Consider the following 57,149-nt stretch of genomic DNA (forward strand, 5'->3'; position numbering starts at 1 on the left):
AACCAAATCAGAAGACCTTTAGAGAATCCTTTTTCCTCAACAATTCAATCCAATAGAAACCATATGCGATTCCCCTGCCCCTCAAGGGGAGAGATGTCGCGACAGCGACAGAGGGGGGTAGCCTCTCCGCCTACTGTGAAGCCTGAGCTGAGCCTCCGCTCAGCTCCTCCGCTTCAATTTTGTCGCCCCCTCTTCCACCAGTCTCTTCGCCGCCTCAGCGACCGTGATCTTGCCGAAGGCGAGCTGGTCGGCGACGGGGCGCATGACGTTCTGGTCGAACTCTTGCGAACCGAGCGGTGCAGGCACCGGATAGGTTCCGACCTGATCCTTCAACAGCTCGATATATTTCACCGTCTGCTGCTCGACCGGGTTCAGTGTCGGCAGGATGGCGGCGCGCACAGCCGGCGACATCGGCACGCCGCGCTCGACGCCGAGTATCTTGCCGGCATCGGGATCGTTGACGAAGAAGTTGATGAACTTCGCGGCCGCCTCGCCATTCTTGCTGCTGGCGCCGACGCTCCAGATCAGGGCCGGGCGATAGTAGTGGCCTGAGGGGCCGTCCTTCTTTTCGCGCGGCAGCATGGTGACGGCGAGCTTGCTCTTGACCACGAGCTGATAGCCGACGAGCTGGTTGGAATAGGCCATGCCGATAGCGGATTTGCCGAGCGCCAGGCAGTTGCTCTCGATGACGTTCTGGTCGAGCGTCTGGACATCGGCCGAGACCGTGCCGCCGCGCTGGCGCAGATCTTCCCAATAGGAATACCATTCCTTGGCGTCGTCGACACTGAAGCCGAGACCGCCCTCATCCGTGTAAAGGCTCTTGCCGCGCTGACGCAGCCAGGCATCGAGCACATAGTTGTAGCGTGCGCCATAGGGGCCGCCCCAATAGCCGCGCTTGCCGGCCGCCTTGGTCATTTCCACGGCGAGATCGGCATAGTCTGCCCATGTCGTCGTCGGGCCGGGCGGCGTCAGGCCGGTCTTCTTGAACATGTCCTCGTCATAGAACATGGCAAAGGAGTTGAGCCCGAGGCCGACACCATAGAGCTTGTTGTCGACGGTGGTCAGCTTCAGTACGTCCTTGCCGAAACTGTCCACATTCAGCGTCGAAGACACGAATTGGTCGAGCGGCATGCAGGCGCCGCGCTTGGAATAGTCCGAAATCGTGCTCGGCTCGAGCTGGAAGACGTCCGCTATGTTCTGGCTGGCCATGCCGGTCGCGAGCTTTGCCCAGTAGCCGTCGCCGCTGATGCTTTCGCCGACGACGGAAATATCCGGGTTCTTGCTATGAAACAGCTCGGCGACGCCGATCGTGCGCTTGCCGCGATCGGGCGAGCCCCACCACATCGCCCGCAATTGCGTCGCATCGGCAAAGGCGGGCATGGCCCCTCCACCAAAAGCGAGGCCGGCCGCGGCACCGGCAGTTCCGATCATGAATGAACGACGATTCAGGCGCATGAGATTCCTCCTTCTCTTGCGTTGCTATCCGCGACGATCTCCCCGACGCCTACTGCGGATAATTCTGCGGGAGGATATGCAACTTCATTGCGAAACGCAAGAAACAATCTTTTTCTTGCAAATTTGCATGATTTGCATAATTATTGCGATATGAACGAACTTCGATCCAAACGCATCACCCAAGCCGATATTGCCAGCAGGGCCGGCGTCTCCGTTTCCACCGTGTCGCGGGTGCTGACCAACGAGCCCGGCATCAGCGACACGATCCGCCAGCAGATCTTCAAGGTGGCGAGCGATCTCGGCTACCCCCTGAAGGCCGCCGCCGATAGCATGCCCGGCGGGCTGGCGCTGATTGCCAGCGACAGCGCCACCGGCGGCCTCAGCGTCTTCTACGAAGGCATTCTCGAGGGCTTGCGCGCCGGTGCCGCCGAGCGCGGTATGCCTTTCGATATTCGCCTCGTCCGCGAGGCGAGGACCTCGCCGGAGCATATCCAGGAGCAGCTTCAGGCGGCTGGTGCCGAGGGGCTGTTCCTCGTCGGCATCGACCCGCCCGACGATCTGCGCCCCTGGCTGGAGGATAGCGGCACGCCGACCGTGCTCGTCAACGGAACCGACCCGAAACTGCGCTTCGATGGCGTCTCGCCCTCAAACTTCTTCGGCGCTTATGCCGCGACCCGCCGGCTGCTCGATGTCGGCCATCGCCGCATCCTGCATTTTACCGGCTCCCACCGCCAGACGATCCGCGAACGCGTCCGCGGCTTCGAAGCGGCGATCGCATCCGTGGAAGGCGCCGAAGGCCGGCTGGTGCCGATGACATTCCGCGGCAGCTCCAGCCAGGAGGCCCATGATACCACCGCCGCTATCCTCGCCGGGGACCGCAGCTTCACCGCCGCCTTCTGCATGAACGATTTCATCGCCGTTGGCGTGCTCGATGCCGTGGCGGAAGCCGGTCTGCGCGTGCCCGACGATTTCGCCATTATCGGCTTTGATGACCTGCCCTGCGCCCTGATGACCAATCCGCGTCTCGCCACCATGCGCGTCGACCGCGCCGCTCTCGGGCGCGAAGCCATCAACCTGATGATCGCTCGCTTCCGCGACCGCGACGCGCCTGCCCGCCAAGTCTGCCATGCCGTCACACCTGTCCCCGGCGGCACCCTTCCGCCCGAAACCTGAAGCGCGTCTCCTGCCGAGGCGACCAAGCAAGAGCCAAACCGATGATCTACGATCCCGTCAGCACCAATCCGCTCGCCGGCAATCCGCTTAGAAACCGCGCCGACATGCGTTGCGCACTGACCGACCTGTTCGATCCGCTGTTGCCCTATTTCTCCAAGGGTAACGCCCGCGTCCGCATCGACGCCGCCGGCGCGCATTTCGACCGGGCCGCCGCCGATCTCGAAGGCTTTGCCCGCCCGCTCTGGGGCCTTGCCCCGCTCGGCGCCGGCGGCGGAGATTTCGCCCATTGGGGCCGCTTTGCCGAGGGGCTGGCCAATGGCGTCGACCCTGCTCATCCGGAATATTGGGGCGGTGTCAACGGCCGTGACCAGCGCATGGTCGAACTCGCCGCCCTTGGCTTCGCGCTGGCGCTGGTGCCGGAGAAGATCTGGGAGCCACTGGATGCCCGTGCGCGCGGCAACCTCATCGCCTATCTCAAGCATGCCCGCACCTTCGACTATGCCGACAACAACTGGCGCTTCTTCCGTGTGCTGGTGGATATCGCGCTGGACCGGCTCGGCGCCACCTTCGACCGCAGCCTGACGGAGGATTATCTAAGGGAACTGGACGGCTTCTATATAGCAGACGGCTGGTATCGCGACGGCAATATCCGGCGCATCGACCACTACGTTCCCTTCGCCATGCATTTCTACGGGCTGATCTATTCCAAGCTCGTCAATGACGACCGCGCCGAGCGCTACCGCGAGCGCGCGGTGCTGTTCGCCAAGGATTTCCGCCACTGGTTCGCTCCCGATGGCGCGACCATCCCCTTCGGCCGCAGCCTGACCTATCGCTTCGCCTGCGCCGGCTTCTGGTCGGCGCTGGCCTTTGCCGATGTCGAGGCGCTGCCCTGGGGCGAGGTCAAGGGACTTTGCCTCCGGCACCTGCGCTGGTGGGCCGACAAGCCGATCGCCAATCGCGACGGCACGCTGCCGATCGGCTACGCCTACCCCAACTTGCTGATGTCGGAAAACTACAATTCCGCCGGCTCGCCCTATTGGGCCTTCAAAGCATTCCTGCCGCTGGCGCTCCCCGAGACTCATCCTTTCTGGACCGCCGAGGAAAAGCCGCAGGCCGCCGAGCCTTCAATCGTCCCACTCAAGCATCCCGGCATGGTGATGATGCGCAGCAAGGCTGATGTCGTGGCGCTGTCGTCCGGCCAGGAAAATCAGCAGATGCGCTTCGGGGCGGAGAAATACGCCAAGTTCGCCTATTCCGCCCGCTATGGCTTCAGCATCGAAAGCGACGAGCGTTTCTTTACCGGCGGCGCCTTTGACAGCATGCTCGCCTTCAGCGATGACGGCCTGCATTACCGCGTCCGCGAGACCAATCAGGAGGCAAAGCTCGCCGGCAATATGCTCTATGCCAAATGGTCGCCCTTGGCCGACGTGAGCGTCGAAACCTGGCTAATCCCCGCCGCCCCATGGCATATCCGCCTGCACAGGATCGTTACGCCGCGACCGTTGCAAACGGCCGAAGGCGGCTGCGCCATTGCCAGGCGGGATTTCGAGGCCGACACGCTCTCGTCCGGCAAAGGTGTGGCCTATGCCATCGGTGAGGAGGATTTCAGCGGCATTCTCGATCTCGGCTCGACCATCGCCCGCGACGGCGTGGCACAGAAAGCGCCGCCGAACACCAACCTGATCGCCGCCAAGACGTTGGTGCCGCAATTGCGCGGCACGATCCCGGCAGGCGAAACCGTTCTCGTCTCCGCCATCCTCGCCGAGCGCGATCCCTCGGCCGTCTCCGGCGCCTGGACGAAGCCACCCGCAAAACCCGACATCGACGCCCTGCGCGCCCTAGTCGCCGAGAAAGGCATCACCGTCAGCGCCATCGAAGCACCGGGACGCCTGCCATGACACCATCCGCCTCCCGCCCGACCGTTGCTTTCGCCATGCAGCCTTCGCGCACCCAGCATGTCGTACCGCCCGCTCTGATCCAGCGCCTCGACATGATCGCCCGCGTGCTCGATAGTGAGCCGATGGTGCGCTTCGACGACGACAGGGCGCGCAAGCTGCTCGGCGAAACGGAGATCCTGATCACTGGCTGGGGTTCGCCGCCCATCAACGAGGCTGCACTGGCGCAGGCACCGCATCTGAAGCTGGTGGCACATGCGGCCGGCACCGTGAAGGGCCTGATCGAGGACGGTCTGTTCGACAGGAACATAGTCGTCAGCCATGCGGCACAGGCCAATGCGCTGCCGGTTGCCGAATTCACCCTTGCGGCAATCATCTTTGCCGGCAAGCAGGTCTTCCGCTTTCGCGACCTCTATGTCGCCGACCGCAACCGCGCCCGCACGCTGCCGATCCAGGCCGAAGCCATCGGTAATTACGGCCGCACGGTCGGCATCATCGGCGCATCGCGCATCGGTCGGCGGGTAATCGAACTGCTCGCGCCCTTCGACTACCGGATCCTGCTTTACGATCCGATGGTCGATGAGACAGAAGCGGCGCGTCTCGGCGTCGAGAAGACCGAACTCGACGCGCTGATGGCAAGCGCCGATATCGTCTCGCTGCACGCGCCTTCGCTGCCGGCGACGCGGCATATGATCGACGCGCACCGCCTGTCCCTGATGAAACCCGGTGCCACCTTCATCAACACGGCGCGCGGCGCACTGGTCGACGAAGCCGCCCTGCTCGCCACCCTGAAAACCGGTCGGATCGATGCGATCATCGACGTCACCGATCCGGAAATCCCGGAGGCAAGCTCGGCCTTTTACGACCTGCCGAATGTCTTCCTGACGCCGCATATCGCCGGCGCCGTCGGCCTGGAGCGCTCCCGCCTCGGCGAGATGGCAGTGGACGAGGCCATCCGCTTCATCGAGGGCAAAACGCTGCTCCATGAAATCCGCCGCGAGGATCTGGCGCGCATGGCATGACGCAACGCAGCAATTTCACGAAAACACCCCGAAATCGCCCCATTTCGGCACGCTTGGAAAACCCGTTTTTAATCATTCCCGGCTAGCAATCTCTTTAGCGAAGAGGTTCTAGTCATGCGTACTCGCGTTCTTTCCATTCTGGCTGTCTTGCTGCTCGGCGTGCTGGCGAGCTGCGCTACCGCGCCCACCCGTACCCGCAATGTCTGCGCGATCTTCGATCAGCGCGACGGCTGGTTCAACAATTGGCAGCGGGCGGCCGAGCGCACCGAGCGTAAATACGGCGTTCCCGTGCCGATCCTGATGGCGACGATCTACACCGAATCCGGCTTCCGACCGCGCGCCCGGCCGCCCAGACGATATTTGCTCGGCTTCATTCCCTGGAAGCGCCCATCAAGCGCCTACGGCTTCTCGCAGGCGCTTGACGGCACCTGGGAGAAGTACAAGAGCGAGACGGGCAACTGGGGCGCTAGCCGCACCAGCTTCTCCGACGCCATCGATTTCGTCGGCTGGTATCACTATCGGACGCACCTTGAGACCGGCATCGCGCTCAACGATTCCTACGATCTCTATCTCGCCTATTATTCCGGCACGAAGGGCTATCTGCAGGGGGCATGGCGCGGTAATGCGACGGCGCTCGCCGGCGCAAAACGCTTCAACGGCATGACGGCACTTTACGCGCAGCAACTGCCGGGCTGCAACTAAGGACGGCGCGCGCCTTTACGGCCGCGCCTCCAGCAGGTTCAAACCACCGTCCTCGCCCCAGATATCGGCGATCGAGACCTGCTGGCCGGTGCGGCTGCTTTCCAGCGCCGCGATGCCACAGAGAACTGACATTGCGCCCGCGCGTGAACCGGCGCGCTGTCTCAGCTCATCGTTCGGCCCGGACCGTAGCAGCATGTTGCGCAGCCGGTCGTCGCCGCCATAGTGGCCGCCGGAAGAATGCGGCACCCAGATGCGCTCGACATCGCCAAAATTCTTCATGACAACGATTTCGTCCGCCGGTGGCGTCGTCCATTTCTGCTTCTCATATTGCCGCATCTCGATACGGCCCTTGTGACCGTTGAAGGCGATGTGATGGCCTTCGATCGGCATGTAGGTGTTCAGCGAGTAGGAGACGTTGACGCCGTTGCGGTAACGGATAGAGGAAACCATCGTGTCGGGAATGTCGATATCCTCGCGGAAGACGCAGGCGTCGCGGACATAGCCGTCGACGGCGGACGGGTCCTCATAGAGGCTTTCGAGCAGCGGCGTCGCGCCGATATCGAGATAGTAATCGCACTCGTCCTTGTACCGACAGCCACGACAGCGTTCGCCGCGGAAGGGGCCTTTGCGGCCATAATGCTTGAGATCGGCGAAGGCCGAGACCGTTTCCGGATCGGAATCCAGATACCAGTTCAGAAGATCGAAATGATGCGTCGCCTTGTGGACAAAGAGGCTGCCGGAATTTTCGACGAAGGCATGCCAGCGGCGGAAATAATCGGCGCCGTGGCTGGTATCAAGGTACCAATGAAAATCAACGGAGGTGACGTCGCCGATGACGCCGGAATTGATCAGCTCCTTGATCTTCGCCGCCGTCGGGGCGAAGCGGTAGTTGAAGGAAACGTCGAGCCGCTTGCCGGTCCGCGCCTCGGCATCGAGAATGCGTTTGATCTTGTCGACCGTCGTCGTCATCGGCTTTTCGCTGATGACATTGGCGCCGGCCTCCATCGCCTTGACGATCAGGTCGTCATGGCTGGAATCGCGCGTGCAGACGATGACGAGATCCGGCTTTTCGACCCGCAGCAGCTCGTCGAAATCGGTATAGACCGGCACCTGGGCGCCGATGTACTCCAGCGCGCGCTTGGCCCGCATCGCATTGAGATCGCAAACGGCGACGAGCTCGACCTCGTTGCCCCAGCGTTCGACCAGATCCTTGCCCCACATGGTGGCGCCGCGATTGCCGGTTCCGACCAGGGCATAGCGCTTCTTCGATGACGACGGCATGTTCTTCCTCCAGAGTCTCGTTACTCCTTCTCCCCTCGGGGAGAAGGTGCCCAAAGGGCGGATGAGGGGGTGGCGCGGCAAATTCGGCGAGGCCTTACGGTGCAACGCCCCCTCAACCCGCGCGTACCGCGCGCCCTTCTCCCCGCTGGGGAGAAGGAATCATCTCTCCATCGCGCTCCAGTCGGGCGCAATGGACGAACCGAGACCGATGGCGCCGACGACCGAGCCGATGGCGATCCTGCCGCCTTCGATCCTCAGCCGCGTTCGCCCGTCGCGAACGGCATAGAGATCATCATGCGCCCGCGCGAAAGCGGCCTGCTCGGCTTCGGGCGCGCCGGCCATGCCGTCGACATAGTGGTGACCATTGCGCTCGATATGCGTCATGCCGATCAGCGAGGCGAGCGCCAGATCCTGCTGCACGGCAAGGCCGCCCTGCGTCGTCAGGTCTTCCGCCGACATGAAATAGGCAATGCCATCGTCAGCGCTCCACTTGTCGACGCGCGCCCTGTTCAAGAGCGAGCGATAGAACCCCTTGCAGGATTTCGAGGAGATGCCGGTGTAACCCAACCGCTTCGCCGTAACGAAGGCGTCGATATCGGCATCGGATTCATCGATTTCGACCGGCTTGAAGGCGGCAAGCGCCGTCACCGGCTTTTCGAAAGCATAGGCGCGGGCGATCGGTTGCTCCACAAACAGGATCGAGGCCGCAAACCGCACCAGCCTCGGCTCGGCCCGGATCCGCGCCAACAAATCGGCCACCGCCTCGGCGGACGAAAATTGTTCGTTACCATCAAGCGTCACCGAATAGGTTGGCACCTTGGCGTCGATCACCGTGGCAATGCGGCAAAGGCGATCGATATCGGCATCGGGAACGCCTGACACCTTCACCTTGAAGAAGGTCAGGCCGTAGGCATCGATCGCCTCTTCAAAGCTCTCCGGCAGCCCATCGTTGAGACGCTCGCCCTCTGCAATATCGCGCGTCTCTATGGCATCGACGAGGCCGACGGTGTGGCGGGCGGCAAGGCTCCGGGCCGGCGCCAATGTCAAAAGAAAGCCTGAGAGATCGAAACCTTCGAGATCCGGCGTGGTCGACGCATCGATGCCGGGACGGTTGGCCTTGATCGCCTGCGCGACCGTCAACCCCTCCAGCCGGCAGAGGGCATCGAGGATGGCCCGGTTGGCGAGCGCCAGGCCGAAGGAGGCAACCAGACCGTTCAGCTTTTCAGCCGCAGCACGCGCATGATGGGCCGCTTCGACGGCCGCATGCAGCGTGAAGGCCGTCTCCAATCCCGCACCTTGCAAGGCGTCGAGCGCCAGCGCCAGCGAGCGGCGAAGCTGGTTTTCATTATCGGCATTGGTGAGCTCTGGCGATTTGTCGAACCATTTCGGCACCATCAACTCCGCCGCCATCCCGCTTGCCGAACGGCCGTGGGCATCCTCTACGCGGACCCGCAGAAAAATCTGCCGCGCCTCCCGCAGCGTCGCAGCTCCAAAGCGGAAGGGAAGCCGCAGCTTGACGGGACGCTCGAAAGCCTCCGCCTCGACAAGTCTGATTTTCAATGGCTCGGTCATGGTTTAGACGGCTCCCGTGATCATCAGGCAAGTCTGCCTATGCCGCATCCGCGTGCATGGCCCCTCACCCCAGCCCTCTCCCCGCAAGCGGGGCGAGGGAGCTCTATCCTGCCAGATGCGGCCTCCTAGGAAAGACGCCAGCAGTTGTTTCACTCGGTTGCCCCCTCTCCCCGTACAAACGGGGAAAGGGCTGGGGTGAGGTGCCAGGCACAAAGTCGCGCCAACAGCACCCCATCCTGACCATCCCGAGGCCAAAAGAGCCAACATCCCCTATATCTCCAGCGGCTCGACATCCAGCCAGCGGCGTTCAGCCCAGCTTTTCAGGCCGAGAGAGGCGAGCTGCACGCCTTTGGCGCCTTCCGTCAGCGTGTAGCGCCAGGGCGCGTCTTCGAGCACATGGCGCAGGAACATTTCCCACTGGATCTTGAAGCCATTGTCATAGACCTGATTGTCCGGCACCTCGTCCCAGGTGTCGAAGAAATCGATCGTCTGCGGCTGATCCGGATTCCACACCGGCTTCGGCGTATTGACGCGGTGCTGCGTGAAGCAACGGGTCAAGCCGGCCACGGCCGAACCATGCGTACCGTCCACCTGGAAGGTGACGAGATCGTCGCGGCGGACGCGCACGGCCCAGGAGGAATTGATATGGGCGACGATACCGCCTTCGAGTTCGAAAGTGGCGTAGGCCGCATCGTCGGCATCGGCGACATAGCGCCGGCCAGCCTCGTCGACACGTTCGGGGATGTGGGTGGCGCCAAGGCAGCTGATCGCCTTCACCGGCCCGAAGAGATTGTCGAGCACATAGCGCCAATGGCAGAGCATATCGAGAATGATGCCGCCGCCGTCCCCCTTGCGGTAGTTCCACGACGGCCGCTGCGCCGTCTGCCAGTCGCCCTCGAACACCCAGTAGCCGAACTCGCCGCGCACCGAGAGGATCTTGCCGAAGAAGCCGCTGTCGCGCAGCATGGCGATCTTGCGAAGTCCGGGCAGGAACAGCTTGTCCTGCACCACGCCGTTCTTCAGGCCGGACGCCTTGGCTTTGCGGGCGAGCGCCACGGCCGCATCAAGATCGTCCGAGATCGGCTTTTCGCAATAGATGTGCTTACCGGCGTCCAAAGCCTTGGAGACCAGCTCGGCGCGCATCTGCGTCGTCGCCGCATCGAAGAAGATCGCATCATCGGGATCGGCGAGCGCGCCGTCGAGATCGGTGGTCCAGCGCTCGATACCATATTTGCGCGCCAGCTCCTCCAGCCGCGCCGCATTGCGGCCGACAAGGACCGGATCGGGCATGACGCGTTCGCCGTTCGACAGCAGCACGCCGCCTTCGGCGCGCAACGCCACGATCGAGCGGATGAGATGCTGGTTCAGCCCCATGCGTCCCGTGACGCCGTGCATGATGATCCCGATGCGTTTCATGATCCCTCCCGATCGTTTGATCCGACTCCCTCCCGAGTCAGGAAAGCAAAGGTTTGGCCGCGCAGGCAATGTAACTATATAGTTACACGATGGCGCGATCCGTCCGGGCTTGTCAATCGCCTTTCGAAAATTTCTCTAGGCCTTGATCGAGGCGAGCGTCACCGAGACGATATGCTCGCCCCAGGCCTTCAGCGCATCAGGCGCCGTCAGCTTGCGGGCAAAAATCGTCGATAGCGTATGGCGGTTGGACAGATAGAAGAAACCGAGCGCCGCGACGGTCAGGTAGACGGATACCGGATCGACCGCCGGCCGGAAGAGGCCGGCTGCTTCACCACGTCGCAGCACGCCGGCCAGCTCGGCAATGAAATGCGAATGCATCGCCAGTATCTTGTCGGAGCGCTTGAGATAACGTGCCTCGTGCAAGTTTTCGGTGACAAGCAGGCTCAGGAACTCCGGATGCTCAAGAAAATGATGCCAGGTGAACAGCGCCAGTTCCCGCATTCCCTCCTCGGGATTGCGGTTGGCGAGATCCAGTTGTTTCTCGGCACTGCGGATCTCCGCATAGGTCGCTTCCAACACGGCGACATAGAGGCCCTCCTTGTCGCCGAAATAGTGATAGAGCATGCGCTTGTTGGTCTGCGCCCGCGCCGCGATCGCATCCACCCTGGCGCCGCCGAAGCCATGCGCGGCGAATTCCGCCGTCGCCGCATCCAGGATCATGGCATGGGTGCGTTGCGGATTGCGCGGCACCTTCTTCGGCTTGGCGATCGCATTGCCATCCACCTCGGCCTTTGCGGATTTTTCAGGTCCTTGCCCTGCCTTTGTCGCCATTGGCATTTCCCCTCCCCGATCCATCTCTCTTACGACGAATGCCTCAAGCTTCAACGCGCGCCGTTTTGATTGTGATACGATTGGCGCTTGACAGCGGTCGCGTTTCTATCCAACTTGTAACCAAATAGTTATATCTTGCATAGCAGTTCGTAGATCATCGGTTAACTGGGGAGGAGACCAGGATGACTTTAACGATCGACCGCCGGCAATTGCTTGCCGGCATGGCAGCAACGCTTGCTTTCGGCAGTATCGGACTTGGCCGCGCCAATGCGGCAACCGCGATGCGGCTTCTTTGGTGGGGGTCCAAGGAACGCGCCGACCGCACATTCGCAGCCGTCAAAGCCTACCAGGCCAAGAACCCGGATGTTTCCATCGCCGGCGAAACCTTCGGCTGGGACAGCTATTGGACGCGCCTCGCCACGCAGACCGCCGGCGGCAATGCGCCCGACCTCATCCAGATGGACTATCGCTACATCTTCGAATATGCGCGCCGCGGCACGCTGCTCGATATGACGCCCTACCTCGGCAAGAGCCTTACGATCGAGGATTTCGGCGCCCCGAACATCGATTCCGGCAAGGTCGACGGCAAGATCTATGGCGTCAATCTCGGGGTCAATTCCTCGATGGTCGTCGTCAACTCTGCCGCCTGGCAGGAAACCGGCGTCGAGCAACCGCATGATGGCATCACCTGGGAGCAGCTCGGTGACGCCTGCGCCAAATTCACGGCCGCCAAGAAGCGCCGTGGCGTTTACGGCACCGGCGATGAAAGCGGCGGAGAACCCGCCCTCGAATGCTGGCTGCGCCAACATGGCAAGGCGCTTTACACCGCCGACGGCAAGCTCGGCTTCGAGGCCAAGGATGCCGCCGATTGGTTCGCTTTCTGGGCCGAATTGCGCAAAAGCGGCGCCTGCGTGCCGGCCGACGTGCAGGCGCTCGACCAGCAGACCATTGAAACCGACACGCTCGTGACCAAGAAGTCGGCTGTCAGCTACGCCCATTCCAATCAGTTCGTCGCCATCCAGGGCCTCGTCAAGGAAAAGCTGGATCTGATCGCGTATCCCAGCAACCCCGACAGCAAGCCCGGCCAATATCTGAAGCCGTCGATGCTGATGTCGGTTTCGGCAAGTTCCGCCAACAAGGACGCCGCCGTCGCCTTCATCAACTATCTGGTCGAAAATCCGGATGGTGCCAAGACGCTCGGCGTCGAGCGCGGTGTTCCCGCCTCGCCGAAGATCCGCGATCTTCTGACACAGGACCTCGATGCAACGAGCAAGCAGGTCGTCGACTATATCGGGCGCCTGACGCCGCATGTCGGAGCATTGCCGCCGTCTCCGCCGAACGGTGCCGGCGAAAACGCGTTCCTCTTGAAGAAGATCGCCGAGGAAGTCGCCTTCGGCAAAAGCAGCGCGCAGGACGGCGCAACGAAATTCGTCGAACAGGCAGCAGCAAACGTAACGCGAGGCTGATACCGTGGGTACAAACAGCAACAGCGTTGCCGGTGGCCTCGCCATCGGCGCGAACGCGCGAGCGCGCACAGAGACCATTTACAAGGCACCGAGCGCATTCTCGCGCAATGCACCGGGCTACCTCTTTCTCCTGCCCTGGCTGATCGGCTTCTTCGGCCTGACGCTGGGGCCGGCGATCGCCTCGCTCTATCTGTCCTTGACCGACTATAACCTGCTGCAGGCGCCGGATTGGGTCGGGCTGGACAACTACGTGCGTATTGCCACCGCCGACGACAAGTTCATCTCGTCGATGAAGGTGACGCTGTTCTACGTGGTCTGTTCCGTGCCGCTGAAGCTTACCTTCGCGCTGTTGGTGGCGTTGTTGCTCAACCGCGGCATTCGCGGCCTGCCGGTCTATCGCGCCATCTTCTACCTGCCGTCGCTGCTCGGCTCCAGCGTCGCCATCGCCGTGCTCTGGCGGCAGATCTTCGATGCCGACGGCGTCGTCAACACGCTGCTCTGGTACTTGTTCGGCATCAACGGTCCGAGCTGGATCTCCAATCCGGACTATTCGCTCTATACGCTCGTGATCCTCGCCGTCTGGCAGTTCGGCTCGCCGATGATCATCTTCCTCGCCGGCCTCCGGCAGATCCCGACCGATCTCTATGAGGCCGCCAGCCTCGACGGCGCGTCCAAGGTGCGGATCTTCTTCAAGATCACCCTGCCGCTTTTGACGCCGGTGATCTTCTTCAACGCCGTCGTGCAGACCATCGACGCCTTTAAGGCCTTCACGCCGGCCTATGTAATTTCCTCCGGCACCGGCGGCCCGATCGACTCGACGCTGTTCTATACCCTCTACCTCTACCAGGAAGCCTTCGGCTACTTCCGCATGGGCTACGCCTCGGCGCTCGCCTGGATCCTGGTGATCATCATCGCGATCTTCACCGCCTTCTCCTTCCTCTCCGCTCGTTATTGGGTCCACTACGATGACTGACGCGAAGCTCACCCACTTTCCCGAAGACCTGAGCCCGCCGCGCGAGCGCCCCTGGTTCTTCTCCATCCTCATCCACATCGCGCTGATCGGTGCGTCGATCGTGATGCTTTATCCGCTGCTGTGGATGCTCTCCGGTTCGATCAAGGACCAGAACGAGATCTTCGGCACGGCATCGCTGATCCCGTCGCATTTCGACTTCAGCTCGTTTCCGCGCGGCTGGTTCGGCGGGCAGGTGAACTTCGGCTCCTTCGTCTGGAACTCCGTCGTCATCGCCGTGCTCTCGGTCATCGGCAATGTCATCTCCTGCTCGCTGGCTGCCTATGCCTTCGCGCGGCTGAACTTCTGGGGCAAGAATTTCTGGTTCGCGCTGATGCTCGGCACGCTGATGCTGCCCTATCATGTGACGCTGATCCCGCAATATATCCTCTTCCTCAAGCTCGGCTGGGTGAAGACCATGCTGCCGCTGGTCGTGCCGAAGTTCCTTGCGGTCGACGCCTTCTTCATCTTCCTGATGGTGCAGTTCTTCCGCGGCATACCGCGCGAACTGGACGAGGCGGCGATGATGGACGGGTGCAGCCCCTGGCGCATCTATTGGCGCATCATGCTGCCGCTGTCGCTACCGGTACTGGCGACGGCTGCCATCTTCTCCTTCATCTGGACCTGGGACGATTTTTTCGGTCCGCTGATCTATCTCTCCGATATCAACACCTACACGGTGCAGCTCGGCCTGCGCTCCTTCGTGGACTCGACCGGAAGCTCCGACTGGAGCAGCCTGTTCGCCATGTCGAGCCTCTCGCTGATCCCCGTCTTCCTGATCTTCCTGTTCTTCCAGAGGCTGCTGATCGATGGCATCGCCACGGCCGGCCTCAAACGCTGAAAACGAAAACGCGATCCCAGGAGCCTCGGAGCAATTGGAATCGCATCGCAAAATCCACTGAAAGGAATATCGCATGAGCGCCCTGCGCTTCGCCGCCATCGGTATCAACCACGATCACATCTACGGCCAGGTCAACGTCATGCTCCGGGCAGGCGCGGAACTGGTCGCCTTCCACGCCATCGAGGACGACCTTGCCGCCGTCTTCACAGAGCGCTTTCCGCAAGCAAAACGCGTTGCCGATAAAAGAGAGATCCTGGAGGATCGCTCCATCGCGCTGATCCTCAGCGCCGCGATTTCCAGCGAGCGCGCCGGCCTTGCGATTGAGGCCATGCGCCACGGCAAGGACGTGATGCTCGACAAGCCGGGCATGGTGACGCTGGATCAGCTCGCTGAGGTGCGCAGGGTACAGGCCGAGACCAAGCGCATCGTCTCCATCCTCTATTCCGAGCATTTCGAGACGGCCTCCACCGTCAAGGCCGGCGAACTGGTCAAGGCCGGCGCCATCGGCAAGGTCATCCACACGACGGGCCTTGGCCCCCACCGGCTGCGCAAGCCGACCCGGCCGGAGTGGTTCTTCGACCGCAAGCGCTATGGCGGCATCATCGCCGACATCGCCTCGCACCAATGCGAACAGTTCCTGTTCTTCGCCGGTTCGCTCGAAGCCGAAATCCTGTCGGCGACGGTCTCGAATCGCGCCAATCCCGAGACACCCGGCCTGCAGGACTATGGCGATTTCCATGTGAGAACGCCTGACGTCACCGGTTATGTCCGTGTCGACTGGTTCACCCCCGACGGGCTCTCCACCTGGGGCGACGGACGCCTGTTCATCGTCGGCACCGAAGGCACGATCGAACTGCGCAAATATCTCGACGTTGCCGGCCGTCCCGGCACGGACCATCTCTTCCTCACCGACCGCAAGGGCATGCAGCATATCGATTGCAGCGGGGTAGACCTGCCCTTCGGCCGGCAACTGGCCGCCGATATCCGCGACCGCACCGAAACCGCGATGGGGCAGGAACATTGCTTCAAGGCCATGGAGCTGGCGCTGAAGGCGCAGGCTCTGGCCGAAGCGACATCGCTCAACAGCTTGCAGAGGTAATCTGGACATGTCCGACATCAAGAAAGTCGCGGTCATCGGTCTCGGCATCGGCCGCTCCCATATTGTCGAGGGCTATCTGCCGCATTCCGACCGCTTCGAGGTTGCTGCCCTCTGCGATCTCAACGAGGAACGCCTGAACGCCGTCGGCGACGAATTCGGAATCGCCAGACGCCTCAAGGATTTCGTCGAGGTGCTGAACATGCCGGATATCGACATCATCGATATCTGCACGCCGCCCGGCTCGCATTTCGAAATGATCCTGCAGGCGCTCGCCGCCGGCAAGAGCGTCGTCTGCGAAAAGCCGCTGGTCGGCTCGCTCGCCGATATCGACGCCGTGATCGCCGCCGAAAAGACAGCCAAGGGCCGCCTGATGCCGATCTTCCAGTATCGCTACGGCGACGGCATCCAGAAGGCCAAGCGCATCATCGATGCCGGTACTGCCGGTAAAGCCTATGTCGCCACCTCGGAAACCCATTGGGTGCGCGGCGCCGACTACTATGCCGTTCCCTGGCGCGGCAAATGGGCGACGGAACTCGGCGGCGTGCTGATGACGCATTCGATCCACCTGCACGACATGCTGACCTATCTGATGGGACCGATATCAGGGCTCTTCGGCCGTGTCGCCACCCGCGTCAACGATATCGAGGTGGAAGATTGTGCCAGCGCCAGCCTGCTGATGGAAAACGGCGCGCTTGCAACAATCAGCGCCACGCTTGGCTCGCAGGAGCAGATCAGCCGCCTGCGCCTCTGCTTCGAAAACGTGATGATCGAGAGCAACCACGAACCTTACAGCCCAGGTCAGGACCCGTGGAAAATCGTACCCGCCAATGACGAGATTGCGGAGCAGATCGATGCGCTGCTGGCCGACTGGCAGCCGGTGCCGATCCGCTTCAACACGCAGATGAAGCTGTTCCACGAGGCGCTGGTGTCCGGCGGCCCGCTGCCTGTGACCACCGTCGACGCTCGTCAGGCGCTGGAACTGGTGACCGCCTTTTACGAATCGTCGGAAACGCGCACCGAGGTCCGTTTTCCGGTCGGGCCTGAAAGCACGAAATACAAGAGCTGGAGGCCGGTATGAACGTTGCCCCGCGAGCGATCAGGAACAAGGAGGATGCGCCCATGGCGACCAGCGTCTCGCTGCAGAAGATCATCAAGCGCTATGGCGAACTTCAGGTCGTCCACGGCATTGACCTGGAGATCGAACCGGGGGAATTCACCGTCTTCGTCGGCCCGTCCGGCTGCGGCAAGTCCACGCTGCTGCGCATGATCGCCGGGCTGGAGCCGATTTCCGGCGGCGCGCTCTATCTCGACGGCACCCGCATGAACGATGTTCCCGCCTCCAAGCGCGGCATCGCCATGGTGTTCCAGTCCTATGCGCTTTATCCGCATATGTCGGTCTACAAGAACCTCGCCTTTGGCCTGGAGACCGCCGGCATGAAGAAGCAGGACATCCACCCACGCGTCGAAAAGGCGGCCGAGGTCCTGCAGATCACCCAGCTCCTGCAACGCAAGCCGAAGCAGCTCTCCGGCGGCCAGCGCCAGCGCGTCGCCATCGGCCGCGCCATCGTGCGCGAACCGAACATCTTCCTCTTCGACGAGCCGCTCTCCAACCTTGATGCCGAGTTGCGCGTGCAGATGCGCGTCGAGATCGCCCGGCTGCACCAGCGGCTCGGCAACACCATGATCTACGTCACCCACGACCAGACCGAGGCCATGACCATGGCCGACAAGATCGTGGTGCTGAACGGCGGCAAAATCGAGCAGGTCGGCGCACCGCTCGATCTCTACAACAAGCCGAAGAACAAGTTCGTTGCCGGCTTCATCGGTTCGCCGAAGATGAACTTCCTCGGAGCAAAGATCGTCGCCTCGGACGACGGCTCCGCCGTCATCGACCTCAACGGCCAGACCATCCGCCTGCCGCGCCGGCTGGGCGGCATCCAGCCCGGAGACGCCGTCACGCTCGGCGCGCGGCCGGAACACCTGAATGTCGGCGATCGCGGCCTGGCGCTCGGCAGCGCCCATGTCGATCTGGTCGAACATCTCGGCGGCCAGACGATCCTCTATGCCACCCTGCACGGAGGCCAGTCACTGACCATCGCGCTGGAAGACCAGCAGGCGATCCGTGCCGGCGAAACGGTGAATATCCGCATCGATCCCGAGCGCTGTCATTTGTTCGGACCGGATGGGACAACGTTGTAAAAAGGCTGCTGACGCAGGTGGGGCCTATCTCGCCCCTGGTGGGCGAGAACGCAGAAGCTGGGGATTAGGCGAGGGTTCGTCCCTCGTCTAATTCTTGGTTTTTACAAGAGCGGGGGTAGGCAGGGACGCAATCAATTTTCGGCCTGTCAACGCAAGAACTGACCTATATTCTTGTAACTTCAATTCCTTGGCATTTTTCCACCGACCATTAAACTTCGATTATTCGCCGGCTACCGATGGCTTTGATCTGGCCTGTCGGAACGGTCCCGACCACAGTTCCGGCCCTCGGATGCAGCTTCACCCGCCGTGTCACACCAGGCGCCAGATGGAACCAGTCGTCCTCCGCCCGATAGGCTTCGAAATCGACTTGGAGCGACTGCGCCAAACGATCGCTGCGCAGATCGAGGAACCAATGCTCATCCTGCTGTGAAACGGATGCCGCGATTTCCGCCTCGTGGAAGGCTTTCGTCCTGCCCAATGGAAAATGGAAAGCCTCAGCAATCAGCGTGCCCATATCCCGTGCCGTAAGCTGCGCCACCGTGACATCATGCGACGGCGGGCCGAAGCGGAAGGCATAGGTGGTGTCGAAGAAGGCGCCGAACAGATCCGTGCAGGCGATCTTGTTCTTGGAACGAGCCTCGATCGACAGCTCTCGTTTTCCACCCACCACTTTCTGCCGTCCGTCGCGCAGGCAGGAGACTTCAAGATCGAGCTCAAGCGCCAGATCGCTCTCGTTGATCACATGCACATCCAGCCCGTTGGTGCCCTCATCAGTGAGCAACACCTGCACCGGCCGGAAGGCGCGGCGTAGCGCATACCAGATGGGCTTCGGTTCCCCGGTCGAATCGATCACGCCCCAGCCGGGGCCTGGCAGCAGATCCTGCAGCGTCCAGACCAGCGCGCCGTTGCAGCCCGAACCATGCCGGCGCCATTCCGCATAGGTCTCTTCCGCGACCTCGCCGGTAACAGCCCGCGAGAGGGTAAGATAGAGGTCAGGGTCCTCCCGCCGCAGCCGATCCGGCTCGAAACCGTAGAGCTCTCTAAGATAATGATCGCGCACATCCTCGAAATCCCAGGACGCGCCGCGATCGCGCGGCACGCGTTCCTTCCATAGCGGACTATGGACCGCCGGGACCGGCAGATGCCGTGACAGCGTCCGGGCTTGCGGCACATGCGCGAAGGCCAGGCTTTCCGCCGCAAAACGGACATCGGCGCGGCGCGCATCGTCGAGCGGCCGCATATAGGCGCCGACGCCGTAATAATGCGTCACTCCTTCATTCGCGGAAAACGGCATGGCGCCGCCGGAGGGAGAGTTGACGACATAGGGCACGTCTGGCCGCAGCGACTGCACCACCGCCGGAATGATCTCTTCCACGATGGGACTTGTCCAGAACCGTTCCGGCAGGCCGAGCATGGCTGCCTGCTGATGCATCTCGCTGCCGCCACAAAGCACAGCCAGCGATGGAGAGAGGCGCGTACGGCCAAGGAATTGCGAGACTTCCGCCTCGACATGGGCGTTAAAAACCTTGTCGCCCTTCGGATAGTCGAAATTGGCGAACATGAAATCCTGCCAGACCAGCAGGCCGAGTTCGTCGCAGAGCTTGAAGAACTCCGGCGTCTCGTAAGTCATGGTGCCGCCAATGCGGATCATGTTCATGCCCGCCTCCGCCGCCAGCCGCAGCCAGGGCTCATAGTCCTCTCGGCCGCCGGGCAGCCGCACAATATCCGCCGTAGTCCAGACCGCACCACGGCAGAAGATGCGCTCGCCATTGACGATCAGGCCGAAATCCCGGCCGTCCGCGGCGCCGCGATCAACCGCGAGCCGGCGAAAGCCGGTGCGCCCAAGCGGATGCTCGACGCCATCGACGACCAGCGTGACGTCATGGAGATGCGGTCTGCCGTGCGTGCGTGGCCACCATGGTGCCGCGCCGGGAATCTTCAGGATCGCCGTGCAGCGACCATGACTATCCCGCTCGAAAGCCTGCTCGACCTCACCGCAACGAAGAATGACGTCGCTGACATGCCCCTCAATCGACAGTGAGGCATAGAGCCGGCCCTCGCCATCCTCGAGCAGATCCGGACGCAGCGAAAGGTCGCGAATGATCGGCTTGTGCGGACGCAGCAGCGAAACCGGCCGCCATGGCCCGACGGCGTGAATTTCCGGACACCAGCCTGGCATATGGCCAAGCAGCGTCGTTCGCACCAGCCGCAATCCCTGCGGCGTGATCATCTGCGGCCGCCAGCGGGCGCGCGGGCCGGGTTCGGCAAGGCGCGGCCCCAGCGCTCGAAAACACAATGCCAGTTCGTCGCCACCCTGCAGGTGAACGGCGAGATCATGCGCTCCGAACATGCTTTCGGAGACGAGGATTTTCCGGCCGTTCAGGAAGACGTTGCAGAGCGTCGCCAATCCTTCGAACCGCAGCACGGCATTGCCGGCCTCGGCATCGACCAGCCGGCAGAGATACCAGGCATCGCGGTCGTTGAGCGAATGAGGATGTTCCCGGTCGAAAAGCCCGACCCTTTCCAGCGCCTCGGCTACGGTGCCCGGCACCGGCGCGGGGATGAGACGGGCGGAAGGCGGCAGCTCCGAAGGCGAAGCGCAGGCGCCCGCATCCGTCAGAACCAGATTCCATCCTTCGCTCAGCAGCGTCTTGCCGCTGACATCAGCCAAACGCCCGTGCATTGGATCCCTAAAGCTTCTGTTCCAGCAACCCCATCATGGAATCCCATGCATCCGCCGCTGGATCAAGCGCCGTCTGCAACGGCTCGAATTTCTTGCGCGTTATGGCGCGGGCAAGCTGGAACTGCACCGATTTCGCCACCTCCGAAATCCGCCGCGCCTGCGTGGCAACCTCGGCAAAATCCGCCGACAGCCAATCGAGATGGCTGCCCGCCAGCTCGAAATTGGCGCCGAGCTGGCGCAGCGTGTTGAAGGCATATTTGTGGAAGAATCCGAAAGGCCGCTCGGCCAAGGCTTCCACCTGCGCCGGGAAAACCTTCGCGAAGGCGCGGATGGGATTGGCGACGGGACGGCGGCGGAAATGGAAGGCCAGCAGCTGCCGCGACGTCTGCCGGATAGCCGCCTCGCCGGGTTTGATCTCCGGGAACTTCGCAAACTCCGTATAGGGCAGGAAGGGCAGGTCTTCGTCCGTCAGATGCAGTTGGAACAGCCCATCGAAATCCTCGCCCGACAGCTGAAAGAAGCCGCCATTGTGGAAATAGTCGAGCTCGCGGCCCGCCAGATCTAGCCGGTTGATGGCAACGGTCGTCTTGCCGTGCTCGCGGCGATAGCCGACGCCCTGAGTGTCGGGCATGTAAAAGGAATCCATCTCCACCAGGCAGAGCCGGCCACGACCGATCTGCTCGGCGACATGGCGCTCGACCCTGTCGTAGATCGCAAGCTCCGTGCAACGGATGCCATAGAGCGCTTCGAGATCCTCAAGCGGCGCCTTGAAGAAGGTGAACTGATCGCCCTCGAAATCCTGACCCATCGTAAAACCGAGCATGGCTTCCGGCGGCAGTTTCAGGCTCGCCAGCACTTCGATCCAGAGATCGATATAGCAATTGGTTTCCGGCCACATGCGCTCACTGTCATGCAGCGCATGCGGTTTGTAGTCGGCAGGATCCAGGCCCTCAAAGATGGAAGCCACGATCAGCCCCAAAGCGCCTTGCGCACACTCTCTGGCCAGTCCCTGGTATCAAGACCATGGTGATGGAACAGCGCCAGCGCGATGCGCTCCAGGCCGAAGCCGACGCAGGCCGTATGCGCGACGCTGCCATCGGCAAAATTCAGGCCCCATTTCGCGCCGAAAGCGTCCTGGTGATAGTTGAAGCTCATGCAGGCGGTCGGGGTGGCGGACGAGGTGATCGGGATCAAGAGCTCGAACTTCAGATTCTGGTCGCGCTGATTGTTGGCGAGCATCTTGCCGGCGCGGCCGAAGAACGGATCGTTGGCGACATCGATGACGACGTCAAGGCCGACGGCCTTCATCATCTCGATACCGCGATCCATCCAGCTCTGGCGGAAATCCGTCACATGCTTGTCGGTGCCCATGCAGACATATTCGCGCATGCGGAACAGCTGCTGGCGGGCTGGATCCTTGGAAGGCTCGTGGCGGAAGCAATAGGATTGCAGGTCGAAGAGCGCGCCACCTTCCGGCAATGCGCCGCGCTTGGCGACCGTCGGATAGAGCGGATAGCAGGCCGCTGGCGTCAGCACGATATCAGTCGCCTGCTGATCCTTAGTCCAGTCTTCGCCGACCTCCATGCACTTCAAGAGGCTCATATGGTCGAGCTCACTGCCGCAGAAGCTGTGCACCGTGCCGGCAAGCTGCGGGAAACTCTTCATGTAGCCGCTCGTCTCGAAGAAGGCGCGGTTCATACCCGGCGGAAAGCGGATGGCTTCGGCGCCATCGGCACCGCCGAACCTGTCGATCAGCCGCTCGAAGGCGGCGATGACATCTTCGAACTGGCCGCTGCGGCCATAGAGGCCGTCAACGCCGGTGTCGATCAGAAGACCGGATTCGAAAAGGCGGTCGAGAAACGATGTTTGCATATCCATGACGATTACCCCAACAGGCTGGTATCTTGTTTGTGGACGAGCAGCATGGTCGACGTATTGCCGAGAATGCGGTCATTCGAGATCATCAATTGAGCGGAATGGGCGTCGCGCAGATGGCGGCCGAGGCTATAGGGCGTGCCGTTCTTGTAGCCCATGATGCCGCAGATCAGCATGGCGTGGTTGATGATCGGCAGGATCATCTCCGAGGATGCGATCTTGACGTTGTTCATGGCGACGGCAAAGGCCATCGAGGAGAGCCGATCGGTATCAACCTTCGCCTCTTCATAGGTCTTCAGCCCGGCAACGACATTGGATTTCACCATCTGCAGTAGGCCGGAGACTTCCGCCAGCCGCAGTGCGCCGGGTGGTTGAGTACCGGGCGATTTGCGGGCGGCGGCACGCACGAAAGCCTGGGCGCGGGCGACGGCGTCGGCGGCAATACCGTACCAGACGCCGCTCCAGAGCAGATGCGAGCTTGCCAGCATCGACTGCGCGGCAATCTCGGCAAACGGTTTCGGCAGGATCTGCACGGCCGGCGCTTCGCCCTTGAAGAGGAAGCCGTCGGAGCAGGTGCCGCGCATGCCGAGCGTGTTCCACTCGACGGTGCGTTCAAGCGTGTATTGATCTCGCAGGAAAACCGTCAGCACCTGATCGGACGAGGCCGCCTCGGCATGGCTGCGCGAAGTAATCAGGATCGCATCGGCATGGGCGCCGTAGGAGATGACGGTCGCGTCCTTCTCCAGGAAGCAGCTGTCACCCTCAACCTTGATGGCGCAGATGCTGTTGCGCAAATTGCCGCCGATGCCGCCTTCCGTGGTCGCCGAGGCCAGCAGAAGCTGTTCCCTGGCGATGCGGCGCATGAAGTCGCGGTGCCAGTCGCTGCCGACGCCGTGTTCGACCAGGCTTGACAGCTTGATCTGATGCATGGCGAAAACCATGGCGCTGGCGGCACAAGCCTGACCGAGGATGGAGCAAAGCTCGGCGATTTCGGTGATTGACGCCCCTTCGCCGCCGAGATCGGTGGGGATCTGGATCGACAGCAGCTTTTCGGCCCGCATCGCCTCGACTGCCTCACGGGGGAAGCGCCCTTCGACGTCGACCGCATCGGCATGCTTACCCGCGATCGCCGCGACACGCGCAGCGCGTACCGCCATCGCGTCGCTGGCCCCGACCAAAGCGACCGCCACGTTCATCAGGCGACCTTTCGGCTATCCAGGATCATGCCGACCGTCTTTTCGATGGCAACGATGCTGGCAAAGGATTTGCGGTTGAGCAGATTGTCGGGAAATTCGATGTCGAAGGCATCCTCGATGCCGAGCATCAATTGCACCGATGCAAAGGAGGAAAGCCCCGCCGCATAGAGATCGGCATCATCGGCAATCTGGTCCATCGTAACGGGAAGCGCGCCGAACTTGGCCAGCAAATCGCGAATTGTTTCATTCATCCTGTCGTCCCTCCAGGCAATCACAACACGACCACAGTAATGCGGCCTTATCTTCGCCTGAGAAGTAACAGGTAAAATAGAACATTCCACTAAGCGACGTGGTAAATATAACCGGGATATACTTAGCAAGAATATCTTTAATATAAGATTTATCTAAATAAAATTTACGATATTTAAGCCATGCAACCTGTCGTTTACAACGCAATATCTTATAATGCTAAAATTTATTCGCGATGATGCGGGAAGGAACGGCACGTCGCAGCAAGGTTAATGTGCCAAATTTCCACGCGAGTTCCTATGAAATTTGGAGTTGCAGATGGCACAAGACAACACAGAAGCGGAAAACCGCTTCACTATCCCTCCGGCGGATAGATGTGCTCGCCGCCGCGATAATCGGAGATGGAATAGCAACCTTCGCCGACGTCGCGAACAGCACTCTTGCCGATATCCGCCTTGCCATGGCCACCGGGAATGTCGAGAATATAGGTCGGCTGGCATAGACCGGAAATGCGGCCCCGCAGCGCCGCGACGATTGCCTGTCCCTCTGCGATCGTCAGGCGGAAATGGCTGGTGCCAGGGGCAAGATCGGGGTGGTGCAGGTAATAGGGCTTGATCCGTGTTTCGACGAAAGCCTTCATCAATGAAGCCAGCACGTCCGGATCGTCATTGACGCCCTTCAGCAGAACGGATTGGCTGACCAGAACGATACCCGCATCCACCAGCCGGGCGCAGGCTGCCCGCGCCTCCGCTGTCAGTTCGCGCGGATGATTGGCATGCAGTGCCACATAGACCGTCTTGCCGCTCGCCTTCAGCGCCGCAATCAGCGCCCCGTCGATCTTCAACGGATCGACCACCGGCACGCGGGTATGGAAGCGGACGATCTTCACATGTTCGATATCGGCAAGCTGCCGCAGCATCTCCTCCAGCCGGCGCGGCGAGAGAACCAACGGATCGCCGCCGGTGAGGATCACTTCCCAGATATCCTTGTGATCGCGGATATAGGCAAAGGCGGCATCGAGCGCCGCGCCATCCAGCGTGCCGAGCCCCTGCGGCCCGACCATCTCACGGCGGAAACAGAAACGGCAATAGACCGGGCAGACATGCACGGCCTTCAACAGCACGCGGTCGGGATAGCGATGGACGATGCCCTCGACCGGGCTGTAGGCATGATCGCTGATAGGATCGGCCCGCTCTTCCGGCGTGACGACGAGTTCGGCCATATCCGGCACGAATTGCCGGGCAATCGGATCGGCGGGGTCGGCCTTGTCGATCAACCGGGCGATCGTCGGCGTCAGGGCGATGGCATAACGCTCTGCCACCGCCTCCAGCGACAGCGCCTCGGCGCTATCGATCAAGCCGGCCTGCTCGAGGTCATCGATAGTTCTGATTGGGCGCATCACATTCATGAACCAAACTCCGATACCGGCGCCCAGAGCACCTGCTCGATCCTGGAAGCCCCGGTCGCCAACATTACCAGCCGGTCGAAGCCCAGCGCAATGCCGCTCGCTTCCGGCATGACGGCCAGCGCCTGCAGAAAATCCTCATCCAACGGATAGGTCTCGCCGTAGATCCGCGCCTTCTCCGCCATCTCGATCTCGAACCGCCGCCGCTGCTCCCTAGCATTGGTGAGCTCGCCGAAAGCATTGGCAAGCTCGACGCCGCAGGCATAGAGCTCGAAACGCTCGGCCACACGATGATCCCGAGCCGAAGGCCGGGCAAGCGCTGCCTCCGAGACCGGATATTCATCGAGGATCGTCGCCCGGCCGAAGCCGAGATAGGGCTCGATCTTCTCAACCAGCACGCGGCTGAAGAGATCGGCCCAATGATCGTCGGCGGCAACCCGCATGCCGACACGCCGCATCTCGGCCGCCAGATGCTCGCGATCCGTGGAGCCGTCAAGACTGACCGAGCCGAGCAGGTCGATCCCGGCATGACGCTCGAAAGCGGCGGCAACGCTGATACGCTCCGGCGCGAGGAACGGATCGGTCTCCGCGCCGCGATAGGTCAGCTTCTTCGCCCCTACCGTCTCCGCCGCCAGCGCCAGCAACTGGGCGCAATCGTTCATCAGCGTCTCATAGGTCTCGCCGGCCCGATACCATTCCAGCATGGTGAATTCCGGATGGTGCAGCGGGCCGCGCTCGCGATTGCGATAGACATGGGCGAAACAGGCGATGCGCTCTTCGCCCGCGGCAAGCAGCTTCTTGCAGGCAAATTCCGGCGAGGTGTGCAGATAGAACGGCGCCGCTTGGCCATCCGTCGTCAGCGCCTCGGTGGCGAAAGCATGCAGATGCGCCTCGTTGCCCGGAGACACTTGCAGCGTCGCCGTGTCGACTTCGATGAAGTCGTTGCGCGCGAAGAAACCGCGCAGCGCCGCCTGGATGGCGTTGCGGCCAAGGAGGAACGGCCGCCGGTCCGCATGGACGCTGCGGGTCCACCAGGGGGACGCTCTGCTGCTCGTTGGCTCCATCGATGCTTTCTTCTTAAGACCACCGGGGTTGGGGGGTGGCTATTTCCGCTGATTTAGGGTAGTTGCGCCCCCAAGCAAACAACAGCTGCGTCTCGGGGTATACTTCGACAGTCCTCTACGACGCGGCAAGCAGAGTTACAAGGAAGTCTTATGGTCAAGGTCATCGCCTCTTCGGTCCGCAAGGGCAACGTTCTCGACGTCGACGGCAAGCTCTACGTCGTTCTCACCGCCGCGAACTTTCATCCGGGCAAGGGTACGCCGGTCACGCAGGTCGACATGCGCCGCATCGTCGACGGCGTAAAGGTGTCCGAACGCTGGCGCACCACCGAGCAGGTCGAGCGCGCCTTCGTCGAAGACGTGAACTTCCAGTACCTCTATGAAGACGGCGAAGGCTTCCACTTCATGAACCCGGCCACCTACGACCAGGTTGTCGTCGATGTGGAAACCATGGGCGACCAGAAGGCCTTCCTGCAGGAAGGCATGACCTGCGTCCTGTCGATCCATGAAGGCATTCCACTGGCCATCCAGCTGCCGCGCCACGTCACGCTGGAAATCGCCGAGACGGAACCGGTCGTCAAGGGCCAGACGGCCTCCTCTTCCTACAAGCCTGCAATCCTGTCGAACGGCGTGCGCACCCTGGTGCCGCCACACATCAACGCCGGCACCCGCGTCGTTATCGCCACGGAAGACGTTTCCTACGTCGAGCGCGCCAAGGACTGAGCCATCAGCCGTGTGGTTTCATGAAAAACGCCCTGTCTTACGACGGGGCGTTTTTTTGCTTTTGGGGTCTTAGTATGATGGCCGAGCCAGCCGCTTCTCGAAGATGCCCTCGGAACAGGCGGCACGCCGATACTACAGCAACGGCACAATGGCCGAGAACGCTTCCGAACCGGGAGAGTGGAAGATGTCAGGCGCCATCCGCGTCGTCAGGCTGACGACCGATGTCGGGACCCCTCCGGCAAGCTCCGCCTGATGCAATGCCGTAGCTTCGGTCCGTTCAGACAGTCCTCCGATAGCATCGGTCACATATTGGACCTTGTAGCCAGCCTCAACGGCATCCAGCACCGTCTGTAGAACGACCACTTCGGCGGCAAATCCCGCGACGATAAGCGTTTTGCGCCCATTGGATGCAAGCGCCGAAACCGTTGCCTTGTCCATGAACGGACCTGTCAATGTCCGCTTCAAGGTGTTGGCCTGTGTCGCATAGGGTAAAAGCTCCGGTATCAGGACCGGCTCTCCCTTGCGTTCCGGCACCACGCTGAACAACATTGGAAGCTTGAGGACGGTGGCGACTTTCGCCAGTGCCGCGGCCGAGCGGCCCAAGGCCTCGGGGGAGACGGTTTTGCTGCCTGCCACCAGCGAGACCTGAAGGTCCGCGAAAAGGACCTGCACGTCGTTATAGTCGATCCGTGCCCCTCCATTCGCCGCCGCCTTGTCGCCGCTGGTTTTGCTTTTCGCCAGCACGATCGTGGGAGCGACGGCGAGCATGGAGGCTGCGAGGCCGGCGCGGAACAAATCTCGTCTTGCAAGTACAGTTTTCATGGTGTCGTACATTCCACGCTTGTGACTGTTGGAGGGGTGGTGTTCAGCAATGATCGAGAAAAGACGGCAGTTACGATGCCATCAACATCGCCGCCACTTCCTCGGGCATCGAGACCATGGCGTCGTGGCCGGTCGGTAGTTCGGAATACGTCCAGCCATGCTCCTTGGCATAGCGGGCGGATGCCTCGATATTCGGAAGTGCCGGCGTCGTGCAGCGGATGAACCGCTTTGGAAGATCGCCACCAGGAGGCCCCTTCAGGACCAACGGGGTGTCGTAGGCTTTAAGCGGCATCGGGGTCATACGGCGGTCGACCCAGGCGATTTGAAGAGGGTCGGACAGCCCGAAATTTGTGGAGGACGGCGGTGCGATTGCCCGCGTGCCGTTCACGTCCGTTGCCGCATCCATGCGTGCCTTGCGCACATCTGCCGGCGCCTCGCCGAAGACCGACACGCCGTTCGATCCCATGGGAGCATCGAGATAGACCATGGAGCCGATGCGGTCGGCCATCCGATCGGCCACGCCGCTGATCACGTAGCCGCCAAAACTATGGCCGACCAGAACGATGTCGTGGAGCTCCTCGGCGACAATGACACCGGCGACGTCGCTGATAAATGTATTCAGATCGATCGTCGGATTGAGTAGATGCGCGCGTTCGCCGACGCCGGTGAATGTCGGGGTGAAGACCCGTTTGCCTTGCGCTCGCATAATGTCCGCGACCGGGCTCCAGCACCAACCGCCGTGAAACGCGCCATGGACCAGGACGAAGGTGCGCCCCGACGCTGCCACCGCTTTACGCGCCGTCGGGATGCCGACGGCCAGCGAGAGGGCGGCCGCAAGGCTCAATAGGCTTCTTCTTTTCATGCGATACTCCACATTTCAAAACGACGAGAGCTGTTCGCAGTCGTCGCTTCTGAACACGATGGCCGGCCTGGAACTCGGCTCGCCTTCGATATATTCGTCGGAGCACCCAACGATTAGATGGATAGTGTGGTATGTAGTTATTATAATTTATTATGAATAAGCAGGAATCAGGCAATGAAGCGGGAAGACCTCGGGGACATCATGAATTTGCTTGTCGTCGCGGAGGAAGGCAGCTTCACTCGTGCGGCCGTCAGGCTCGGCATATCCCAATCGGCCCTCAGCCAAGCGATGCGTCGGCTCGAAGCCCGGCTCGATATCAGGCTTCTCAATCGAACCACCAGAAGCGTCGCGCCGACCGAGGCTGGCCGTCAGCTGATCGAGACACTGCGCCCGGCACTCGACGAGGTGTCGGAGAGGCTTGTGGCCGTCACATCGATGCGCAACACGATTGGCGGGACGATTAGAATTCTCACACCGGAGCGGGCGGCCCACACGATCCTTTGGCCGGCGATCGACGACATCACGTCGCAATACCCAGCCATCAACGTGGAACTGACCGTATCCGGCCGTCATTCGGATATCGTCAGCGAACGCTTCGACGCAGGGGTCCGGATCGGAGAAGAGCTTGCCAGGGATATGATCGCGGTTCCCATCGGTCCCGATCTGCGCATGGTGGCAGTGGCGTCACCAGATTACCTGGAAAAGCGCGGCGTCCCTAAAACTCCTCATGATTTGGCATCCCATGCGAGCATCGGCTATCGCCGATCCGCGACTGGCGCAATCTACGCTTGGGAGTTCAGCAAGAGCGGGCTAAGCATCAAAGTGCGTCCCCAGGGGCAACTGGTGTTTAACGATGCCGGTTTGCTGATCAAGGCTGCGCTGAAAGGACATGGCATCGCCCTTGTTCTGGAAAGCAGCGCGGCGCCCCATCTTGCTGAGGGATCGCTGCGCCGTGTGCTTGAGGATTGGTGTCAACCATTCGCCGGGTTCCACCTCTATTACCCCAGCCGCCGGCAAAGCTCTTCTGCTTTCAACCTGCTTGTCGAGCGATTGCGCTATCGGAGGGGGGCTTCGGCAGCGCAATAGACGACCATTGGCAGAGCGGCCTGTTTCTGCCATTTCACCGCGGCGATCACCACCAAATTATCGCGACGGCGCATTCGCCTTCTTGCTATTTACCTCCGGCTCCTCGGCCGGTTCCGCTGGCGTGGTTGCGGCGGCGACCTCTTCTTCGTGCGGCACCAGCGCCTGCAGATGCAGGACGCGCGGCGACATCGCCTGGAGATAGGCGTCGGAGCGGCCGATATAGATCACGGTCGCATCGGCAAATTCCGTCAGCAGCGCCGAGAACTTCGCCTGGACATCCAGCTCCAGCCCTTCCATGACTTCGTCGAGGATAATCCATTTCGGCTTTGCCAGCAGCAGATGCGCGAAGGCGATGGCTTTCTGCTCGTCATTGTCCAGCAGCCGGTCCCAGCGAGCCTGCGTATCGAGCCGGCCCTTCAGACGGCCAAGGCCGACCTTGTCCATCGCGGCTTCGACGGCGGCATCATCATAGGCATCCCCGTCCTCGGGGAAACAGATCGCCTCGCGGAGCGTGCCGCCCGGCACATAGGGCGTGTGCGGCATGAACAGCATGTCTTCCATCGGCGGCATGCTGATCGTGCCCGAGCCGCAATTCCATTGATGCGCCAGCGACTGGAACAGCAGCCTGCGGTTCACGCCATGATCGCCATTGACCATGATGTGCTCGCCGGCGGCAATGGTCACCGAGCCCTCGCGAATGCGGAAGCCATTTTCCATGGCATCCTCGCTGGTCTTGGTGGAAATCTCCATGTCGGTCCATGCCATCGTGCCGGGGGCTGCCTGGTCGAAGGTGATGGTGTGCGGCATCGGCGTCGTGTCGTCCATTTCCATCAGCGCCTGGCGGAAATCGGTGACGCGCATCAGCGTCGCGCGCCATTCGGCGATCGGGCCGAAATTGGCGACATACCAGCGCAAGGCCGTATTGACCTGATTGAAAGCGCCGACCGCCACCATCAGCTGGCCGAAGGTCAGCCCGCCGGAGAAATAGGCAGGCGCAGCCACCAGGATCGGAATGATCAGCACCAGCCAGCCATAGCCGGCCGAGACCCAGGTGAGATTGGTATTGGCGATGGCCAGCTGGCGGATGACGGCAAGCACGGCGGAAATATCGAGATTGATCCGCCGGCGCTCGTTCTCCTGGCCGCCGGCAATGGTGATCGCCGGCATGTGTTCGTTGGCATGCATCAGCGCAAAGCGCAGCTCGGCTTCCTTGGAGTAGCGGTCTGCGTTCAACCGCACCAGCCGACGGCCAACAAACTGACTGAGGAATGAGGCCGAACCGGCATAGATGATCGCCGCCCAGACCATGTAGCCGGGGATCGAAAAGCTCATATCGTTGTAATGGAAGACCATGCCGCTGGACAGTTCCCAGAGCACGCCGATGAAGCTCAGGAGCAGGATGGTCGCCTGCACCAGGCCGATCGCGAGGCCCGTGGTGCTCTCGGCGAGATTGCGCGCATCCTCGTGCAACCGCTGGTCGGGATTGACGCCGATCAGGCCGGAAGAGGCGAGACGAAGGGCACGCTTGGCTTTCAGCCATTGATCAACGAGATCGCGCGCCAGGCCCTCGCGCATGTAGAGCGCGGTCATCTGATTGAGCCAGGCCTGGATGACATTGAGGATGAGAAGTGTGCCGGCAATCATGCCGAAAACGCCAAGCTGATGGAAGAAAGCGCCGGTATCGCGCCGCGCCAGCGAATCGTAGAAAGGCGCATTCCAGCTATTGAGCAGAACCTGAACATAGGCCGTGCCCAGAATGATCACGAACAGCGCGACCGTCAGCGAAATGATCCTGATGCGGACCGCCGAACCCCAAAAGGCGGAAAACATCATCCTCAGCCGATAGAGAACGCTGAAATCGTATCCGACCCGGTCGTTCCCCTGAATATTCGGCGCGGCTTGCGTTTCAACTGCCATCAACACTTCCCTGCGACGCACGTATCGTCAGTTAACCATCACCTGCCCACATGTCCATCCATGCAGCTCATCAGGGCGATCACGTTCAATATATACACCGTCTCATGCCTTGAACCGAGTAAGGCCAGGAGCTAGCTTGCACCTCAAATATTGATGAAAGCCTTCCGATGCAATTTCAGGGAACTGCGGACTATATCGCCGACAAGGATTTGATGGTGGCCGTCAATGCTGCCATCCGGCTGGAACGGCCGCTTCTGGTCAAGGGCGAGCCGGGCACCGGCAAGACGGAACTGGCGCGCCAGGTGGCGACCGCGCTCGGTCTCGACCTGATCGAATGGAACATCAAATCGACCACGAAAGCGCAGCAGGGCCTCTACGAATATGATGCCGTCTCGCGTCTGCGCGACAGCCAGTTGGGCGACGAGCGCGTCCATGATGTTCGGAACTATATCCGGCGGGGCAAGCTCTGGCAGGCTTTCACGGCGTCGCGGAAATGCGTGCTGCTGATCGACGAGATCGACAAGGCCGACATCGAATTTCCGAACGATCTGTTGCAGGAACTCGACCGCATGGAATTCCATGTCTACGAGACCGGCGAAACCATCCGCGCCGCCATCCGGCCGATCGTCATCATCACTTCCAACAACGAGAAGGAGCTGCCGGACGCCTTCCTGCGCCGCTGCTTCTTCCACTATATCCGCTTTCCCGATGTCGAGACGCTGACGCGCATCGTCGAGGTGCATTATCCCGGCATCAAGCAGGCGCTGGTCCGCGCGGCCCTCGCCCAATTCTTCGAGATCCGCGACGTGCCGGGCCTGAAGAAGAAGCCGTCCACCTCCGAGGCGCTCGACTGGATCCGCCTCCTCGTCGCCGACGATGTCGATCCGGTCACCCTGCGTGTCGATGCGAAAAGCGTACTGCCGAAGCTGCACGGCGCGCTGTTGAAGAACGAACAGGATGTCCACCTCTTCGAACGCCTCGCCTTCATGACGCGGGGCCAGGGGAAATAATGCGGCCGGATGCCGTCAAAGTCCTGATCCACGCGCTACGCGGCCGGCATCTGCTGGTGTTCGACGAGCCGGACTTCCCCGCCGTCAAGCTGCAGGTTCCCGGTGGTACCGTCGAGCCGGGCGAGGATATAGCAGCGGCGGCGGCACGCGAATTCGAGGAAGAGACCGGTCTTGCGGCGGCGGAACTGCGGCCGCTCGGCATTCATGACTACCGTTTCGAAAAGGACGGGCGCGAATATCATCATCAGAGACACTATTTCCGCTGCACCCTGCCTGAAGCGACACCCGATACCTGGCTCCATCTCGAAATGACGCCGTTCGACGGCAGCGACCCCATCCGCTTCCGCTTCTTCTGGCTGCCGATCGCAACGGTACGGCAGCGTCTCGGCTATGGCATGCAGCACTTCCTTGAAGATCTGTGACGGACAGTCGGGATTGCCTTCATCCGCCGTGGCTATGCTAACTGGATGCGGTTCCGATAAAGGGCACCGAGTAGGTGCAGATAAAAAGGGAGCCGTCGTCAAGGTATTCCGTACGCACCTGCACGCCGTCTTTAACCCATTGGTCCCATTCGACAATGCCATCCTCTTCTTCGGTTCGTAGAGGCAAACCGAATTGTAGCAGAGCTTCGTCGCGGTTGTGAATCGGACTGCGGCTGAAGGGAATCGGCCCAACATAGGCTGCACGCTTTTCGTTGGGCTGACCGTACGCAAAGATTGCCGAAAGGATCGCTTTGCCACCATCCCTGGGCATTCCGAACCTGGTTTTGTAGCCAGTATGAAAGTCGAAGGCGAGTTCAATGCCCAGGGAGTTTAGCTCGCAGTGTCCGGTGCCGGCGCCACGTTGGGCTCGCCCCGGCATCAGGGAAACATCGAACCCGACGGAGGCCAACAGGTCGACCAACCCTGGATCTTGTTCGGAATGCCCTAGAAAAGGCAGTATCATATCCAGTGTCATATTCGTTCCATTCAACAAAGTCGGCTTGCCTCTCGATAGCAGACATCGTGGGTATACAGTCTAGATCAGAATGATGACAATCCAGCACTTCCTTGACCATCTGTAGAAGGCGTCGGCGTCGGGGACGGCTGACCCACTTGGCCAGCTACGACCCGCCCTCGTGCTTCAAGACGGCCCTGCGGGCCTCCTCAGCATGAGGGCTGATCTTTTCACCCAGCTGCACTACCTGGCCCATCGTTCATCTCAGCTTTGTCGTTGCGACGAGCCTGCTCCGCCTCACCCTGAAGTGTCTTGGCGTTAAAGCGTCAGCGCAAACGTCAAGGCCTAGAAGGGCGAGGCGGCCGCCAAGGCGCGCGGGCAGGGGAAGTAATAGCAATTGCCCCCAAGGAAGCTGCGGAAACCTTTCTCATCAAAATGCAGCCTGATGTGGCAAATGCCACCACCGAACGGCAACTTCCGACCCTTTGCAGACTTCGCGTCAACGCAGATCGAGCAGCGAGTTCGCCGCTCGATCATCGGTTCCTATTGCGCCAGCTTTCCTCTCCACAATGGAAAAGCTCACTTTCGGTCAACCGGCCGCCCATTTAGCATTCCGGCAAACTCGCTTTTGAAATCATCGAGCACTTTTCGCGACCAACCCTTGAACGGCAAACCTTCCATATACGACAAGCCTGCTTCGGCTACGGCGCGGATTTCGATCATAGCCTCCACATGTGTCGTTATGTTTCCAGCAGCGACGTCTTCCTCGCCGACCTTCAAACCTGCCTTGATCTCAGAATGGCGACGAACGTACTCGGACAAAGCTTCCGATGCCAAATAGGAGCGACTTCTACGGGTCTCCTGCGAAATGCTCTCAAGCATGTCTTTGACTTCAACTGGTACCCGTATGGTAATCGTGGCGCTATCAGCCATGCGGTCTCTCCTTTTGTACACATAATAATTATTTGTGTACAAAAAATACAATGGCAGATTGATTTTGTCAAGAGATACCCACTAATGAGGCAACGTGCCGCCGGACAATGTGGGGCAGTTGCTATCTCATTCCGTCAAAATGAAGTGATCACAGCCACCCGTCCCCGCCCTTCGAGGCTCCGGCTTTCAGCCTCCGCACCTCAGGGTGAGGACTGCCCCCTTATCTCCGACAGCAAAACTCTCTCCACCTCACCCTGAGGTGCCTGGGGTTTAAGCGTAAGCGCAAACACTAAGGCCTCGAAGGGCGGGCGGCCTCCGGAGCGAATTGCACACACGCGCTTCTTGAACATCTGTAAGCGGCAACCGACATCAGAGCACGGCCGCCAGCCCGCCTCAGAAGCTTCCCCATTGACCGATAGAGGCCGCGGGTCTATTGAATTTCCCTTGTGGTGATTTGGCCGGCCGGCTTGCAGCCACGTTAAATAAGTCGCTAAAGGGCCGCGTGCGGACCGGTAGCGATTCATATGATCGCGGCCGGTTTTTGTTTTTTGGTCGAGTGATAACGATGCCCATCAAGATTCCCGATACGCTTCCCGCGTTCGAAGCCCTCCAGAACGAGGGTGTGCGGGTGATGACTGAGACGATGGCGATCCGTCAGGATATCCGTCCCCTTCAGATCGGGCTTCTCAACCTCATGCCGAACAAGATCAAGACCGAGGTGCAGATGGCGCGCCTGGTCGGCGCTTCGCCGCTGCAGGTGGAATTCTCGCTGGTGCGCGTCGGCGGCCACAAGGCCAAGAACACCTCCGAAGAGCATCTGCTCTCCTTCTACCAGACCTGGGAAGAGGTGAAGCACCGCAAGTTCGACGGCTTCATCATCACCGGTGCGCCGATCGAACTCCTGGAGTACGAAGAGGTCACATACTGGGACGAGATGCAGCAGATCTTCGACTGGACGGCGACGAATGTCCATTCGACGCTGAACGTCTGCTGGGGCGCCATGGCGGCGGCCTATCACTTCCATAAGGTGCCGAAATATACGCTGAAGGAAAAAGCCTTTGGCGTCTACCGCCACCAGAACCTGAAGCCGTCCTCAGTCTATCTCAACGGCTTTTCCGACGACTTCGCCGTGCCGGTCTCACGCTGGACGGAAGTGCGCCGCGCCGACATCGAGAAGGTGCCGAACCTCGAGATCCTGATGGAATCGAGCGAGATGGGCGTCTGCCTGGTGCACGAGAAGGCCTGCAACCGGCTCTACATGTTCAATCACGTAGAGTATGATTCCACCTCGCTGGCGGACGAATATTTCCGGGATGTGAATGCCGGCGTGCCGATCAGGATGCCGCATAATTATTTCCCGCATAACGACCCGGAAATCCCGCCACAGAACCGCTGGCGCAGCCATGCACATCTGTTCTTCGGCAACTGGATCAACGAACTCTACCAGACCACGCCCTATGATCTGGAGGAGATCGGCGAAGAGAGGTTCTGACCTTGTTCATTCCCTTCTTCCTGAAGCTGAAGGAAGCGAAGGTTCCGGTGACCCTCCGGGAATTCCTGTCACTTCTGGAGGGAATGGAAGAGGGGATCGCCGACTACGACGTCGAGGCCTTCTACTATCTGGCCCGAACGACGCTGATCAAGGACGAGCGCTTCATTGACCGTTTCGACCAGGTCTTCGCCGATTATTTCCGCGGCGTCGAGGCGATTGGCGGCGGCCCGCAGACGATCGGGGCGGCCACCATTCCCGAGGAATGGCTGCGCAAGCTCACTGAGAAACATCTGACGGAAGAGGAAAAGAAGCTGGTCGAGGCGCTCGGCGGCTTCGAGAAACTGATGGAGACGCTGCGCCAGCGCCTCGACGAACAGAAGGGCCGGCATCAGGGCGGCTCGAAATGGATCGGTACCGCGGGCACCTCCCCTTTCGGCGCGCATGGCTACAATCCCGAGGGCGTCCGCATCGGCCAGGAGACCTCCAATCACCGCAAGGCGGTGAAGGTCTGGGACCGGCGCGAGTTTCAGAACCTCGACGACGGCGTCGAGCTCGGCACCCGCAACATCAAGCTGGCGCTGAAGCGGCTGCGCCGCTGGGTGCGCGAAGGTGCCGCCGACGAGCTCGATCTCTCCGGCACGATCCGCTCTACCGCCGAACACGGCTATCTCGATGTCCAGACACGGCCGGAGCGGCGCAACGCGGTCAAGCTTTTGATGTTCTTCGATATCGGCGGCTCGATGGACGATCATATTCGCGTGGTCGAGGAACTCTTCTCCGCCGCCCGCGCCGAATTCCGGCACATGGAATATTTCTACTTCCACAATTGCCTCTATGAAGGCGTCTGGAAGGACAATCGCCGCCGGCGCGTCGACATCACCGCGACATCAGACCTGATCCGCACCTTCGGCTCCGATTACCGCATCGTCTTCGTCGGCGACGCCTCCATGAGCCCCTACGAGATAGTCCGACCGGGCGGCTCGGTCGAACACTGGAATAAGGAAGCCGGCGAGGTCTGGCTCAATCGCATCACCGGCCATTTCCGCAAATGTGTCTGGCTCAACCCCGTGCCCGAGGACTATTGGAGCCACACCACCTCGATCTCCATCGTCCGCCGCCTGTTTGCCGACCGGATGTATCCGCTGACCCTCGGCGGGCTGGAGAGGGCGACAAGGGAATTGTCGCGGTGATCGATATTTCCTGGATTGGTGACGATCAGGCACAGAGCTTGATCGGCGCGAATGGGCAGGGCCTATGCGTCTGCACTGCGATAGGCCGCGACGACAAGCCAGATTGCCGACAGCAGGAAGTAGAATGCGCCGAACCCGACATAAGGGGTGATATCCAGAATCGTCGGCGCTGCGGTGCCAAGGGATCGGCTGATCATGAAACCACCGGCAAGCGCCGACTGGGCACCACTCAGGATCATCACCCATTGCGCGCCATAGTGACGCCAACGCTTTACCGCCGTGGATAGTTGCAGGAGGCCTGAGAGGATTGCCCAAACCCCGAACACGGCCAGAACGGCATAGGTGCTGTTGCTGACCGCCACGATCACGGCGAGTGCGGTTATCGTGCTGACCACGACATTCAATGCCTGGGACGAATTGGCTTTCAGGCCGCCATTGACCCGGGCATCGACGAGATTGGCCAGAGCATCCCATGCCGGGTAGATCACAAGCAGAAAGGCGGTGAGATGAGATTGCCCGCTGATGAGAATGGCGGCAGCAATCCAGGCGATAGAGAATGCGGCACGTGCGAAATAATAGGATCGCAGCCAGCCGGGCTGGGTCGAAGATTGGCTTTGCATTGGTAGACTCCATGTTGCAATCTACCTACTAGTAGGCAGGCAAAACTTCGGTGTCAACCCGACCTTCGAACACGTGTCTGTGAGAAGCGGAAGCACCGCAACGATCTTGACAAAGTACCTACCAGAAGGTAGGCAGCGATATGAAATCAATGACTTCGACTTCGGGAAAAATTCTCGACACCGCGCAGTCTCTCATCGTCGCGGGAGGCTATAACGGCTTCAGCTATGCCGACATCTCGGCTGCAATCGGCATCAGGAAGGCGAGTATTCATCATCATTTTCCGACGAAGGCCGAGCTGGTTACCGTGCTGGTGGATCGCTACCGGCAGCAGGCGGAAGCGGGTTTGAATTCTCTTCAAGAGCAGTTCTCAAGCCCGGCTGAGCAACTGCGGGCCTACCTGAATTTCTGGCAGACGTGCATTCGCGATGCCTCACAGTCCTTCTGCATCTGTGCCATGCTCGCTGGCGAGATGCAGATGCTGCCGGAAGAGGTCGCGTCCCGCGTTCGCGCCCATTTCCATAGCCTCGCGAGATGGCTTACGTCGGTGCTTACGGCTGGAGCGGAGCAGGGCCTGTTCCGGTTGGACAAGCAGCCGGAAGAAGAGGCCCAAATGCTGATGGCATCGGTTCATGGGGCAATGCTCTCTGCGAGGGCTTTCAGCGATCCCGAACTGTTCACCACAATCGTCACTCCCCAGATTGCCAGACTGTTGGCACCGGCTCGCTGAGGAACTGTCAAGTCAAGGTATTCAACGGATGACTGCATAAATCCAAACAGGAACCAATGCACTCGCCTGTCGTACACCTTGCATATTTCCAGCGCAGTCTGGCAACTCCGAAGCCAATGAGAGAAAGCCGGGTCGAGGCTTGATAGGCGTTTCATCGCGCCTAAATTTCGCATTCGAACTGGTTGCGGATCGGTGTAAATGGGGGCAGGGTCTGGCCTCGAATTTCTGACAGGAATGGATGAGCTGATATGACGGAAAACAGTTTGCAACGGGAAGTTTTCGGAACGGCGCCGAGCGGCGAAACGGTCTATCGCGTCAAGATCGTCGGCGGCGGGCTGACGGCGCATATCATCAGCTGGGGTGCCGTCATTCAGGATCTGCGGCTCGACGGTCACGGCCCGGCGCTGCTGCTCGGCTTCGACAATTTCGCCGACTATCCGGCCCACTCCTCCTATTTCGGCGCCACGCCCGGCCGCTGCGCCAACCGTATCGGCGCCGGCCGCTTCACGCTGGACGACAAGGACTACCAGCTCGAGCTCAACGAGAAGGGCGTCACGCACCTGCACGGCGGCAAGGACAATATCGCCAAGCGCAACTGGACGATCGTCGAGCACGCCGTCGACCGCGTCGTGCTGAAGATCGTCGATCCCGATGGCCGCGCCGGCTATCCCGGCAATTGCACGATCCAGGCGACCTATTGGGTGCACGGCAACGGCGAATTCTCGATCACCTATGAATCGACCAGCGACCAGCCGACGCTCGCCAATGTCTGCCAGCACGCCTATTTCAATCTCGATGGCCGCGACGACGCGCTTGGCCACGACATCATGATCGCCGCCGATCACTATACACCGACGGACGAGAAGCAGGTGCCGACCGGCGAAGTGCGCTCCGTCGAAGGCACTGTCTTCGACTTCCGCGAAATGGCGTCGATGAAGCGTTTCGACGGCGCCGAACAGGCGCTCTACGATCATAATTTCTGCCTGTCGCCAGAGCGCACCGCCAAGCGCTCGGTCGTGCTGGCGCGCAGCGTCAATTCCGGCGTCTCGCTGGAAGTACGCACCACCGAGCCCGGCGTGCAGTTCTATGCCGGCTTCAAGCTCGACGTTCCCGTCCCCGGCCATGACGGCCAGAAGATCGGCCCCTTCGCCGGCTTCTGCCTCGAAACCCAGGTCTGGCCCGACGCCATCAACCACGAGGGCTTCCCGAATGCCGTCCTTCGCCCCGGCGAAGTGCTGCGGCAGGAAACCGACTATATCTTTACGAAGAGCTGAGCTGACAGCACTCCATCCCCTTGGCATCGGCCGGACGCACCTCGCGCCCGGCCGATTCATTTTTAGCCGGCCCGTCAGAATCATCTTGCGGACTGGTTCTAAATAGGTTCTATATAATCCCCATGGATAGAACCAGTTTAATCGCTGAGTTGAACAGCCGTGGCCTGCGCGACGAAGCGGGGACCGGGCCGCTGTACAAGCGGTTGGCGCAGGCGCTGGCCGGCCTCATTCAGGAAGGCTTATTGAAAGCGGGATCGGCGCTGCCGGGCGAGCGCGATCTTGCCGAAGCCCTTCAAGTCGGTCGCGTCACGGTCCGCACTGCCTATCGCGACCTGCTCGCCTCCGGCGCGATCGAATCCCGCCATGGCAGTGGCACCTTCGTGTCGCAGCATGTCGAGCGCATCGAGCAATCGCTCTGGCGCCTCTCCTCCTTCTCCGCCGATATGCGCTCGCGCGGCCGAGAGCCGGCGGCACGGATCCTGTCGCGCATCGTCAGCGCGCCTGCCCCGGAGGAATCCTTCCTGCTCGGCCTTCGCCTCGACGAGCCCGTGTTGCGGCTCGACCGGCTACGCCTCGCGGACGGCCAGCCTCTTGCCATCGAGCGCGCCGTCGTTCCGATCAAATTTCTGGGCGAGGATGCGGTTTCCGAAGGTTCGCTCTATGATGCGCTGGCGGCGAACGGCTTCAAGCCGGTCCGCGCGCTACAGCGGCTGACGGCGGTGACGCTCGATCCGTCCTCCGCGTCGATCCTGAATGTCAAATCCGGCGCCCCCGCGCTTTTGATCGAACGTATTTCGCGGCTGGAAGACCAGCGCGTCGTTGAATACACCCGCTCGCACTATCGTGGCGATGCCTATGATTTCGTTGCTGAATTGAGAATCGGAGAAGACCTATGAGCGAGACCCAATCCCTGATGCTGACCGAGGCCGGCCAGTCGCCGGACGTGGTCGCGACCCTGCTTGAGAAGGAAAAGCCCGTCTTTGCCGAAATCGCAAAGCTCTTCTCCTCGGCCCGCCCATCCTTGATCACCACGGCGGCGCGCGGCTCCTCAGACCATGCCGCCACCTTCTTCAAATATCTTTTCGAAATCTCCTGCGGCGTGCCCGTCGCCTCGATCGGCCCGTCGATCGCCTCGGTCTATGGCACGCCCCTGCACCTGAAGGGCGGCATCCACTTCACCGTGTCGCAATCCGGTGGCAGCCCCGACATCATCGCGTTGCAGGCCGCCGCGAAGCTCGGCGGCGCCACGACCATCGCCATCGTCAACGTCACCGATAGCCCGCTCGCCAAGGAAGCCGATATCGTACTCGACCTCAATGCCGGCCCGGAAAACAGCGTCGCCGCCACCAAATCCTTCATCGCCGCCGTCGCGGCACTGACGGGCGTCACGGCAGCGATCTCGGGCGACCAGGCGCTCGCCGCCGGTCTCGCTCGGCTGCCGGAAGCGCTGGCCGCGACACAGGGGATCGACGGCAAGGCAGCCGAGGACGTACTCTTCAACGCCACCTCGCTCTACACCGGCGGCCGCGGCCCGGCCTTCGCCATCGCGCTGGAAGCGGCGTTGAAGGCCAAGGAAACCGCCGGCCTGCATGCCGAAGCCTTCTCGCTTGCCGAGCTGATGCATGGGCCGATGCGGCTGGTGCAACCGGGCTTCCCGATCGTCGCCTTCTCGCCCGACGACGCGGCCTTCGCCAACAATGCCCAGGCGCTGGAGCGCCTGCAGAAGCTCGGCGCCACCGCCGTCTCCTTCTCCACAGCACCCCTCCCCGGCATCAACCTGCGCATGCCCACTACCGGCAACGGCCTGCTCGATCCGCTGGTGTCGCTGCTCTGCTACTATCGCCTCATCGAAGCGGTAACGCGGCGCAAGGGTTTCGACCCGGATAAGCCGGCCAATCTTCTCAAGGTGACGGAGACCATGTGATGGACTATCAGGTCTTTACTGGCGCGCGCATCTTCGACGGCGACCGGTTTCATGAGGATAGTGCGCTGGTGACCGGCAATGGCCGGGTGCAGGCAATCACCGCCGCCAATGATGTGCCCGACAATGCCGAGGTGGTCCGACTTGCCGGCGGCGTGCTGTCCCCCGGCTTCATCGACGCGCAAGTGAACGGCGGCGGCGGCCGCATGCTGAACGACGATCCCTCGCCTGAATCCATGTACATGATCGCCGAGGGGCATCGCCCCTATGGCACCACGGCGCTGCTGCCGACGCTGATCACCGATGTCGCGGCCGCCACCACGGCGGCCATCGAAGCGGCGATCGAAGCCGTCAAGGCCAATCGCGGCGTCGCCGGCCTGCATCTCGAAGGCCCGCATCTGGCGCCGGCCCGCAAGGGCGCTCATCTGGCAGAACTGATGCGCCCGGTCGAGGATAGCGACGTCAAGACCTTCATCCGCGCCCGCGAGGCGATCGGCATGCTGCTGATCACCATGGCCGCGGAACAGGTGACCGAACGCCAGGTGCAGGCGCTGAGCGAAGGCGGCGTCATCGTCAGCATCGGCCATAGCGATTGCACGGCGGATGCGGCGGATGCCCGTTTCGACGCCGGCGCACGCGGCGTCACCCATCTCTTCAACGCCATGAGCCAGATGGGCCACCGCGCGCCCGGCCTCGTGGGCGCCGCCATCGATCACCCCGCCCCCTGGTGCGGCATCATCGCCGACGGCCATCATGTCGATCCGCGCGCGTTGCGAATTGCCTTGCGTGCAAAACACGGCGAAGGCCGGCTGTTCTTCGTTACCGACGCCATGTCGCTGGTCGGTACAGCCCTCGATAGCTTCACGCTAAACGGCCGCACCGTCTATCGCGTCAGGGGCGGCTACTGCTCAAAGCTGACTTTGGACGACGGCACGCTCGCCGGCTCCGATGTCGATATGGCCTCGACCATCCGCTACGGCGTCAACATCCTCGAATTGCCGCTGGCGGAGGCTCTGCGGATGGCGACCTCCTATCCCGCCCGCTTCCTGCGGCTTGCCGATCGCGGCTATCTGACGCCCGGCGCCCGCGCCGATCTCGTCCATATCACCGACAGCATCGAAGTCACCAAGACCTGGATCTCGGGCCAGCCATCGGCGTGAAACCCCAAATGAGGAACTCGGCATGACCGCAGTCACGGACAGCTATTTCTCCGCCTTGATCGGCCGGCTGGAAACCCTGCGCGAGGCGCTTGCCGAGCCGATGGCGAAAGCGGCCAGAGTCATCAGCACGGCAGCACGCTCCGACCGCCGCGTCTATGTCTTTGGCACCGGCCATTCGCATATGCTGGCGGAAGAAGTGCATTATCGCGCCGGCGGCCTCGCCTTCACCATCCCCGTGCTGGTCGGTTCCGCCATGCTGCACGAAGGCGCCGTCATCAGTTCGGTCTATGAGCGCACCGAAGGCCTGATCCGGCCGATTTTTGAGCGCTATGGCATGCAGCCCGGCGATGTGCTGATCATCGCCTCCAATTCCGGCGTCAATGCCGCTCCGGTCGAGGCGGCCGATTATGGCCGTGAGCTCGGCACGACGGTCATCGCCATCACCTCTCTCGCCTATTCCGCCGCCATCGCCAACGGCCGCCGCCGGCTCGCCGATATCGCCGACATCGTGCTCGACAACGGCCTGCCGCCGGGCGACGCGATCATCGATCTGCCGGGGAGCGAGTTGAAGGTCGGGCCGGCATCGACCGCGATCGGCGCCTCCCTGCTCAACGCCATTTTCGCCGAAGTTGCCGCCGAACTCTCCAAGGACGGCGACCCACCGGTCTATCTCAGCGCCAACATGCCGGGCGCCAAGGAAACCAACCAGCGGCTGGTGAAGAAATACCGACCGCGCAATCCGCATCTCTGACCGGCATCAGTGCACGGCAGCATCCGGCACCACGGTCTTCGCCACTGGCGCCTCTGGCTGCCTGCGCCCTCTGCGCAGCACGACGTAGAAGACCGGGGTCAGGAACAGGCCGAACAGCGTCACTCCGAGCATGCCGGAGAAGACCGCCGTGCCGAGCGACTGGCGCATTTCGGCGCCGGGGCCAGTGGCAATCATCAGCGGCACGACGCCGAAGATGAAGGCGAAGGCGGTCATCAGGATCGGCCGCAGGCGCAGATGGCTGGCCTCGATCGCCGCCTCGACGGCACTCTTGCCCTCCAATTGCGCCTGACGCGCAAATTCCACGATCAGGATCGCGTTCTTGGCCGCGAGACCGATCAGCACGATCAGGCCGATCTGCGTCAGAATATTGTTGTCCATGCCTCTGAGATGCACCCCGATCAACGCGGCCAGCACCGCCAGCGGTACGATCAGGATGATGGCGAGCGGCAGGGTCCAGCTTTCATACTGTGCGGCAAGCGCCAGGAACACGAAGATGACCGACAGGGCGAAGATATAGACCGCCGTATTGCCGGTATTCCTTTCCTGATAGGCAAGCTCCGTCCATTCGAAGGTCGTTCCGGTCGGCAAGAGGTTCTTTGCCAGCCCTTCCATCGTATCGAGCGCGCTGCCCGTCGATACGCCCGGCCCGGGATTGCCCTGGAGGGGAACCGAGACATACATGTTGTAACGCTGCACCAGCGTCGGCCCGGTCGTATCGCGGATATCGACGAGGGTGCCGAGCGGCACCAGCGCGCCGGTAGCGGAGCGAACCTTCAGTGCCAGAATATCCTCGCGGTCCATGCGATATTGCTGATCGGCCTGCGCCCGTACCTGGTAGACGCGGCCGAAAGCGTTGAAGTCGTTGACATAGGATGTGCCGAGGTTGATCGACAACGTTTCGAAGATATTCGGGATCGGCACATTCAGCGCCCGCGCCTTGTCGCGGTCGACCGCCAGGAAATATTGCGGGCTATTGGCCGAGAAGGTGGTGAAGACGCCGCTGACGCCCTTATTTTGCGCCGCCGCGCCCATCATCTGGTAGGCAAGCGGCAGGATGCGGCGCATGTCAGGATTTTCCCGGTCCATGATCTGCATTTTGAAGCCGCCGGAATTGCCGACGCCGCGGATGGAAGGCGGCGGAATGGCGATGATGAAGGCCTCCTGAATGCCCTGCAGATTGCCGAAGAGCTGGCCGATGATCTTGCTGGCCGTCTCTCCACTCTTCAAGCGCTCCTCGAAGGGTTTGAACGGTGTGAAGATGACGCCCGAATTCGAGGCGTTGGTGAAGGTCGCGCCGTTGAAGCCGGCAAAGGCGACGGCATTCTCGATGCCAGGCGTCTTGTTGATGATCGCGGTTGCCTTCTCGATGACCGCGTTGGTGCGCGCCAGCGATGCGCCATCAGGCAATTGCACGACAACGATGGCATAGCCCTGGTCCATGGTGGGCACGAAGCCCTGCGGCACGATCCTGCCCATGTACCACGTCGCGCCGAGCAGCCCGACAAAGACGAGAAGGGCGCAGCCAAGCGCGACCCAGGTGGTGACGAGATGGCGGATGACCCAGGAATAGCCCCGGCTCATCGCCTCGAAGCCCCGGTTGAAGCCGTCGCCGAGAGCGCGGCCGAAGCGCGAGAAAATATTATTGGATTTCTTGTGGTCGTGCGGACGCAGCACGATCGCGGCGATCGCCGGCGACAGCGTCAATGAATTCAGGCAGGAAATCGCCGTCGCAATCGAGATGGTCACCGCGAATTGCCGGTAGAACTGCCCCGTTATACCCGGAATGAAGGCCGTCGGCAGGAAGACGGCGATCAGCACCAGCGAAATCGCCAGAACCGCGGTGCCGACCTCGTTCATCGTCACATGCGACGCCTCCTTCGGCGTCATTCCGAGCGCCAGATTGCGCTCGACATTCTCGACCACCACGATCGCATCGTCGACGACGATGCCGATGGCAAGCACCAGGCCGAACAGCGTCAGCATGTTGAGCGAGAAGCCGAAAGCGAGCAGGAAGGCAAATGTGCCGATCAGCGACACAGGAATGGCGACGATCGGAATGATCGCCGTCCGCCAGGATTGCAGGAAGACCAGCACGACGATGGCGACCAGCACGGCGGCTTCGAAGATCGTCTTGTAGACCTCGTTGATCGATTCCGCGATGAATTCGGTCGGATTGTAGATGATGCGATATTCGAGCCCCTGCGGAAAATCCTGCGCCAGGCTCTTCATCGTCTTTTCGATATCGGCGGCGGCATCGAGCGCATTGGTACCGGGTCGAGCAAAGACGCCGAGCGCAACGGCAGGACTGCCATTCAGATAGCTGTTGGTGACGTAATCCTGCGCACCAAGCTCAATACGCGCCACGTCCTGCAGCTGCACGAGCCGGCCGCTATCCGTCGCCTTGACGATGACGTAGCGGAATTGCCGCGCATCGGAAAAGCGCCCCTGGGTCGTCACCGTATATTGAAAGGCGTTGGTGCCCGAAACCGGCGGCCCGCCGATCGAACCGCCAGACACCTGCACGTTCTGGTCCCGCAAAGCCTGGACGATGTCGCCGGCGGTCATGCCGTAGGAAGCAAGCTTTTCCGGGTCGAGCCAGATGCGCAGCGAATATTGCCGCTCGCCGAAGAGCTGCACGTCGCCGACGCCGTCGAGACGCACAAGAAGGTCGCGGATGCGCGAGCGGGCATAGTTGGAAATATAGAGCTGGTCATAGCGGTTGCTTGGCGACAGCAGATGCACGACCATCATCAGGTCGGGCGAGCTCTTGACCGTGGTGATGCCGATGCGGCGGACTTCTTCCGGCAGGCGCGGCTCGGCGATGGCGACGCGGTTCTGAACGAGAACCTGCGCCTTGTCGAGATCGGTGCCGAGCTTGAAGGTGATCGTCAGCGACATCGAGCCGTCGGCGCTGGAATAGGAGGACATGTAGAGCATGTCCTCGACGCCGTTGACCTCCTGCTCGATCGGCGTCGCCACCGTATCGGCGATGGTCTGGGAATCGGCGCCCGGATAGGATGTTCGAATGACGATGGTCGGCGGCGCAACCTCGGGATACTGCGCGACCGGAAGCTGGAAATAGGCGATGCCGCCGACGATCAGCAACACGATGGACAGGACCGACGCGAAAATCGGCCGGTCTACGAAGAAATGGGAAAACCTCATTGGTCCGTCCCCTGGTCCGCCTGGGCTGGCGCGTCAGGATTCGATGCCTCCTGAGGCAGCTCGATCAATTGCGGCGCGACCTTGACGCCGGGCCGGATGCGCATCAGTCCGTTGACGACGATGGTTTCGTCGCCGGTCATGCCTTCGCGGATAACGCGATAGCCATAAAGTTTCGGCCCGAGCCGGACGGCCTTCGGCGTGACGCTGCCATCCGTGCCGACGGTATAAACGACACGCTGGTTCTGGTCGGAACCGATGGCTTCGTCTGGAACGAGAATCGCCTTGTAGCTGTTGGAGCCCTCGACCTGAATGCGGCCGAAAAGGCCAGGCTGCAGCACGAAATTCGGATTGGGGAAGCGAGCACGCACGCGTATCGTGCCGGTTTGATTGTCCACTCGGTTTTCCGCGAAATCGAGCTTGCCCTTGAATGCCTTCTGGCCGGCATCGGCAATCGTCACTGTGACATTGAGACCGCCGCCACCCTGCTGCAGCGCGCTGCCATGCTTGCGCGCCTCGTCGGCATAGGACAGCAACCGGCGTTCATCGACATCGAAATAGAAATCGATCGGGTCGAGCGAGACGATGGTCGTCAATACCGTCTGGTCGGCCTGAACAAGATTGCCGACCGAAATCAGCCGCCGGTCGATACGGCCGCTGAGTGGCGCAGTGATCTTCGTGAAATCCATGTCGAGATTGGCGCGGTCGACGGAGGCCTGCGCGCCACGGACATTCGCTTGCGCAGAGATAAGATCACGACGGCGGTCATCCAGTGTCGAGGCCGATTGGCTGCCTGTTGTCGACAGCGATTGCGCGCGCTTGAACTGCGCATCGGCGAGCGTCAGGGACGAATTCGCCACTTCCAGCGAAGCCGTCGCCTCATTGAGCGTCGTGATGAACGGCCGCTGGTCGATGACGAAGAGCAGGTCGCCCTGCTTGACCATGGTGCCGTCCTCGAAATGCACCTCCTGGAGATAGCCACCGACGCGCGAACGGACGGAAACCTCGTCGACCGCCTGGAAGCGCCCGATGAATTCGTCGCTGTCGATGACATCGCGGACAACGGGCTTGGCGACCGTGACCGGTGCCGCGGGCGGCGCGCTCTGCGCCAGCACCTGAGACCCCGTAAGAATAGCAATTGTGAAGCTGAATATAGCGATACGCGCCAGCGTCTTCGGCATGAAGGCCCCCCTAGAACAACAAGCCACCCACGGCCGGAAGCCGCGTCAAGCGTTCGTCATGTCTGCCTGCAATCTTCCGCGAAGGACCTGTCGCCACCGACGGCGAAATCCAATCAAGTCCTTCGGACTCCCCACTGCATCGCAGGTCATGTCGACCTGCGTATCACCCAACCCGAAGGCTGGTATTTCAGCATAATGTATAAACGGTTTATTGAATTCGACAACAGAGATTAGCGTGTTGTGGCCACGCGCAACCATTTGTTTTTTCTAATATAGAAAGAACACCCAAGGCTGAAACAGCGAGATGGGTGAGACGTCAGTGGCCCCTCAGCCTTCCAGCTCTTCGCGCAGCATTTCCAGCTCCAGCCATTCCTCTTCCATCTTCGTGAGGCTATCGCGCAGCTTTTCCATTTCGGCCGCCAGACGATTGAAGCTCGCCGGATCCTTGGTGAAGAGGTTAGGATCAGCCATCTTCTTTTCGCGGGCAGCAATCTCAGCCTCGGCCTTGGCCATTTCCTTCGGCAGGTTTTCCAGGGCGAATTTCTGCTTGAAAGAAAGCTTTGCCTTGCCCTTCGAAGCATCAGCGGCAGACGCAGACGTCCCGGCCGCCTTCGGCTTCTCAGCCGCCTTCTCCGCCCGCTTGCGCTCTTCCATCGCGCCTTTGCGCTGGACAAGCATGTCGGAATAACCGCCGGCATATTCGATCCAGCGGCCGTCCGGGTCATCCGGATTGGCCGGCGCGATGGTCGAGGTCACGGTACGGTCGAGGAAATCGCGGTCGTGGCTGACGAGAATGACGGTGCCGTTGAAGCCGGCGACGATCTCCTGCAGTAGGTCCAGCGTCTCGATGTCAAGATCGTTGGTCGGTTCGTCGAGGATCAGAAGATTGGTCGGACGCGACAGGATGCGCGCCAGCATCAGCCGGGCACGCTCGCCGCCGGAAAGATTCTTGATCGGCGTGCGAGCCTGTTCCGGCTGGAATAGGAATTCCTTCATATAGCCCGTAACATGCCGCTGCTCGCCATTGACCAGCAGGTTTTCGCCGCGCCCGTCGGTCAGATAGTTGGCAAGCGTATCCTCCGGATTGAGCTCCTCGCGCTTCTGGTCGAGGGTGGCGATCTCCAGATTGGTGCCGAGCTTCACCTTGCCGCTATCCGGCTTCAATTGGCCCGTCAGCATCTTCAGCAACGTCGTCTTGCCGGCGCCGTTCGGGCCGACGAGACCGATGCAGTCGCCGCGATGCACGCGTATCGAGAACGGCGCGACGATGACGCGCTCGTCATAGGCCTTGGTGATCTTGTCGGCCTCGATCACCAGCTTGCCGCTCTCCTGCGCATCGGCGGCAGCCGCCTGCACGGAACCCAGCGCGCCCCTATGGCCGCGATGGCGCGAGCGCATATCGTGCAATTCGCCGAGACGGCGCATGTTGCGCTTGCGCCGCGCGGTCACGCCGTAACGCAGCCAATGTTCCTCACGCTCGATCGCCTTGCCGAGCTTGTGCTGCTCCAGCTCTTCGGCTTCCAGCACCTGATCGCGCCAGGCTTCGAAATGGGCAAAGCCGCGATCGAGCCGCCGCGACGTACCGCGATCGAGCCAGACGGTCGCCGTTGAGACCTTTTCAAGAAAACGACGGTCGTGCGAAATCAGGACCAGGGCGCTGCGGGTCTTCTGCAACTCGCCTTCCAGCCACTCGATGGTCGGCAGGTCCAGATGGTTGGTCGGCTCGTCGAGCAGAAGAATATCCGGTTCCGGCGCCATAACGCGGGCAAGTGCTGCGCGGCGCGCTTCACCGCCCGAAAGCGTCTTCGGATCTTCCTCGCCCGTCAATCCGAGATGCGAGAGCAGATAGGTGACGCGATAGGGATCGTCGCCCGGCCCGAGCCCGGCTTCGGCATAGGCGGCCACCGTCTTGTAATCGCCGAAATCCGGTGCCTGCTCGAGATAGCGCACCGTCGACGACGGATGACGGAATACTTCACCGGACTGCGCCTCGACCATGCCGGCGGCGATCTTCAGGAGCGTCGACTTGCCCGAGCCGTTGCGGCCGACCAGGCAGATCTTGTCGCCCGGCTCCACCTGCAGCCCGGCGCCAGCCAGCAAGGGCGCACCGCCAAAGCTCAGGAAGATATCGTCGAGTTTCAAAATGGGAGGGGCCAAGATCAGACTCCGGTAAGATCATATGGGCGGGCAAGGACGATTGCCCTGCCGCTGCCGAGCGAAAAGCGCACAGCGCCTTCCGCAACATTGGAAATCGTGCGCGACGCCCCGAAGGGCAGATGGAAATCGCGCAAGGGATAGCGGACGTTATGAATGAACAGCCCCGTCAGATCGCTGAAACCAAGAACGGAAAACAGCGAACCCGCAGGCAGCGCCAGTTCCATATCGCCCGGCAGCAACGGCACCGCCTCTTCGTCGCCCGAGGTCAGCAGCACGTCGAAGCCCTTTTCGGCAAGCTGGATGCCGTAGAGCAGATGCTGGATCGCATGATCCGAACGCTCTCCGCCCATGGCGCCGACAAGGATCAGCCGCTTGGCGCCGCGATCGATCGCCTCCGCGATGGCGATCTCGCCGTCCGTCGCAGCCTTCGCCGCCGGATAGGGCTGCTTCAGTACATCGGGAAAGGCGCTGCGCAGGTCCGCTGGCGTCGAGTCGAAATCGCCGACCCAGAGCTCGGGCGTCGCATTCAGCGCCACGGCATGGCGCATGCCGCCATCCGCCGCGATGAAACGGCTGCCGGCCGTCTCGGCGCGCAACCGGTCCGTCAGGCGCAACTCGCCGCCAAGGAGGATGGTGAAGGTCGTGGATTGGCTCATGTGCCAAGCCCATAGCGCAAAGACATGTCCCTAGGAAGAGCGCTGTTGAGCGCCAAGCCGGCATTCAGTCGGCGGTTTCCTTGAGGCGCGTCTGAAAAGCATGCTCATAGCCGCCGATAAAACGGTCGAACAGATGCGAAAAGGCCTCGATATCCTCGGCCGACCAATCCGCAAGGATGCTTTCGATGAGAGCGAACTTCTGCGCCTGGATTTCGGCAAGCAGCCTTTGACCGAGCGTCGTCAGCACGACGACGATGCGCCGCGCATCGGCCTGCGATGCCTTGCGGCGCAGCACGCCGCGGGTCACCATCTCGGCGACGATGCGGCTTGCCCGCGAAGGGTCGATACGCAGGATCTCGGCGATCGCCCCGACCGTGACTTCACCGGACACTTCCGCCCGCCTGACGGCATCGATGACGTCAAGATGCGAAAGCTCCAGCCCCGGCGCAACGTTCTGGATGGCCAGCCGCCCGATCATGCGGCGGCCCGTCATCAGGCGCATACGCGTCATCACCTGGCCGATGCGCAGCAGGTTCTCGTCCTCAGGCAGCGGCGTCGTTTCAATTTCTCGTGTGGTCGTTGCTGATGTCATCCCGCCAGCATATCAAAGATGGGCCGATATTAAAATATGCAAACGGCATTCATCTGCCGTTGACAATTATATGCCAATAGCATATATATTGTCCTGCAACATGTTGCCCTCGAATAGCCTACCCGAAAGCAAGATGCTGCGGATTCAGGAACTGGAGCGACCCATGCCCGTTCGGTCGAACGCGCGGCACTCCAGGCAAGCTCGGATTTCTCGTTCCATGGACATGCAGACTACGCCCGCACCGCTCGTTGCGGATCACCGCCGCCGGCTCATCCTCTTTCTCTTCCTGATGACCGCCATGTTCATGGCAACGCTCGACAACCAGATCGTCTCGACGGCGCTGCCGACCATCGTCGGCGAATTCGGGCATCTGGAACGCTTCGGCTGGATTGGCTCCGCCTATCTGCTGTCCCTGTCCGCCGTCATGCCGGTCTACGGCAAGCTCGGCGACCTCTTCGGCCGCAAATATGTGATGATGACCGCGATCGCGATCTTTACCATCGGCTCGGCCGTCTGCGGTCTTGCTGTGTCGATGGATACGCTGATCGCCGCCCGCGTCCTGCAGGGCCTTGGCGGCGGCGGCATCCTGGTGTCGATCTTCGCCGTCAACGCCGACCTTTTCGAGCCGCGCGAGCGCGCCCGCTACCAGAGCTATTCCAGCCTGGTGCTGATGGCGTCGGGCGCCATCGGCCCGGTTCTCGGCGGCACGATGAGCGACCTCTTCGGCTGGCGCTCGATCTTCCTCGTCAACGTACCGATCGGCTTCATCGTCCTTGCCGGCCTCGCTTTCATGCTGCCCTACCGCAAGCCGGCCCGTAAGCCGAAGATCGACTATGCCGGCGCTATCCTATTAGCGCTCACGACCACCAGTATCGTGCTTGCCGCCGACGGCACCGAACTTTTCGGCTCGCTGCTGTCGCCGCAATGCCTTGGGATCATCGCCTTCGGTACGCTTTGCGCAATCGCATGGATCTTCGTCGAGCGCCGCGCACCGGAGCCGATTGTGCCGCTGACGCTGTTCCGCAACCCGACCTTCGGGCTGCTCTTGATCATCTCGATCACCAGCGGCGCAGTCGCGATCGGCATGGTCAATTATTTCGCGCTCTTTCTGCAAACGACAACCGGCCTGTCGCCGTCGGTGGCGGGGCTACTCTTCATCCTGTTGACCGGCGGCATCGTCTGCGGCTCGCTTTCGGCCGGCCGGCTGATTTCGGCGAGGGGCCGCTACAAGCCCTTTGCCATCGCCAGCGCCGCCTGCAGCACCATCGCCTTCGCAACACTGGCACAGGTTCATGCCGGCACGCCGATCGCCTTTATCGGCGCCCTGATGTTGCTGCACGGCATCGGCATCGGTCTTGCCCAACAGGTACCGGTCATCGGCATCCAGAACACCGCCGCCAGCCGCGATGTCGGAGCGGCCACCGGCGCCGTGACGCTGTCGCGCATGGGCGGCGCCTCGATCGCCATCTCCATCTACGGCGCCATCATCGCCGCCAAGCTCGGTAATGTCGGCGTCTCCATTCCCGGTGTTCCCAACATCAAGGAGCTAACGCCGAAGATGATGGCCGCCCTGCCGGACGCCACGCGCGAAGCGGTCGCCAGCGCCTATGCCAGTGCCTTCAGCCCGTTGTTCATGACGGCCGCCGCCATCTGCTTCATCGGCCTGCTGACCTCGATCACGCTGAAGAACGTCCAGCTTCCGAGCGCCGCCAAGAAGCTCGACAGCCAAGCCGCCGCTCACGCCGCGGAATAAGTCGCGCATCGCCGCAACCGACAAGAGAATCATCCCCCTTGTCATCCCTTCATCACGAGGCTAAATCTGCCAACGCTCTAACGGGGTGCCTTATGTCTTTCAAAGACATCTGGCTGAGAGGCCTTCACCGGTCAACCCGCGGAACCTGATCCGGCTAACACCGGCGGAGGGATTAGACGCGTGACGAAATCATAGCGCCCTTTTCCCGTTCAAGATGAAACCAAGAGGAGGCGCTGCCATGCCCAACCGATCGCTGATGACATTCTTTGCCGGGCTGGCTTTTGCCGCCGGCACCACGCTTCTTGCCGCGCAGGCCGCGGAGGCCGCCGACAAGACGCTGACCATATACACCTATGAAAGCTTCACCGCCGAGTGGGGTCCCGGCGCCAAGGTCAAGGCCGCCTTCGAGAAGACCTGCGGCTGCACGGTCAACTATGTCAGTGTCACCGACGGCGTGGCGCTGCTCTCCCGGCTGAAGCTGGAAGGCGCGGCCACCAAGGCCGACGTCGTTCTCGGCCTCGACACCAACCTCGTCAGCGAGGCCAAGGACACCGGCCTGTTCGACACCAGCGGCGTCGATACCTCGGCCCTCAAGGTTCCCGGCGATTTCAAAGACGATGTCTTCGTCCCCTACGACTACGGCCATTTCGCCGTGATCTACGACACCCAGACGATCAAGAACCCGCCAAAGAGCCTGAAGGAACTGGTCGAGGGCGATCCGTCGCAGAAGATCGTCATCGAGGACCCGCGCACCTCGACGCCGGGCCTCGGCCTGCTGCTCTGGGTCAAGTCGGTCTATGGCGACAAGGCGGCCGACGCCTGGACGAAGCTCAAGGGCCGCATCCTGACCGTGACGCCCGGCTGGTCGGAAGCCTATGGCCTCTTCACCAAGGGCGAAGCGCCGATGGTGCTCTCCTATACGACCTCGGCCGCCTATCACATGATCGAGGAGAAGACCGACCGCTATCAGGCCGCCTCCTTCTCCGAAGGTCATTACATCCAGATCGAAGTGGCCGGCCTGATCAAGTCGTCACCGAACAAGGATCTTGCCCGCGACTTCCTGAAGTTCATGGTCTCGCCCGGCTTCCAGGACACCATCCCGACCAACAACTGGATGATGCCGGTCTCGGCCACCTCCGAGCCGCTGCCGGATGCCTTCGGCAAGCTGGTCGTTCCCGCCAAGACCTTCCTGATGAGCCCGGACGAAGTCGAGAAGAACCGCAAGGCCTGGATCGACGAATGGCTGACGGCCACCAGCACCAACTGACGCCGACATGATACTGACGGCGCCCGAGAGACGACATGCCATTGCCGGCGGAGCATTCAGCCTCGCCGGCATCGCCGTCTTCATCGGTGTCGCCATCGTCACCCTGCTTGCCGCCGGCATCAGATCCGGCGACGGCAACCCGCTTGCCGACCCCTATATTCTCCGCGTGCTGCGCTTCACTCTGCTGCAGGCGACGCTCTCCACCCTGCTCTCCATCCTCCTTGCGATCCCGATCGCCCGCGCGCTGGCCCGACAGCCGCGCTTTCCGGGCCGGCTCTGGCTGATCCGGTTGATGGCCGTCCCCATGGGCCTGCCGGTGCTGATCGGCGCGCTCGGCCTGCTCGGCATCTGGGGACGCCAGGGCATCATCAATCAGGCACTGACGAGCCTCGGCCTGTCGCAGCCGGTCAGCATCTACGGGCTGACGGGCATTCTGCTCGCCCATGTCTTCTTCAACCTGCCGCTGGCAGCCCGCCTGATGCTGGCCGGGCTCGAGCGCGTGCCGGCGGAATATTGGCTGATGGCCAGCGGGCTTGGCATGCGCCCCGGCTCCGTCTTCCGTTTCATCGAATGGCCGGTGCTACGCGGCCTCATTCCCGGTATCGCCGGTCTGATCTTCATGCTCTGCGCCACCAGCTTCACGCTGGTGCTGACGCTGGGCGGCGGTCCGGCGGCGACCACGATCGAGGTGGCGATCTATCAGGCGCTGCGCTTCGATTTCGATCCCGGCCGCGCCGTCACCCTGTCCTTGCTGCAAATCGTCGTCACCGCCGCCATTCTCGGCGCCATGACACTGATGCCGGCACCGAACGATCACGGATTGACGAGCGGGCGCGCAACACGGCGGATCGACGGAACATTGCCCGCCGCCCGATGGATCGACGGCGCGCTGCTGCTGCTTGCCGCCCTGTTCATCGGCCTGCCGCTCGCCTCGGTGGTCGTTACCGGTCTCAAGGCCGATCTTCTGAAGCTCGTCACCCAGACGATCTTCCTACAGGCGACCGCAACGAGCCTTGCCATCGCCCTCGCCGCCGGCCTTCTGGCGGTGCTGACCTCTTTTGCCATTGTCCGTGCCCGCTCGACCATATTGGTCGAGCGCCGCAAAGCATCCGGCCTGCGCGGGCTGGCCATCGGTTTGAGCGGCACCTCCTCACTGGTCCTGCTGGTGCCGCCGATCGTTCTGGCGACCGGATGGTTCCTGGCGCTGCGGCCGCTCGGAGATCCCGCCCGCTTCGCCGCACTGCTGATCGTCGCCATCAACGCCCTGATGGCGCTGCCCTTCGTCATCCGCGTCATCGAACCGGCCTATATCGTCCATCGCCGCCGCACCGAACGCCTCGCCGCGAGTCTCGGACTTCAGGGTATGGCACGGCTACGGCTGATCGACTGGCCCGGCCTGCGTAAACCCTTCTTCACAGCGCTTTCCTTCGCCATGGCGCTATCGCTCGGCGATCTCGGCGCTGTCGCTCTTTTTGGCTCCGACAGCCTGATGACGCTGCCATGGCTGGTCTACAGCAAGCTCGGCAGCTACCGCACCAACGATGCCGACGGGCTTGCTTTCATTCTGGGGCTGGTATGTCTTCTGCTGACCATCGCCGGTACGGCCGGACAGGGCAGGCATGAAGACGAAGGCAGGCGGAATGACTGACGGGCAAGACATGGCGGAATGGAGCATTGCGATGACGGGCGTCGAGCTGCGGCTCGGCACGCATGATTTCCGCTTCGACTGCGATCTGCCGCAGGGCAAGATCATCGCCATCACTGGCCCTTCCGGATCGGGAAAATCGTCCTTCCTCAACCTGCTCGCCGGCTTCGAGACGCCGGACCGTGGCCGCATCCTGCTCGCCGGGCAGGACGCAACAGGCCTGCATCCCTCAGAGCGGCCTGTGTCGCTGGTCTTCCAGGACAGCAACCTCTTCGCCCATCTCGATCTCTTCACCAATGTCGGGCTCGGCATCAGCCCATCACTGAAGCTTTCGACGGAGGACCGGAAACGCATATCCGAGGCGCTTGCGCGCGTCGGCCTTGCCGGTTTCGAGCGGCGCAAGCCGGGCACGCTCTCGGGCGGCGAACGGCAACGCGCCGCCTTTGCCCGGGCGCTGGTGCGCGACAAGCCGATCCTGCTGCTCGACGAACCCTTTGCCGCGCTCGACCCCGGCCTGCGCTCCGGCATGGCCGAGCTTCTGGCCGCTCTTCACCGCGAAACCGGCAATACGGTGCTGATCGTCTCTCATGATCCCTCGGAAGTCCGGCGTCTTGCCGATCACGCAATCTTCATCGACGGCGGTACCATCCGGCTTGCGGGCCCCATCGACCGCTTCCTGGAGCACGACGGCATCCCGGCGCTGATCACATTTTTACAACATTAGGCGCAATGCAGCATTTCAGCGGCGATTTCGCCTTAATTTCGTCGCGGCATCCGGCTGAAAGTCCTCGTAAATGCTTGCCAAAATACAACGCAGTCACATTTAAGCGGAGTCTCGCTATGCAACGGCTGCCGAAATC

Annotated in this window: 49 protein-coding genes and 2 riboswitches; of the genes, 26 read left to right on the plus strand and 23 right to left on the minus strand. The window is 61.6% G+C overall.

Annotated features, from left to right (window positions below; translation table 11 throughout):
* Positions 1-159: 159 nt before the first annotated feature.
* The gene (locus AC1RO0_RS25485) at positions 160-1,455 is read right to left on the minus strand and encodes an ABC transporter substrate-binding protein (protein WP_498595371.1); all 1,296 of its coding nucleotides are present in this window, start codon (positions 1,453-1,455) and stop codon (positions 160-162) included.
* 150 nt (positions 1,456-1,605) lie between these two features.
* Here AC1RO0_RS25485 and AC1RO0_RS25490 point away from each other — a divergent pair, with 150 nt between their 5' ends.
* The 4 genes from AC1RO0_RS25490 (at position 1,606) to AC1RO0_RS25505 (ending at position 6,247) form a co-directional block, all read left to right on the plus strand.
* Positions 1,606-2,628: a LacI family DNA-binding transcriptional regulator gene (locus AC1RO0_RS25490; RefSeq protein ID WP_498595372.1), complete on the plus strand. Its 1,023-nt coding sequence runs from the start codon at positions 1,606-1,608 to the stop codon at positions 2,626-2,628.
* 41 nt (positions 2,629-2,669) lie between these two features.
* A complete protein-coding gene (locus tag AC1RO0_RS25495; RefSeq protein WP_498595373.1) occupies positions 2,670-4,526 on the plus strand; it encodes a DUF2264 domain-containing protein in 1,857 nt (618 codons plus the stop codon).
* Complete coding sequence (locus AC1RO0_RS25500; RefSeq protein WP_498595374.1) at positions 4,523-5,545, plus strand: hydroxyacid dehydrogenase; 1,023 nt, start codon at positions 4,523-4,525, stop codon at positions 5,543-5,545. The genes AC1RO0_RS25495 and AC1RO0_RS25500 overlap by 4 nt, the downstream gene beginning before the upstream one ends.
* A gap of 114 nt (positions 5,546-5,659) precedes the next feature.
* On the plus strand, positions 5,660-6,247 hold the full coding sequence (locus AC1RO0_RS25505) for a transglycosylase SLT domain-containing protein (RefSeq protein WP_498595375.1): 588 nt from the start codon (positions 5,660-5,662) through the stop codon (positions 6,245-6,247).
* Positions 6,248-6,262: 15 nt separating this feature from the next.
* On the opposite strand, the gene AC1RO0_RS25510 is transcribed toward AC1RO0_RS25505, so the two are convergent.
* The 4 genes from AC1RO0_RS25510 to AC1RO0_RS25525 form a co-directional block, all read right to left on the minus strand.
* On the minus strand, positions 6,263-7,528 hold the full coding sequence (locus AC1RO0_RS25510) for a Gfo/Idh/MocA family protein (RefSeq protein WP_498595376.1): 1,266 nt from the start codon (positions 7,526-7,528) through the stop codon (positions 6,263-6,265).
* 159 nt (positions 7,529-7,687) lie between these two features.
* A complete protein-coding gene (locus AC1RO0_RS25515) occupies positions 7,688-9,100 on the minus strand; it encodes a mandelate racemase (protein ID WP_498595377.1) in 1,413 nt (470 codons plus the stop codon).
* A 270-nt stretch (positions 9,101-9,370) separates the two neighbouring features.
* A complete protein-coding gene (locus AC1RO0_RS25520) occupies positions 9,371-10,516 on the minus strand; it encodes a Gfo/Idh/MocA family protein (protein WP_498595378.1) in 1,146 nt (381 codons plus the stop codon).
* Between the two features lie 135 nt (positions 10,517-10,651).
* Positions 10,652-11,347: a TetR/AcrR family transcriptional regulator gene (locus tag AC1RO0_RS25525; protein ID WP_498595379.1), complete on the minus strand. Its 696-nt coding sequence runs from the start codon at positions 11,345-11,347 to the stop codon at positions 10,652-10,654.
* A 182-nt stretch (positions 11,348-11,529) separates the two neighbouring features.
* On the opposite strand from AC1RO0_RS25525, the gene AC1RO0_RS25530 reads away from it, so the two are divergent.
* The 6 genes from AC1RO0_RS25530 (at position 11,530) to AC1RO0_RS25555 (ending at position 17,961) form a co-directional block, all read left to right on the plus strand.
* Positions 11,530-12,813 (plus strand): ABC transporter substrate-binding protein, encoded by a 1,284-nt coding sequence (locus AC1RO0_RS25530; protein WP_498595380.1) that lies wholly within the window; start codon positions 11,530-11,532, stop codon positions 12,811-12,813.
* A 43-nt stretch (positions 12,814-12,856) separates the two neighbouring features.
* Positions 12,857-13,786, plus strand: a complete 930-nt coding sequence (locus AC1RO0_RS25535; RefSeq protein ID WP_498595577.1) for a carbohydrate ABC transporter permease — start codon at positions 12,857-12,859, stop codon at positions 13,784-13,786.
* The gene (locus AC1RO0_RS25540; protein ID WP_007692235.1) at positions 13,779-14,663 is read left to right on the plus strand and encodes a carbohydrate ABC transporter permease; all 885 of its coding nucleotides are present in this window, start codon (positions 13,779-13,781) and stop codon (positions 14,661-14,663) included. Before AC1RO0_RS25535 ends, AC1RO0_RS25540 begins: the two co-directional genes overlap by 8 nt.
* Before the next feature lie 73 nt (positions 14,664-14,736).
* Positions 14,737-15,762 carry a Gfo/Idh/MocA family protein gene (locus AC1RO0_RS25545; RefSeq protein WP_498595381.1) on the plus strand — a complete coding sequence of 342 codons (1,026 nt, stop codon included), beginning with the start codon at positions 14,737-14,739 and terminating at the stop codon, positions 15,760-15,762.
* Between the two features lie 7 nt (positions 15,763-15,769).
* Positions 15,770-16,840, plus strand: a complete 1,071-nt coding sequence (locus tag AC1RO0_RS25550) for a Gfo/Idh/MocA family protein (RefSeq protein ID WP_498595382.1) — start codon at positions 15,770-15,772, stop codon at positions 16,838-16,840.
* 41 nt (positions 16,841-16,881) lie between these two features.
* Positions 16,882-17,961, plus strand: coding sequence for an ABC transporter ATP-binding protein (locus tag AC1RO0_RS25555; protein ID WP_498595578.1), 1,080 nt, complete (start codon positions 16,882-16,884; stop codon positions 17,959-17,961).
* A gap of 208 nt (positions 17,962-18,169) precedes the next feature.
* On the opposite strand, the gene AC1RO0_RS25560 is transcribed toward AC1RO0_RS25555, so the two are convergent.
* The 7 genes from AC1RO0_RS25560 to epmA all read right to left on the minus strand — a co-directional run bounded on the left by AC1RO0_RS25560 (position 18,170) and on the right by epmA (position 26,433).
* Positions 18,170-20,644: a glycoside hydrolase family 2 protein gene (locus AC1RO0_RS25560; protein WP_498595383.1), complete on the minus strand. Its 2,475-nt coding sequence runs from the start codon at positions 20,642-20,644 to the stop codon at positions 18,170-18,172.
* A gap of 7 nt (positions 20,645-20,651) precedes the next feature.
* Positions 20,652-21,611, minus strand: a complete 960-nt coding sequence (locus tag AC1RO0_RS25565) for a DUF1839 family protein (RefSeq protein ID WP_498595384.1) — start codon at positions 21,609-21,611, stop codon at positions 20,652-20,654.
* Positions 21,612-21,613: 2 nt separating this feature from the next.
* Positions 21,614-22,522 carry an amino acid--[acyl-carrier-protein] ligase gene (locus AC1RO0_RS25570; protein WP_498595385.1) on the minus strand — a complete coding sequence of 303 codons (909 nt, stop codon included), beginning with the start codon at positions 22,520-22,522 and terminating at the stop codon, positions 21,614-21,616.
* Between the two features lie 5 nt (positions 22,523-22,527).
* Positions 22,528-23,715 (minus strand): acyl-CoA dehydrogenase family protein, encoded by a 1,188-nt coding sequence (locus AC1RO0_RS25575; RefSeq protein WP_498595386.1) that lies wholly within the window; start codon positions 23,713-23,715, stop codon positions 22,528-22,530.
* A complete protein-coding gene (locus AC1RO0_RS25580) occupies positions 23,715-23,966 on the minus strand; it encodes an acyl carrier protein (protein WP_007692247.1) in 252 nt (83 codons plus the stop codon). The genes AC1RO0_RS25575 and AC1RO0_RS25580 overlap by 1 nt, the downstream gene beginning before the upstream one ends.
* A 353-nt stretch (positions 23,967-24,319) precedes the next feature.
* Positions 24,320-25,372 carry a lysine-2,3-aminomutase-like protein gene (locus AC1RO0_RS25585; RefSeq protein WP_498595387.1) on the minus strand — a complete coding sequence of 351 codons (1,053 nt, stop codon included), beginning with the start codon at positions 25,370-25,372 and terminating at the stop codon, positions 24,320-24,322.
* Entirely contained in the window at positions 25,369-26,433 is a 1,065-nt protein-coding gene (epmA, locus tag AC1RO0_RS25590) for an EF-P lysine aminoacylase EpmA (protein ID WP_498595388.1), read from the minus strand. Before epmA ends, AC1RO0_RS25585 begins: the two co-directional genes overlap by 4 nt.
* 150 nt (positions 26,434-26,583) lie before the next feature.
* Here epmA and efp point away from each other — a divergent pair, with 150 nt between their 5' ends.
* Positions 26,584-27,153: an elongation factor P gene (gene efp, locus AC1RO0_RS25595; RefSeq protein WP_037219139.1), complete on the plus strand. Its 570-nt coding sequence runs from the start codon at positions 26,584-26,586 to the stop codon at positions 27,151-27,153.
* 132 nt (positions 27,154-27,285) lie between these two features.
* Here efp and AC1RO0_RS25600 read toward each other — a convergent pair whose 3' ends face one another.
* Both AC1RO0_RS25600 and AC1RO0_RS25605 read right to left on the minus strand, forming a co-directional pair.
* Entirely contained in the window at positions 27,286-27,975 is a 690-nt protein-coding gene (locus tag AC1RO0_RS25600; protein ID WP_498595389.1) for an isochorismatase family protein, read from the minus strand.
* A gap of 70 nt (positions 27,976-28,045) precedes the next feature.
* Positions 28,046-28,837 (minus strand): alpha/beta fold hydrolase, encoded by a 792-nt coding sequence (locus tag AC1RO0_RS25605; RefSeq protein WP_498595390.1) that lies wholly within the window; start codon positions 28,835-28,837, stop codon positions 28,046-28,048.
* A gap of 174 nt (positions 28,838-29,011) precedes the next feature.
* On the opposite strand from AC1RO0_RS25605, the gene AC1RO0_RS25610 reads away from it, so the two are divergent.
* Positions 29,012-29,923, plus strand: coding sequence for a LysR family transcriptional regulator (locus tag AC1RO0_RS25610; RefSeq protein ID WP_498595391.1), 912 nt, complete (start codon positions 29,012-29,014; stop codon positions 29,921-29,923).
* A gap of 57 nt (positions 29,924-29,980) precedes the next feature.
* On the opposite strand, the gene AC1RO0_RS25615 is transcribed toward AC1RO0_RS25610, so the two are convergent.
* Positions 29,981-31,840, minus strand: coding sequence for an ABC transporter ATP-binding protein/permease (locus AC1RO0_RS25615; RefSeq protein ID WP_498595392.1), 1,860 nt, complete (start codon positions 31,838-31,840; stop codon positions 29,981-29,983).
* Between the two features lie 167 nt (positions 31,841-32,007).
* On the opposite strand from AC1RO0_RS25615, the gene AC1RO0_RS25620 reads away from it, so the two are divergent.
* Positions 32,008-32,850: an AAA family ATPase gene (locus AC1RO0_RS25620; RefSeq protein ID WP_498595393.1), complete on the plus strand. Its 843-nt coding sequence runs from the start codon at positions 32,008-32,010 to the stop codon at positions 32,848-32,850.
* The gene (locus AC1RO0_RS25625; RefSeq protein ID WP_498595394.1) at positions 32,850-33,272 is read left to right on the plus strand and encodes an NUDIX domain-containing protein; all 423 of its coding nucleotides are present in this window, start codon (positions 32,850-32,852) and stop codon (positions 33,270-33,272) included. The genes AC1RO0_RS25620 and AC1RO0_RS25625 overlap by 1 nt, the downstream gene beginning before the upstream one ends.
* A gap of 37 nt (positions 33,273-33,309) precedes the next feature.
* On the opposite strand, the gene AC1RO0_RS25630 is transcribed toward AC1RO0_RS25625, so the two are convergent.
* Positions 33,310-33,807, minus strand: a complete 498-nt coding sequence (locus tag AC1RO0_RS25630) for a hypothetical protein (protein WP_498595395.1) — start codon at positions 33,805-33,807, stop codon at positions 33,310-33,312.
* A 558-nt stretch (positions 33,808-34,365) separates the two neighbouring features.
* Complete coding sequence (locus AC1RO0_RS25635) at positions 34,366-34,719, minus strand: CopG family ribbon-helix-helix protein (RefSeq protein WP_498595396.1); 354 nt, start codon at positions 34,717-34,719, stop codon at positions 34,366-34,368.
* A 436-nt stretch (positions 34,720-35,155) separates the two neighbouring features.
* Positions 35,156-35,233, plus strand: a riboswitch (SAM riboswitch).
* Positions 35,234-35,284: 51 nt separating this feature from the next.
* Here AC1RO0_RS25635 and metA point away from each other — a divergent pair.
* Positions 35,285-36,211, plus strand: coding sequence for a homoserine O-acetyltransferase MetA (gene metA / locus AC1RO0_RS25640; protein WP_498595397.1), 927 nt, complete (start codon positions 35,285-35,287; stop codon positions 36,209-36,211).
* 2 nt (positions 36,212-36,213) lie between these two features.
* Positions 36,214-37,401, plus strand: coding sequence for a vWA domain-containing protein (locus AC1RO0_RS25645; RefSeq protein ID WP_498595398.1), 1,188 nt, complete (start codon positions 36,214-36,216; stop codon positions 37,399-37,401).
* A 62-nt stretch (positions 37,402-37,463) separates the two neighbouring features.
* On the opposite strand, the gene AC1RO0_RS25650 is transcribed toward AC1RO0_RS25645, so the two are convergent.
* Positions 37,464-38,021, minus strand: coding sequence for a DUF308 domain-containing protein (locus AC1RO0_RS25650; protein WP_498595399.1), 558 nt, complete (start codon positions 38,019-38,021; stop codon positions 37,464-37,466).
* A gap of 140 nt (positions 38,022-38,161) precedes the next feature.
* On the opposite strand from AC1RO0_RS25650, the gene AC1RO0_RS25655 reads away from it, so the two are divergent.
* From AC1RO0_RS25655 to AC1RO0_RS25680, 6 genes are all read left to right on the plus strand, one after another.
* A complete protein-coding gene (locus AC1RO0_RS25655; RefSeq protein ID WP_498595400.1) occupies positions 38,162-38,749 on the plus strand; it encodes a TetR/AcrR family transcriptional regulator in 588 nt (195 codons plus the stop codon).
* 248 nt (positions 38,750-38,997) lie between these two features.
* On the plus strand, positions 38,998-40,023 hold the full coding sequence (locus AC1RO0_RS25660; protein ID WP_498595401.1) for an aldose epimerase family protein: 1,026 nt from the start codon (positions 38,998-39,000) through the stop codon (positions 40,021-40,023).
* A gap of 122 nt (positions 40,024-40,145) precedes the next feature.
* On the plus strand, positions 40,146-40,919 hold the full coding sequence (locus tag AC1RO0_RS25665) for a GntR family transcriptional regulator (protein WP_498595402.1): 774 nt from the start codon (positions 40,146-40,148) through the stop codon (positions 40,917-40,919).
* Positions 40,916-41,947, plus strand: coding sequence for an SIS domain-containing protein (locus tag AC1RO0_RS25670; protein WP_498595403.1), 1,032 nt, complete (start codon positions 40,916-40,918; stop codon positions 41,945-41,947). Before AC1RO0_RS25665 ends, AC1RO0_RS25670 begins: the two co-directional genes overlap by 4 nt.
* Positions 41,947-43,104 carry an N-acetylglucosamine-6-phosphate deacetylase gene (nagA, locus tag AC1RO0_RS25675; protein WP_498595404.1) on the plus strand — a complete coding sequence of 386 codons (1,158 nt, stop codon included), beginning with the start codon at positions 41,947-41,949 and terminating at the stop codon, positions 43,102-43,104. Before AC1RO0_RS25670 ends, nagA begins: the two co-directional genes overlap by 1 nt.
* Before the next feature lie 22 nt (positions 43,105-43,126).
* Positions 43,127-43,855, plus strand: coding sequence for an SIS domain-containing protein (locus AC1RO0_RS25680; RefSeq protein WP_498595405.1), 729 nt, complete (start codon positions 43,127-43,129; stop codon positions 43,853-43,855).
* Between the two features lie 6 nt (positions 43,856-43,861).
* Here the strand turns inward: AC1RO0_RS25680 and AC1RO0_RS25685 are convergent, their stop codons facing one another.
* The 5 genes from AC1RO0_RS25685 to AC1RO0_RS25705 all read right to left on the minus strand — a co-directional run bounded on the left by AC1RO0_RS25685 (position 43,862) and on the right by AC1RO0_RS25705 (position 51,624).
* On the minus strand, positions 43,862-47,041 hold the full coding sequence (locus tag AC1RO0_RS25685; RefSeq protein ID WP_498595406.1) for an efflux RND transporter permease subunit: 3,180 nt from the start codon (positions 47,039-47,041) through the stop codon (positions 43,862-43,864).
* A complete protein-coding gene (locus AC1RO0_RS25690) occupies positions 47,038-48,219 on the minus strand; it encodes an efflux RND transporter periplasmic adaptor subunit (RefSeq protein WP_498595407.1) in 1,182 nt (393 codons plus the stop codon). Before AC1RO0_RS25690 ends, AC1RO0_RS25685 begins: the two co-directional genes overlap by 4 nt.
* A gap of 327 nt (positions 48,220-48,546) precedes the next feature.
* Positions 48,547-50,376, minus strand: coding sequence for an ABC-F family ATP-binding cassette domain-containing protein (locus AC1RO0_RS25695; RefSeq protein WP_498595408.1), 1,830 nt, complete (start codon positions 50,374-50,376; stop codon positions 48,547-48,549).
* 2 nt (positions 50,377-50,378) lie between these two features.
* Positions 50,379-51,032, minus strand: coding sequence for a thiamine diphosphokinase (locus tag AC1RO0_RS25700; protein WP_498595409.1), 654 nt, complete (start codon positions 51,030-51,032; stop codon positions 50,379-50,381).
* A 64-nt stretch (positions 51,033-51,096) separates the two neighbouring features.
* Positions 51,097-51,624 (minus strand): MarR family winged helix-turn-helix transcriptional regulator, encoded by a 528-nt coding sequence (locus AC1RO0_RS25705; protein WP_498595410.1) that lies wholly within the window; start codon positions 51,622-51,624, stop codon positions 51,097-51,099.
* Positions 51,625-51,841: 217 nt separating this feature from the next.
* Between AC1RO0_RS25705 and AC1RO0_RS25710 the strand changes: the two genes are divergently transcribed.
* The 4 genes from AC1RO0_RS25710 to AC1RO0_RS25725 all read left to right on the plus strand — a co-directional run bounded on the left by AC1RO0_RS25710 (position 51,842) and on the right by AC1RO0_RS25725 (position 57,013).
* The gene (locus AC1RO0_RS25710; RefSeq protein ID WP_498595411.1) at positions 51,842-53,377 is read left to right on the plus strand and encodes an MDR family MFS transporter; all 1,536 of its coding nucleotides are present in this window, start codon (positions 51,842-51,844) and stop codon (positions 53,375-53,377) included.
* A 71-nt stretch (positions 53,378-53,448) separates the two neighbouring features.
* Positions 53,449-53,566, plus strand: a riboswitch (TPP riboswitch).
* Between the two features lie 49 nt (positions 53,567-53,615).
* Complete coding sequence (thiB, locus tag AC1RO0_RS25715) at positions 53,616-54,644, plus strand: thiamine ABC transporter substrate binding subunit (RefSeq protein ID WP_498595412.1); 1,029 nt, start codon at positions 53,616-53,618, stop codon at positions 54,642-54,644.
* A 7-nt stretch (positions 54,645-54,651) separates the two neighbouring features.
* Entirely contained in the window at positions 54,652-56,292 is a 1,641-nt protein-coding gene (thiP, locus tag AC1RO0_RS25720) for a thiamine/thiamine pyrophosphate ABC transporter permease ThiP (protein WP_498595413.1), read from the plus strand.
* Entirely contained in the window at positions 56,285-57,013 is a 729-nt protein-coding gene (locus AC1RO0_RS25725; RefSeq protein WP_498595414.1) for a thiamine ABC transporter ATP-binding protein, read from the plus strand. Before thiP ends, AC1RO0_RS25725 begins: the two co-directional genes overlap by 8 nt.
* The last annotated feature ends 136 nt before the right edge of the window (positions 57,014-57,149 follow it).

This window comes from Rhizobium sp. GW821-FHT14E12, assembly GCF_058803745.1.

Excerpts from the sequence above, each read along its gene's own strand:
- AC1RO0_RS25705 (WP_498595410.1), bottom strand. The coding sequence starts at position 51,624 with ATGACATCAGCAACGACCACACGAGAAATTGAAACGACGCCGCTGCCT.
- AC1RO0_RS25525 (WP_498595379.1), bottom strand. The coding sequence starts at position 11,347 with ATGGCGACAAAGGCAGGGCAAGGACCTGAAAAATCCGCAAAGGCCGAG.
- AC1RO0_RS25520 (WP_498595378.1), bottom strand. The coding sequence starts at position 10,516 with ATGAAACGCATCGGGATCATCATGCACGGCGTCACGGGACGCATGGGG.
- AC1RO0_RS25505 (WP_498595375.1), top strand. The coding sequence starts at position 5,660 with ATGCGTACTCGCGTTCTTTCCATTCTGGCTGTCTTGCTGCTCGGCGTG.
- AC1RO0_RS25690 (WP_498595407.1), bottom strand. The coding sequence starts at position 48,219 with ATGCCGAAGACGCTGGCGCGTATCGCTATATTCAGCTTCACAATTGCT.
- AC1RO0_RS25635 (WP_498595396.1), bottom strand. The coding sequence starts at position 34,719 with ATGGCTGATAGCGCCACGATTACCATACGGGTACCAGTTGAAGTCAAA.
- efp (WP_037219139.1), top strand. The coding sequence starts at position 26,584 with ATGGTCAAGGTCATCGCCTCTTCGGTCCGCAAGGGCAACGTTCTCGAC.
- AC1RO0_RS25510 (WP_498595376.1), bottom strand. The coding sequence starts at position 7,528 with ATGCCGTCGTCATCGAAGAAGCGCTATGCCCTGGTCGGAACCGGCAAT.
- AC1RO0_RS25700 (WP_498595409.1), bottom strand. The coding sequence starts at position 51,032 with ATGAGCCAATCCACGACCTTCACCATCCTCCTTGGCGGCGAGTTGCGC.
- AC1RO0_RS25585 (WP_498595387.1), bottom strand. The coding sequence starts at position 25,372 with ATGAATGTGATGCGCCCAATCAGAACTATCGATGACCTCGAGCAGGCC.
- AC1RO0_RS25540 (WP_007692235.1), top strand. The coding sequence starts at position 13,779 with ATGACTGACGCGAAGCTCACCCACTTTCCCGAAGACCTGAGCCCGCCG.
- AC1RO0_RS25620 (WP_498595393.1), top strand. The coding sequence starts at position 32,008 with ATGCAATTTCAGGGAACTGCGGACTATATCGCCGACAAGGATTTGATG.
- metA (WP_498595397.1), top strand. The coding sequence starts at position 35,285 with ATGCCCATCAAGATTCCCGATACGCTTCCCGCGTTCGAAGCCCTCCAG.
- AC1RO0_RS25495 (WP_498595373.1), top strand. The coding sequence starts at position 2,670 with ATGATCTACGATCCCGTCAGCACCAATCCGCTCGCCGGCAATCCGCTT.
- AC1RO0_RS25685 (WP_498595406.1), bottom strand. The coding sequence starts at position 47,041 with ATGAGGTTTTCCCATTTCTTCGTAGACCGGCCGATTTTCGCGTCGGTC.
- AC1RO0_RS25500 (WP_498595374.1), top strand. The coding sequence starts at position 4,523 with ATGACACCATCCGCCTCCCGCCCGACCGTTGCTTTCGCCATGCAGCCT.
- thiP (WP_498595413.1), top strand. The coding sequence starts at position 54,652 with ATGATACTGACGGCGCCCGAGAGACGACATGCCATTGCCGGCGGAGCA.
- AC1RO0_RS25630 (WP_498595395.1), bottom strand. The coding sequence starts at position 33,807 with ATGACACTGGATATGATACTGCCTTTTCTAGGGCATTCCGAACAAGAT.
- AC1RO0_RS25670 (WP_498595403.1), top strand. The coding sequence starts at position 40,916 with ATGAGCGAGACCCAATCCCTGATGCTGACCGAGGCCGGCCAGTCGCCG.
- AC1RO0_RS25560 (WP_498595383.1), bottom strand. The coding sequence starts at position 20,644 with ATGCACGGGCGTTTGGCTGATGTCAGCGGCAAGACGCTGCTGAGCGAA.
- AC1RO0_RS25680 (WP_498595405.1), top strand. The coding sequence starts at position 43,127 with ATGACCGCAGTCACGGACAGCTATTTCTCCGCCTTGATCGGCCGGCTG.
- AC1RO0_RS25545 (WP_498595381.1), top strand. The coding sequence starts at position 14,737 with ATGAGCGCCCTGCGCTTCGCCGCCATCGGTATCAACCACGATCACATC.
- AC1RO0_RS25725 (WP_498595414.1), top strand. The coding sequence starts at position 56,285 with ATGACTGACGGGCAAGACATGGCGGAATGGAGCATTGCGATGACGGGC.
- AC1RO0_RS25550 (WP_498595382.1), top strand. The coding sequence starts at position 15,770 with ATGTCCGACATCAAGAAAGTCGCGGTCATCGGTCTCGGCATCGGCCGC.
- AC1RO0_RS25615 (WP_498595392.1), bottom strand. The coding sequence starts at position 31,840 with ATGGCAGTTGAAACGCAAGCCGCGCCGAATATTCAGGGGAACGACCGG.
- AC1RO0_RS25600 (WP_498595389.1), bottom strand. The coding sequence starts at position 27,975 with ATGAAAACTGTACTTGCAAGACGAGATTTGTTCCGCGCCGGCCTCGCA.
- AC1RO0_RS25625 (WP_498595394.1), top strand. The coding sequence starts at position 32,850 with ATGCGGCCGGATGCCGTCAAAGTCCTGATCCACGCGCTACGCGGCCGG.
- AC1RO0_RS25570 (WP_498595385.1), bottom strand. The coding sequence starts at position 22,522 with ATGGATATGCAAACATCGTTTCTCGACCGCCTTTTCGAATCCGGTCTT.
- AC1RO0_RS25655 (WP_498595400.1), top strand. The coding sequence starts at position 38,162 with ATGAAATCAATGACTTCGACTTCGGGAAAAATTCTCGACACCGCGCAG.
- AC1RO0_RS25485 (WP_498595371.1), bottom strand. The coding sequence starts at position 1,455 with ATGCGCCTGAATCGTCGTTCATTCATGATCGGAACTGCCGGTGCCGCG.
- nagA (WP_498595404.1), top strand. The coding sequence starts at position 41,947 with ATGGACTATCAGGTCTTTACTGGCGCGCGCATCTTCGACGGCGACCGG.
- AC1RO0_RS25490 (WP_498595372.1), top strand. The coding sequence starts at position 1,606 with ATGAACGAACTTCGATCCAAACGCATCACCCAAGCCGATATTGCCAGC.
- AC1RO0_RS25515 (WP_498595377.1), bottom strand. The coding sequence starts at position 9,100 with ATGACCGAGCCATTGAAAATCAGACTTGTCGAGGCGGAGGCTTTCGAG.
- AC1RO0_RS25605 (WP_498595390.1), bottom strand. The coding sequence starts at position 28,837 with ATGAAAAGAAGAAGCCTATTGAGCCTTGCGGCCGCCCTCTCGCTGGCC.
- epmA (WP_498595388.1), bottom strand. The coding sequence starts at position 26,433 with ATGGAGCCAACGAGCAGCAGAGCGTCCCCCTGGTGGACCCGCAGCGTC.
- AC1RO0_RS25555 (WP_498595578.1), top strand. The coding sequence starts at position 16,882 with ATGGCGACCAGCGTCTCGCTGCAGAAGATCATCAAGCGCTATGGCGAA.
- AC1RO0_RS25575 (WP_498595386.1), bottom strand. The coding sequence starts at position 23,715 with ATGAACGTGGCGGTCGCTTTGGTCGGGGCCAGCGACGCGATGGCGGTA.
- thiB (WP_498595412.1), top strand. The coding sequence starts at position 53,616 with ATGCCCAACCGATCGCTGATGACATTCTTTGCCGGGCTGGCTTTTGCC.
- AC1RO0_RS25665 (WP_498595402.1), top strand. The coding sequence starts at position 40,146 with ATGGATAGAACCAGTTTAATCGCTGAGTTGAACAGCCGTGGCCTGCGC.
- AC1RO0_RS25660 (WP_498595401.1), top strand. The coding sequence starts at position 38,998 with ATGACGGAAAACAGTTTGCAACGGGAAGTTTTCGGAACGGCGCCGAGC.
- AC1RO0_RS25650 (WP_498595399.1), bottom strand. The coding sequence starts at position 38,021 with ATGCAAAGCCAATCTTCGACCCAGCCCGGCTGGCTGCGATCCTATTAT.
- AC1RO0_RS25580 (WP_007692247.1), bottom strand. The coding sequence starts at position 23,966 with ATGAATGAAACAATTCGCGATTTGCTGGCCAAGTTCGGCGCGCTTCCC.
- AC1RO0_RS25610 (WP_498595391.1), top strand. The coding sequence starts at position 29,012 with ATGAAGCGGGAAGACCTCGGGGACATCATGAATTTGCTTGTCGTCGCG.
- AC1RO0_RS25710 (WP_498595411.1), top strand. The coding sequence starts at position 51,842 with ATGGACATGCAGACTACGCCCGCACCGCTCGTTGCGGATCACCGCCGC.
- AC1RO0_RS25530 (WP_498595380.1), top strand. The coding sequence starts at position 11,530 with ATGACTTTAACGATCGACCGCCGGCAATTGCTTGCCGGCATGGCAGCA.